The organism is uncultured Granulicatella sp. (genome assembly GCF_963521425.1).
In the GTDB taxonomy this organism is placed as follows: domain Bacteria; phylum Bacillota; class Bacilli; order Lactobacillales; family Aerococcaceae; genus Granulicatella.
The window spans coordinates 1-44,103 of record NZ_CAUQUN010000014.1 but is presented as its reverse complement, the minus strand read 5'-3'; the positions used below and the strand labels follow the sequence as shown (position 1 = coordinate 44,103).

The window sequence follows — 44,103 nt, the reverse complement described above, 5'->3', positions numbered from 1 at the left end:
GGTTCTGAATATTAGCTGTATCTACAATTACTGACCCCTTATCATTAGAAATCGTCGTTGTATTATCGCTGTTTTCTGTCATCGCTGCTTCTACAGTACTCGTTACAGAAGTTAACGCTACTGTCGCACCTAATAATAATGCAACTGTACCAATTTTTACTGAATCTGTACCGTTTTTCAGTTTTCTAATTGAAAATTTATCTTTTTTATTAATAAACATGTTTTTCCCCTTTTCTTAAAATTTTATATTTTATCAGAAATTTACATGATAATAATGTACAAGAAATATTATATACTTCTCGTACATATGTTTTCAAACAATAACTATAAAAATTCGGATGTTATTTCATAATTTTGAATATTTACCTATAATTTCTGTTTTAAATATAACTTTTTAGGAATATTTATCAAAACTTTGATGTACCAGTTACCAACCGATAGTTACTGTCTCGAAATCACAACCTAACCTTCTCAATTCATTTTGCCTTTTCTCATAATAAGGGATAGAAATACCTATCACTTTTATATTTTCTACATGCTTTAGATGTAAACTCACCGAAGAAGTAAAATGATAAATTTCGATAAATTCATATTCTTTCCATAACTCCACCAATACATCTTCTACGATATAAGGTGAATTTAGATATTGAACTCCTTCAATATGAAAAGTTTCTTTTGGATGAGGAATATAATAGTCAATATTCAGAGCATTCGCGTATGTTGTAATAAATCTTACTGAAATAGCATCATCCGTTTCTGAAAATTTCTGCCCTAATAATACTCTGACTGTTTTCCCATTTGAAACAGGCTGAATATCTGTATTAAAGAAGTTATCTAAATACACTAGCTTCTCTTTATCCACTACATGATAATCCGTTCGATACAATGTATAATGTTTTTCTGTTTTTTGAATTAAATCATCTCTCGTCACGCCTAACTTGCCAATTTGTTGATTCTTTAAAGGTAATGCATACATGCCATAAGGATAAATATCCGCATATCCATCATCAAAACTCATTAAATGTTGATACGAAGAACTTGCTACAATATCTAAAATAACCGGATGATCAAAACTAGCGTAAAAGATTGTTTTGTATTCACCTGAATACTTTTCAATTACTTCCTCATAATCCTCCACAGTTTGAATACAGTAAACTTCTGTAAATCCTTCTGAGTAGTAACGATGTCTATCATTCATGACAGGTGTTAAATACAAACTGACAAATGTGTCATCTGCATATTCTCTTTGGATGTACTTTGCAATTTTTGCTTGTAATGGTGTTGTTGCGATAATTAAGTTATTCACCATAACTCCTCCATTCTTTTAAGCTTCCATTCCTAATAATTCACGATAAATATTTGCTACGTTTTCGATAGAATATTGTTTGGCTAATTCTAGATTTTGTTCATTCGACTGTTGATACTCTTCTTGTTCCATTCGTTCAATCATTTCTAGCAATTCTTTTTTCGTACTAAATAATTGAATACCATCTGTTTGTTTTGCATAATAACGATGCGCAATATCAACATTGGATAATAGTGCTAATAAGCCTTCACTCATTGCTTCTACACAAGCATTGGCAAATAATTCCGAATAACTAGATGATAAATATGCTTGATGAAGATGGTACGGAACTTTTTCTACTATCCCTTTAAAAATAATATTTTCAGGAATTTCATATTTTTGTTTTAACTCTTCAATTCTTTCTTCACTACCACCATAGAAAGTCACTGTAGATTTTAAACCTGCTAAATGTAGTGCAATAAACACTTCAATAATCCATTCCACATTTTTCAATTCACTCATATTCCCTACTACGCAATAATTTGTGACAGGACCAATCACTTTTGGAGATTGTTTGACTTGTGTCACCATTGGAGGAAGAAACTTTGTACTATAACCTTGTTTTGCTAACTCAGTTGTTAATACTTCACTAGCTACTAAGTAATCCGTTTTTCCACGTAGGTTGGCTAAAGTCATATTTCTCAAAACATTTTCATGAATGACTTCATAATAATTTTTCTCAGTATTTTCCATAAAACGGAAGATGCTTGGCGCTGGAACGATATGTTGATCTCGAATGATTAAATCTGTTTGCTTTGCATTTTTTGCCAAATAAGATACTACAAGATCATCTTCCGAGCAAAATTCCCCATCTTTTAGATAAATATATCCCGGATAAAATAAGCTTACTGGAGTTGGTTCTTTAAACGGATCCATAAATCTTGCTCGTAAAACTAATTCTCCATTTCCATGATACCAACGTAATTCTCCCATTTGAAAATCTTCGAATAAATAGGACCCCGAAGTATAAAAGTATCTTCCTGTTCCATCTGCAAGCGTCACAGCACTCACAAATCCTTCTTCTGTCACTTCCACTTGGTCGCCCTCTTGAAGTGTTAAATCTTCTAGTTTAACAGACAGAGCATCATGTCCAATATCTGAAAAACTATTTGGTACATTAACAATTTCTTCTTCTAAGAAACCTAATGCCATTATTTCTTTTTTCCAATCTGGCCTTACTTGAGGACTAGTTGCTAAATGGATATAATCTACTCCTAAATATCTAGCAACTTTAGCACGATATAATTGTGTCGTTTCAAATCCATAACGATGCGTTTCTTTTACAGGATGAATCGTGATAATACGTGACATCATTTTCCCTCACTTTCTTTTTTATTCTTTCTATTCAAAAATCCCCATCTTCCGATAGGGATTTAGGCTTTTTGTTTTAGTTTAATTAAAATCCAAGCGCTACATAGTCCACTAATCAAAGGGACTAGCCCATATATCCACATTTCTATTTGGAAGAAAACTCTTGTAACTCCCAAAGAAATGCACATACATAGTATAACATACAGACTCATCGACTTTCCAAAATTTGAAAAAATTAAGCCAACTAATACTAGACTAGAAATAATCGACAAGAAAATACCAACATAGCCTACAAAAAATTCATATGAGGAAACTCCTCCTAAAGCAACTAGACTAGATGAAATAATGATATTCAACCCGAAAATAACTGGGAGACTATACTTGCCTGCATATTGTTTTTCTAAAATTTCATATCCTGTTGATAACGTCGTTTGAGCGGATAATAGCACTCCAATCATTACCGGAATCGCAATCCATAATCCTTCACTTTTCGCATATTCTAATAAGACATTGCCATTAAATTGATAGCCAGACTGTTTTAGCGAAACTCCAATCACATATAAAAATCCTGTAAATAAAATACCTAAACTAGCATTTAGCAAAATAGATTTCAATAACTTCGCTTTTCCAACTTTTTGAAATCGCTCTTGAATATCTGGACTTACTAAATAAGAAGAAAAAGTTTGAAAAGATGCTCCTAGCAAAATCCAAGTTGAAAATGAATCTCTTTGACTAGGTGCTGCTTGATTTAATAATCCATTTGTCATCATTTTAAAAGCAATCACTATCATTGAAAAAAATAAAATGACTGAATAGAAACTATCATACCTCACTACTGCTAATAGTCCACCTCTAGCAACGCCATACGCCCATAGGGCTAATAGTAAAATCCAAAAATAAGCAGAAACACTTGTCAATTGTTCCAACATCACGGATGGAATATATAAAACAATTCCAATTCTCAAGAGTTGGTACACTGTCCATAAAGCTTTAGACAATAGAAAACTTCCATGTCCAAATCGTTGTCCAATAAAATGAAAGACATCTTCGTACTCCATCATTCGCCTTAGTACCCAATATAAAATTGGCAAAGCTAACAAAATTCCAAATTGAGCTATATAATTACGATATCCAGTATGATAAGCAGTGTCCACAATTCCAATAAAAGAAATCGGTGATAATAATGTTGCAAAAATCGATAAACTATACAAAATCCAGTTATACGGTTTATTTTTCTTCATCTTGTTGCCCCAAAAATTGTGCAAATAATAAATCGTCTTTATGATTAATATCAATATTGCATTTTCCTTTTTGTAATACATACCCTAGGTTTCCACCATAAAAGGATTGTGTCTGACAAAAAGTTCCGACTGTTATTCCAAATAAATTGCCATTTGGATAATAATGTTTTGGTTGTTCTTGACGATTTGTTTGACAAGCTTCTACTTGTTTAGACTCTAATCCCGTATCACTGATAGGTGTTACAAATAAGGCTGGATTATATTCTAGTTCTTTTACAGTAATGACACTGTCATAGACTTCCATTAATCCCAACACTTCTACTAAATCCTTAAGCTCTCGAAATGGACTAGTTGGTTGAAGTAAGATAATCTTATCTTCAGCATCTAATCCAAAAGTTTCGATGACATCTTCTAACACTTCCACCATTGTTGTTGTTGAAGTTGCCAAATTTTCCGATCTATTACGAACTTCTATCCCTTCTCGATAAAATAAATGCTCACAATAATCGGTTGTTACGATAATTTTATCAAACATTTCTGCTTCTACAGCAAAATCAATTGCTCGATTTAATAAACTTTTTCCACCAACCACACTTAAATTTTTATGGGCTAATTCCACCGAACCACTACGTGCCGGAATTACGGCTACTTTCATAACATCCCCCTTTTCTTATCCTCTAATTCAGACCACCAAGCTGTATTTTCTTGATACCAGTCAATCACTAGCTTCAACTCTTCCTCAAAATGAGTATGAATCGGCTGATATCCTAACTCTTCATACAACTTATGAGCATTAATTCCATATCTACGATCATGCCCTGGTCTGTCTTCAATAAATTCAAAATCCGTTTTTTCTTTCCCTAGAAGTATAAGAATCATTTGTAATACTTCTAAATTATTTCTTTCATTATCAATTCCCACTAGATAAGTTTCCCCAATTTTCCCCTTATCTATTATCACATCAATTGCTCGACAATGATCCTCTACATGAATCCAATCCCTTACATTCAAGCCATTCCCATATAATACCGGCTTTTCCTGTTTCAAAATATTAATAATTTGTCTTGGAATAAATTTTTCTGGATTTTGGTAAGGTCCATAATTATTTGAACAATTAGAAATCGTTGCTTGAACTCCAAACGAACGAACCCAAGCTTTCACTAATAAATCTGCAGATGCCTTTGTTGCAGAATAGGGAGAGCTAGGTTGATACTGAGTTTCCTCTGTAAACTTCTCCATACTTTCTATTGGAAAATCCCCATACACTTCATCTGTTGAAATTTGATGAAAACGCAATTGATATTTTCTTGCTAACTCTAATAAATGATGAGTACCTAATACATTCGTTTGAACAAAAGATGCTGTATCTATTAAAGAACGATCATTAAAAGATTCTGCTGCAAAATGAACAATTAAATCATGCTCCTTTGTAATAACCTTTTCTAACTTATGATTATCCGCAATGTCTACTTGATAAAATTGTACTCTCTCATCTAATAGATCAGAAATCGTTGAAAAAGATGAAGCATACGTCAATTTATCTAAAATTGTAATTTTGACATTTGGATACTGACGTTTGATATAGCGTACAAAATTTGAACCAATAAATCCAGCCCCACCTGTTACGATAATATTTTGATACTCCACTCTAATTCCTTCTTTCTCTAGAATTCCCCATTATTCTAACGATTCACATCAATTAACAACCAATTTCGAGCATCTGCAATTTGACGTCCTTCTTCAATGAGCATCGTATTAAAATTCGGTGCAAAAACTTGCACTTCAGGCTTTGCCATTCGTAAAACATAAGCGACCCAATAACAATACGTTGAGTTGGCACTAATAAAATATTTCTTACAATTAAATAATTGAACAAAATTATCTCGAATATCTTGTTCCTCTACTACAATCGGAAAAATGAATGAATATTTTTCTTCTAAGGTCGGAACTAATTTTTCCCTACACCATTCAACATCATCTGATGTGATACGAAGCGTCATTGTTTGAAAATCATCCGTTTCTAATGCAGCAATTCGATCTAAACAATCCTGTACATATTGCATCATGTCATAGCCATAATGTTTATAGCGATCCTGATGGAGAAAGTCTGTTCTTCTAATCGCGATCGTAATATCTTTTTCTTCAAATTCTCTTGAAAGTTCTTGAATCGGCTCTTGTAAATATCTTGCCACAAAAGAATCTACGTGAACTGGTAAATAATCTTCTCCTGATATTTGAAAATAGCCGAAATCTTCTATTTCTATCCCATTTGCTTTACTAAATAATTCAACCGTTTTAGGAAAAAAAGTTTGAGCAAAAGCATAATAACCTGTTCGTAATACATAACTATCTGCAATCCCATCTAAGCGATCTTTATGAGCTTGTAATAATAAATATAATAGATTCCCTAATTGAAACCCTCTGTCATTATAATAAACTTTCACCGCTTTTCTCCTTATTCTTTCTAAAATATTGTCCTAATTTTGAGCAGTCAGGCTTTTGAGATAATTCTTTTATTTGTTGTCCAGTATAAAAAACCGTATCTTTTAGCTGAAAGACCATCCCTTTACTGTCAAATAATTCTTGAAGTAAAGTTTGAACTAAGTCTTTAATCGCTGTCACTTGATAAATATGATGATCCTCATATAGTGAAGAAACTGGAGGTAGTTGTTCTAATAACTCTATAGGAACTTCTTGAACTCTTTCTGCCACCTGTTCTGTCACTAGTCGATAATACTCTTGTAATGCTGGATTTTTTTCTAGCTCTTCTTTTGATACAAAACTCCATTGTCGATGGATTAAGTCGTGAACAAATCCTTTTTTCAGATTTTCTCCATATAATGTATCCATAAAATAAATCGAATGATTTGGATGGTGTTGAAGAATAGCATGACATAATTCATTTTGCACTTGCCCATATCGATTTTCAGCATGTAGTGCACTTTGAGAAGATACTAGGACAAATTGCTTTGTCTTTACTTTTACAATAGTGTCTACTAATGTTTCAATCTCTTCTGCCGGATTAGCAAGCCCAATATTAGTTTTGAATTTTTCAGAAGAAGGTGCTGTACAAATGACGCAGTCATATTCTTGCTGAAGTAGTTCGGATACATTATCACGATTGAACCCTATTACTTCATATTGTTTAAAAGACTTCAATTGTTCATAAACTTTTGATCCAATGCTCCCTGTATAACCAATAACTGCAATTTTTTTACGAGAAGATTCAATTTTTTGAATGATAGACAAGTACGAATCACTTTGCTGATCTTTTGGTGAAATAATCACTTCTCCTGTTAAATCCCAAGGTAAATTCAATGTCTTATCAAGTGGCATAATTCCAGAATGTTTCACACTTGGATCATAATAACCTGTGACTAAATAATTCAAAATCCCTTTATCCGTTAAAGCTTGAGCTCCGTTAGAAACTCCAGCTGGAACAAAGATTGCCATTCCTGGAACGACATCAATCACATCTACAGCTTTATACGTTGGAGAACTCAATCGTAAATCTACAAAGCACATTCGAAACGTACCTGACGCAACCGTCATTAACTTCGACCAACCTTGACAATGCATTCCTCGAATCGTTCCTTTTTTAGAAACGGAAACATTATTTTGCAACTTTCCTTGGAAAAAGGATTCCGGAACGCCATATTTTATCAAGTCAATCTTCCGCCAATTTTCAACAAAATAGCCACGTTCATCATGATGAAGAGGACTTGATAAGATTAATAGGCCTTCAATATTAGGTTTTACCTGTTCTTCTACTTTCAAACTCAGTCCTCCTCTCTTTTCGGAAGCATCTCATTATAGTTCTAAAACTTGACAATACATCTCTGCTACTACTTCTTTTGTATAATGTTTAGCAAAAACGGAAGAAGAATACTCTCCTTTTTGTTGAAAAGCTCTAAGTGTTTCTACTAATTCACTCAATGAACGGAATGTTTTTGTATTGGAACAAATTTTTCCATAATAGGCATGCGCTAAATCTGTATGAGATAATAAGCAAACTAATCCTTTAGAAGAAGCTTCTACTGCTGAATTTGCAAAGCACTCGCTATAAGAACAAGAAAGATATCCTTGATACTTCTCATAAGGAACAGGTGTTACAAATCCTGCATAGGTTATATTTTCCGGAAGTTGCTCTTTTGTCATCCCTGCCGGTAACGTTCCATAAATCGTTAATCGACTATCTGGAACTTGTTTAAAAGCTTCAATTGCTAATTCACATTTTTTTATAACAGTCATATTTCCGACAATACACCAATCAGTTACTGTTTCATAGGTTTCTTCTTGAACTTCATCCATATAAACGGGTGGTAAGAACTTCACAACGTCACTTCCTAAACGTTCTTCTAGTACTGGACTAGCCACAATATTGGTACACCAATTTTGCAATACAAACTTCATAAAAGGAGCTAATATATTGTAATGAGTAAAGGCAAATAGTTCTCTTTTCGTATTTTGGAAAAATTTTCTAAGTTGCAATGGATATTCATTGACCATATCAATGATAAATTTATCTTGAGGAGTTGAGTTCTCTGCTAAATAATAACTCACTAACTGCCACTGAGAATAAGTTTCTCCTGTTTCAACAAAACGATAAGCATGATAATTCTCACTAATATCACCTTCTAAAACAATACCTTTTGAACCATACAAAGTGAAAGTATTCTGTTTATCATCTAATCGATACAATAGCTGGGAAGTATAACACTCAACTACACCATCCTCATAATGAACTAATCCTACATAACCTTCTTTTGTATATTTAACTTTTTTTACACCTTCTAATGTCGAAAGAAAGTCATCTGAAATACATGGTTGAACTCTAGCTAAATCAGATAAATCAAAAATAACATGATAAAAATTTTTGAATCCGAGTTGTTCTAGTTGCTCTACAAAGTTAGGAACAATATTACTTAAATTTGTGAGAACTAATTGGTGCTCCACACCAAGAGATTGCATCAAGTTTTGACGAGCTAACTGACTACTCTCAAAACCATAAATACTAATTGGAACTCCTTCTTTTATTGTGAACACTTTCATGATTATTCTCCTTCTAAAACTTCTTCGAGAGTTAACCCTCGTGTTTTAGCTAAACGAGTACGAAAAGCCATCCATTTATCATGCCTATCAGAAAGTCGATAATACGCCGTCAAATTATTTAGTACAAAAGCATTTTCCTTTGTCACCATTCTTGCCCATAAATGCCAATCTTCAAACCCATCATATCCTTCATGATAACCACCAGCTTCCTCGTAAGCTGACTTTCTAAAGATAACTGTTGAGTGATTAAATACATTTTGATACGCTAATTGGAACCATAACTTTTCTCCAAATAAATGATTTTGTTTATTTCTTTTCAACTTCCTATTTTTTTCATCTTCCTCTGCAGTTACTCTTGAGCCTACAATATCTAATAAAGGATTTGATTCTAATTGATGTAATACCATTTCCAAATGCCACGGCATCCATACATCATCAGCATCTTGTCTTGCTATATACTCTCCTTGAGTCATAGTTACTCCAGAAATTAGCGTACTAGAAATTCCTTGATGTATTAATTTTTCATAATGAATACGATTATCAATTAAATACTTCTGACAAACTTCTTGAGTTTGATCTGTTGAACCATCATCAACAATCCACAATCGAAACTCTTGATGTGTTTGGTTTAAAATCGACTGAATCGATTCATCAATGGTCTTCTCTCCATTATAAACAGGCATGACAATATCCACACAAGTATCCGATAGAGAAAGATTACGATACTCGATTCCATATTCCAATAAAATATCTGACTCATAACTACTCAAAAATGTACGATAAGCCTGAACCTTAACTCCTTCAATCGCTTTAACGAATAAAAAGGCTGTTGAATAGAAGCCATATACTTCTACAAATTCATAATCTGCTAATAAGGAATAGATTTCCTCTTCAAAACAACTTGTAGGAGTAGCTATTTTTATCCCTTCTACTTCCACTACCGCACGTGGGTGAGGATAATAGATATCTGCCTTACAATCTAGTATCGCTTTTTGTGTTAATTGTTTTGTCAATAAAATATCTTCTTCATCATAAACTGATCCTAACGCTTGACCTAAAAACACTCGAATCACTTTCCCATTCTTTGCCCGTTTAAAGCCTTCAGGCTTTGTATTTAGAAATAAACGCACTTGTCTTTCTTCTTCAAATAACTTTGTTTGATTAAACACGGTAAAATGTTTTTGCGAAAGTAACATCATTTGCCCTAACGTTAACCCTAATGGAGAAACTACCCTATTAAGATTTTGTGTATACATATTTGGAACAATAATGGATGTACTACCATCATCAAAAGTAAATAATTGCATCTGATTAGGATTAAAGAAACTATACGCTATTGGATTATCTAAACTAGCCAGATACAAAGAAGTAATCACTTTATCTGAAAGAAATTGTTGTAAAGATTCTTTCAATGTTTCTTCTTTTAAAATACAAACTTCTTTACAGAACTCCATCATCTTTTCTGCATAAATCTGTTGTCTTGAATCTTTCGACATCATTAAATACATGCCATAAAATTCTAAATTTGTATGACGTGCTACTTCTCTAGCAACTAGCACTTGAAAAGGTGATGTACAAAAAATTAAATTCATTTTATTTCCTACTTTCTTCTTTATAGCGATTCCAAATCCTTATTATCTTCCATTAATCAATATCCCTATTATACCATAAGGACTTTTTGAATGCTTTTATTTACTTAATGTTTAGAATAAAAGCCAAAAGGTTCGGCCTTTAAACCGTTCCTTTTGGCTTTTAGTAGTTGATAAAAAATCTTTTTTAAAGAATTATTTCAATCTACTCATTTTCTTTTTTCTTTGGGATTACTAATCCTAAACCTGCAAGAATTGAACTTGCTGCAGCTCCGAAGATTGCGAATTCATTACCGGTACCTGTTTGAGGTAATTCTTCTACTTTATTTTTAGGAACTGAAGTTTGTTGTTCATTTCCTCCATTTGAAGGAGTTGTATCATTTTGTTTTGGTTCTTCAGGAATCTTTAATTCTGGTTTATCCACAACTGGAGGATCTAACGGAACTACTCCACCATCAAATTCTGGCACTTCAACTTTTGGAGCATCCATTTGCATTACATATTGATAAACAATAGTTGTTATCCCTTCTTTAACTAGTCCTTTTTCTTCCACAGTATTTTTGAACTTATCACCAGCTGGAAGAACACGTTTTAATCGATATGTTACTCCATCCACTTCAATCGTTTCTGGTGGTGTCACTGCATATTCTTCACCAGTCTCTTTGTAAGTCGTTTCTTCTTTATCACCAGAAACTGTAGTTGTCGCTTCAGCTACAATAACGTTGTTCTTAGCGACTACATTATCCGCAAGGAAGTTTTCATTAATATCGACGAATTTAACGATAACTGTTCCTTTTTTGTCTTTTGCGTAATCACGTTTTGTTGATGAGGCTACAGAATACTTAACAACAACCGTTGAATCTTTTGATTCATGTGTTACTGCTAACTCCTCTACCTTAGCTTTGTCTACAGTGTAGTCTTTGATTTCTGGTGACACAACTTCGGCAAGTTTTTGTTCTTTAGTCCACTCACTTGTGTATACCACTTCACCAGTTCTGCTGTTAATTTCTGCAGTTCTTGTAAAGCGTGCTTTTTGTTCAACTGGTGCACTTGCTTCCTGTCCCGCTTTTGGTCCATTTTCATAAACATAAGTGATATTACGTTTCACTTCTTTTAATACACCTAAATCTTTGTACGAACGATTTTGTGGGTCGTTAGGGATTTTATCTTCTGGTTTCGGAGGAGTAGGAGTATTATTATTTGGTTTATTTGGATCATTCGGTGTTCCATCTTCTGGTTTTGGATTATTCGGAGTATTATCATTCGGTTTAGTCGGATCTACTGGAATAACGTAATCGTATTGGTATACAACTGTTGTAGTTCCTTCTTTTACCTTACCTGTTTCTTCTAGTACGTTGTTGAATTTATCAGAAACTTCATACACTCCACGGAAGACATATTTCTTGCCATCTTTAGTAATTGTATCAACTTTCTTCTCAGCAACATTATAGTTTACATCATTTTCTGTTACTTCATCACGATTCGACAGAACAACATCACCTGATTTAGTAGCATATGTTTTCGTTGTTTTCACAACTGCATCTGTTACTACAATTTCTGCATCTTTGATTTCATTACCATCAGCGTCAACATACTTAACAACTACAGAACCTTTAGTCTCAACTGTTTTAGATGGTGTTTTTTCTTCTTGTTTATCTAAAGTATAACTATAAATAACGTGTTTTTCACCTTCAGTTACATTCCCTGATGCTGGAGCTGAATCAGATGTTGGTGCTACATATTTATAAACTAATCCTGTAGTTTCATCTTTTAGCGTTGGGTATTGTTTATCAGTAGTATCGTATTTTTCAGTAACTGTGCGTTTCTCTTTACGTTCAGATACTTTTACACCTTTTGAGTAAGTTACATAAGTATCTTCATACTCAACTGGTACTTTATCTTTCACTACTTCTGTTTCTTTTAAGGTTTTTAACGTTCCATCTTCGTTGATCACAACGTGTTTCACATCAACAGAACCTGTCTTAGTCGCAACTGATTTAGACGGAGTTTTCTCTTCTTCACTTACTAGACGGTATTCGTAGACAACTTCTGTTGTTCCCTCTACTACTTTACCACTTGCAGCTGGCGAACCTTGTTTTAGACCTACATACTCGTATGTAAATCCAGTATCGGCATCTACTAATGTTGGGTATTGTTTTGGAGTTGTATCGTAGTTTTGTTCTACCGTTTTAACATCAGTACGTTCATTAACTTTTGTTTCACCTGAATATAAACTTACGATAGTTTTAGTTTCAAGCGTTACATTATCTTTATCAGTTTCTGATTTTAATTGTTTTCCATCAGTTGTGACGTACTTGATAACGACGCTACCTTGTTTAGTAGCTGTTACTTCTCCCGCTTCTTCTTTTGTGATTTTTAAGTTGTAGTAATGAGTTACAACTGGTTTTTCTTCACCCATTACTTTGTAAGCACGGATTGGTGTGATGATTTCTTTTTTAGCAACTGTAACAGTATCCGTTGTTGTTTCATCCGAAGGTTCCCATTCTTTTACTTCACGTCCAGATTTAGTCAACGTAGCTTGTGATTTATCATCTGATACTGTAACACCCCATGTTCCATTAGTTGTCACATTCGAAATATTAATTTTTTCTTCTGTATTTACCGGGTATTTATTCCAAATTATATCAGATCCATTATCTCTATCATACTTAGTATTTGTTGTTACTACTAAACCACCTACGGTTGTAAATTCATAAGTTTCAATAACATCTTTAGAAACAGGAAACAGATCAGCATCAACTGCTCCGTATTTTCGACCTTCTTCTTTTGAAGCAACACCAGAAGTTTTTACCTTTTCAATGATAGGTAAAGCATCTAAAACCGTACTTACATCTCTAACTTTGTTTTCAAATTGATCTAATTTAGATGAATCATTATCAGCAGAAGTATCATTTACATAAAAACCAACTTTACCATTAGATAGTCCAACTCGAATATTATTCTCTTTCATATAATTAACGAGTTCATCTACTTTGTTATCTAAATTGGTTTTAACTGTATTAATCGCTTCGATATCCGTAGGTTTTTCCGCATTACTAGTAAAGAAATCAACAACTCTATATCCAGTTGCAAAAACGTCCTTCAATATATCTTTCACTGAAGCATTTGACGTGTTTAAATCTGGTGTTTTTTGAAGATATTTAGAATATTTATCCTCTCTTCCTGACACATCGAAAACATCCATTGATTTTCTTGTTTGCGTACCATTCGAAGTTGCATTTCTTTCATTATCATCAGCAGTACCAAAGACGTTATCATCCCCTATATCTTTAATAGCTGTATAATTCTCTCTAAGAATTGCATAGGTCAAACCATAAAAATCAGTAGAAGTTCCGTCATAAATATTTTCTTTTACGGCAACATAAGTGACATTCGTACCTGTTTTTTTACTTTTTCTTTCTACAGTATTTGTAACTGCATACGTATCTTTATCAAGAACAAGTACTGTGTCCCCTTCTTGTAGAGTCACATTTTCTTTAGTAAATTCTTTAGCAGTAGCTTCTCCAGCTTTCCATTTTGTTACTGCATCTTCATCACTAGTTACTCCATTAGCCTCTACGAATTTACCGTATTGACCATCAGCCGTTTCTTCAACTAGATAGACTTTACCTGTAGTTTTTGTATAGTCGATTTCCCCTAATTTATTATGCATTCCTTCTGGAGATACTGCTGCTTCTATATTATTGAAACTTGTTTTACTATAAGTTGGTTTATCAGTACCTTCAACTTCAGAACGTACGTATTTATAGACTTTATTATTCGCTTCTACAGTATCTTTTTTACCAGTAGTTTCAGTAACAGAATCTCCAGTTTTAGCAACTGTTGATTCACGGTAGTCTTTCCCATCTGTATCAGCTGCAAGACCTTTTTTATCGTAAGGTGTTGTTACTGTACCTGTTCCCGCTTCTACTGTTTCTGTTTTTAGTAATGATTTGTCAGAATCCAATTTATAATTAACCGTTGCTCCTGATTTGAAGTTTACTGTATCATTACCATCAGCATCACCAGTATTAATGTTAGCTTTTGTTGGCTCAGTTACTCCTCCATCTAAAACTGCATCAACTTTGAAAGTTTTAGATGCATCTTTATCATCTGTAAAAGTCGTAGCCTTTGCAGATTCAACTTTAGATGTATCACTTACTACTGTGGGTTCATTCGTACCATTAGACGTTACTGCAGCTTCAACAGCCCCATTCGCAAAGAATAGTCCAATCACTGCACTTGCTAATCCAACTCCCTTGAATTTTCTCAAGGAATATTTTCTTTGTATATCTCTATTGCCCATTGTTTTTCCCTCTTTATTCAACCAATTTTAAAAAACTATAGTTATAGTATTTCCATGATAATTATATCACTAACAACTCTAAGAAAATATTAAATTAATGTTACAAAATTTATATATTATAATCTGTTTTTTATACAAAAATAGGAGTAAATCCCAAAGGTTTACTCCTATTTATTTTATTTTTTTCTTTGCTTACCTGGTATCGCTAATCCCAGTCCAGCAAGAATTGAACTTGCAGCAGCTCCGAAAATTGCGAATTCATTACCTGTACCTGTTTGAGGTAATTTTTCTACTTTATTTTCAGGAATTGAAGTTTGATTGTCCCTTTCTTCATTTGAAGGAGTTGTATCATTCGGTTTCGTTTCTTCAGGCTTATATGTTTGTTTTTTCCTAAACATATGAGTAACTATACCATCAGCATTTAGTGGAACTGTTCTAACAAATTCATACCCTTCAATGGTACCTGGTTCAAACGCATCATTTGCTTTACCTTCTACAGAAGGATTTTTGGCATCTGCTGGTTTCAAGTTATTTCCATCTTCATCTACCCATTTAGTGATAATTAATTGCGGTAAATTTAACGGTTCATCTACCTCGCCATTTACTCCACTTTTAAACTCAGGGACTTCCAATACTGGAGGATTTTCTGAAGCTACTCCCCCTTTGAATTCTGGCACTTCTAATATTGGAGCATCTTTTGGAATTTCAAATATTTTAGTCACTTCTTTATAATAATGGTTAACAACAACATTACCTTCTGACATCACTTTGTAAGCACGAATAGGCGTCATTATTTCTTTAACTACATAATCCGTTTCTTCTTTTGTACTTACCTCTTGTCTTGTTAACTCTGTTTCTGTTGTATTTGAATCTGTATGAACAACTTTAATCTTACTTAAATCATCAGAAATAGTTACACTTCCTTTATTGGCATATACAGAATCCTCTCTTGTTTCAACTTCAGGATTCACTTTCTTCCAATCCGAGTAATGTTCTGCTTCTTTATCTTTATGATAAGATTTAATCACACCTGATTCAAAGCCGTATATTCTAGAGTATTTTAGAACTCCTTTTGTCGTTAACTCTACATCTTTTAATTGCTTATACTCTTTTAAAGTTTCTTTTGATGTTCCTAATGAGATGTTTAAATCACTTAACACACTTTGTGCTTCTTCAATTTGAGTTCGTAATTGTTTCAAAATTTCTTGATTTGCTTGATAGAACATTAACCCTCTTTCAGATTCAACTACAACTTTAATTTGATTTTGCTTAATCATTTCAATAGTCTTAGCAATATTTTGTTTCAACTCTTCTCTTCTCGATAGAACCTCTTTTTTATCCGCTTCATTGTGCACATTACGCTCAAAGTAATCTAATATTCCAGTTACTTGAGCATGCATCTCTTCTAGAATTTCTTGTAAAGATTCATTTTTAAAATTATATTTATTTGAGCCTGTTATTCCAGGAGGAAAATTTTTAGTAATATTATTATAGTATAAGACAGTTTCATTATTGAAATTTACTTTTTCATCATCCGGTGTCCCAAATCTATAATCATCACCAATTGTTGGAAATTCTCCTGTAATTTCCTGATTCCAAAAGGCATACGTTGGTGATCCAGGAATTCCTTCTGTTTTTGCATAGCCTTCAGTAAAATTATATTCAGGTTTTGCAGGGATTTTTTCTCGTCTATACTCTACTGTATTAACAGTTCTTGTCCCACTTCCATGAGCATATGTATCTCGATCCATTACAAGAACTGTATCGCCTTCTTTAAGAGTTACATTTTCTTTCGTGAAATCTTTAGCTGTTGCTTGCCCATTTTTCCAAGCATTTACGGCATCTTCATCACTCTTAATATTTGTTGCTTCTACAAATTTTCCATAATGTCCCTCTGAAGTTTCTTCTACTAAATAAACTTTCCCAGTCATTTTTCCATAATTAATTTCCCCTAGATTGTTATGCATTCCTTCTGGAGAAACTGGAGCTTCAATATCGTTAAATTTCGTTTTTTCAGAAGTTGCTTTATCTTTACCAACAACTTCTGAACGAACTAATGTATATTCTTTATCATTAGCTTTAATATTCTCAACTTTACCAGTATCTTCTGTAACAGCTTTTCCTGTTTTTTCTACAGTTGATTGACGGTAGTCTTTTCCGTCTGTATCATAAGCAATTCCTTTTTTATCATATGGAGTTTTGACTGTAGTTTTCTCCCCTTCTACAGTTTTTGAATCTTGTAGTTTCGAGTTGTCTGATTCTAATAAATAATTAACAGTTGCTTCTGAATGATATTTTAAAGAATCTGTTCCATCTAAATCACCTGTATTATAATTTGCTTTTGTCGGTTGTTTATATCTAATATCCGCAACTGCATCTACCGTTACTTTTTTAGTAGAATCCTTATCATCCGTAAAGGTTGTTTTAGCACTAGAGGATACTTTAGCAAATTCTTTTACAATTGTTGTTTCATCTTTTCCATCAGAAGTGACTTCAGCATATACCGCAGTATTCGCAAAAAATAAACCAATCACTGCACTTGCCAAACCAATTCCTTTAAATTTTCGTAATGAATATTTTTTCTGAACGCCTTTATTTCCCATATTTTTCTCCATTATTATCTTTATTCTGAATTTTATGTTATACGATATAATTATACTCTACTTTTTTAGCATAATTAAGTTTATTTATATTACATGTATATTACAATTTTCACTATTAAAAAATCCTGCTAGCATCATATCTGCTAACAGGATTTCTCTCTTCATTTTATTTTAATTTTTAATATCCTTGAGGATTATTTTTTTGCCAATTCCAAGAATCACGAACCATGTCGTTTAAGTCTTTTTCAGCAACCCAACCTAGAACTTCTTTTGCTCGACTTGCATCTGCATAACAAGTTGCAATATCTCCAGGACGACGTGGACAAATTTTATATGGAATATCCACATTATTTTCCTTAATAAATGTATGAACTAAGTCTAATACACTGTAGCCAATTCCAGTTCCTAAGTTATAAACTTTTGCACCTGGATTTCCAATATTATCTTTCACTGCAAGAACATGTCCTCTTGCTAAATCCACTACGTGAATATAGTCTCGAACCCCTGTTCCATCATGTGTATCATAGTCATCCCCAAACACACTTAACTGTGGTAATTTACCAACTGCTACTTGTGTAATATATGGCATTAAGTTATTTGGAACTCCATTTGGATTTTCTCCAATCAAGCCACTTTCATGAGCCCCAATTGGATTGAAATAACGTAAGTTTGTTACAGACCATTCTTTGTCAGCAAAAGCAACATCATTTAAAATTTGTTCTAACATTACTTTTGTATACCCATAAGGATTTGTCGCACTTGTTGGCATTCCTTCTTTAAATGGTACTGTATTATTCATTCCATAAACCGTTGCGCTTGAACTGAAAACAATATTTTTCACTCCGAAGTTTCTCATGACATCTAATAACACTAATGTACCAGTAATATTATTATGATAATATTCTAATGGTTTTACTACAGATTCACCCACTGCTTTGAACCCTGCAAACTGAATGACACAATCAATTTTTTCTTTTGAGAACACTTCTGTTAAAAAGTCGTGATCTAAAATAGATCCTTCATAAAATGGAAATTCTTTTCCAGTAATCGTTGTTAATCGTCTTAATACTTCAGGTGAACTATTAGAAAAATCATCTAAAATAACAACTTCATACCCCGCTTTATCTAATTCTACTACTGTATGAGAACCGATATAACCTGCTCCCCCTGCAACTAAAATAGCCATTGCTATTCCTCCTTATACTTTTATAATACGTCTTCTGTATGATCTGGTTGTAATGTTAAAATACGTGGACCATCTTTTGTAATCGCTAATGTATGTTCAAATTGGCAACTTAACCCACCATCTAATGTGTGTGCTGTCCAACCATTGCTTTCCATCTCTGATTTCCAAGTTCCAGTATTGACCATTGGTTCGATTGTAATGACCATTCCTTCTTTTAAGCGAAGACCTTTTCCTGGCTCACCATAGTGAGGAACGGATGGACTTTCATGAATCGTTGGTCCAATTCCATGTCCTATAAATTCACGAACAACTGAGAATCCTTCATTTTCTACATAAGTTTGAATCGCATGACCAATATCTCCAATACGATTACCCACTTGTGCTTGTTGGATCCCTAAATACAATGCTTTTTTCGTCACTTCGTATAAACGATCTAATTCTGGAGTACTTTCTCCAACAATATAACTCCAACAAGAATCGGATAAAGCTCCTTTTAAGTCTACACAGAAATCAACTTTTACTAAATCTCCTGATTTCAATGGTTTACGACGAGGAAATCCATGACAGATTTCGTCATTAATACTTGTACAAGTAGCATATTTATATCCCTCATATCCAATTTGAGGAGCTGATCCACCTGCTTCTTCAATTTTCTTTTGAACAAATTGATCAATTTCCCAAGTTGTAACTCCCGGTTTAATAAAGTCTCGTAATGCAACGTGAATAGAGGCTAATAAAGCACCTGATTCATTCATCGCTTCAATTTCACGATTTGATTTTAATGTAATCATACTCTAACTCCTTTCTTAAGAATAGTATATCATAGCTTTTCAGAAAATGATTGTAATTAAATAAATTCGAACCATTTCTTTTTATTTCCTTAATAATTCCTTTTAAAAAGCAAAACGAAGTTACTAAAATTGTAACTTCGTTTTACCTCTTGGGAGAAAAGATATAAGGGAAAAGCTATAGAATGGCTAAAATAATGAAGTTCAAAATAAACAATCCTGTCGCTACCCATAAAATTGGGTGAACTTCTTTAGATTTGCCGGTTAATGTTTTAATGAAGCAGTAGAAGATGAACCCTGCTGCAATTCCGTATGAAATGCTGTAGCAAAGTGCCATAAATATTCCCGCAAAGAATGCTGGGACTGCTTCTTCTAAACGATCCCATTGAACATCTGCAAAAGATGATAACATCATAACCCCTACAACAATTAAAGCAGGTGCTGTTGCTGCTGCAGGAACGATTCCTACAAATGGAGCTAATAATGCAGAAGCTGCTAATAATACTGCTGTTGTTACAGCTGTTAATCCAGTACGACCACCTGCTCCGATACCCGCTGCACTTTCTACATAAGTTGTTGTATTACTTGTACCGAAAATTGCCCCAATTGAAGTTCCAATCGCATCAGCAAATAAAGCTTTATCCATTTTAGAAGAGAAGCCTGAACCTTCTTCTAACATTCTTTCATCTTCTTCAGAGAAGATTCCTGTCTTACGACCTGTTCCAATAAATGTTCCTAATGTATCAAATGTATCCGATAAACTAAATGCGAAAATTGTCATTAATACTAGCGGTAATTTCGCAGGGTTGGAGAATAATTTACCCATTCCTTCTGGACCAAATGCTGCAAAAATTGTCACTTGTAAATCTGAGAAGGCAGAACCTAATGAATTTTGAGACCAATTCACAGCTGATAAATCAACGACACCCATTGGAATAGCAAGTAAAGTTGTAACGACAATCCCAATTAAGATGGCTCCACGAACATTTCTAATGACTAAAATAACTGTAATTAATAAACCAATTAACGCTAATAATGCATCACTTTGAGTAAAATTCACTAATGAAGGAACGAGTCCACCATTAGAAGTAACAGAGAATACTCCACCTTTAAAGGATTCTATAGTTGCTTGATACGGTTGGTTATTAATAGTAGTAATTGTTTTCGCATCTGATAAGAAACTTAATAAGTTTGCATTTTTCAAACCGATATAAGCAACGAACACTCCAATCCCTCCACCGATAGCATGTTGCATACTAACTGGAATTGCTTGAATAATCATTTTACGAATTTTTGTTACTGTAATAAATACATTTAATAATCCACAAATAAATACCATTGCTAATGCTTCTTGCCAAGTAAAGCCTAATCCAAATACGACAGTAAATGTAAAGAAGGCATTCAATCCCATCCCTGGCGCTAATGCATAAGGTACATTGGCGAATAACCCCATTACTAATGTACTAACTACTGCTGCAACAATTGTGGATAAGAAGACTGCTTGGAATGGCATTCCTGTTTGACTAAGAATACTAGGGTTTACGAAGATAATATAAGACATTGCAAAAAATGTCGTAAGCCCTGCTAAAAGTTCCGTCCCAAAAGTTGTGTTATTTTCTTTTAATTTAAAGAAATTCTCCATGAAGTTTCTAGCTCCTTTTTATTTTTTATTAAGAACGAGGTAAGTATACTTCATTATTGATAGAAAATCAATAAAAAATACGTATGTTTTTATTCAAACTTTAAATAAATGTACGGATTTTTAAATTATATTTTATTTTTTACAGCAACATAACCTTTTAAATGTAAAATAAAACGAACAACTAACACCTTTAAAGGTGAAAGTTGTTCGTTTGGAGAGAGATGACTATTTTTCTGCGTTCCACACTGGGAAGTATTGTCCTGGTCCAATTTCATTCATTTTCTTTGCTACATCATCTGCTTGGAATAATTCAACAATTTTTTTGTATGTTGGATTATCAGCATCTTTAGCATTTGCAGCAATGATATTGAAACGATCTTTTGGAATTGTATCTAAGTGATCAGCATCTGTGAAGATATAATCTTCAACTTTTAATCCTGCATCTTGAGCCATTGAGCCATTGATTGAAGCTGCATCTACATCTTGTAACATACGAGGTGCTTGTGCTGATTCTGCTTCAATAATTTCTAAGTTACGTGGATTGCTTGTAATATCAGCTAGAGAGGCTTTTGTTCCTACTCCATCTTTTAATGTAATTAATCCTTCTGTTTCTAATGCTACTAAAGCACGACCTTGAATCGCTACTTCTTTTGGTACTAATACTTTTGCATTTTCAGGTAAATCTTTTAATGATTTATATTTTGTTGAGAAGTAATATAATGGCACGATAAATGTTGTTCCGATTTCTTTAATATCTGAACCTTTATCTTTGTTCCATTGTGCTAAATAAGCACGATGTTGGAAGGCATTTAATTGAACAGATCCTTCTTCTAAGGCTGTATTTGGTAATACATAATCGTTCATTTCTACAACTTCTAAGTCAATATTTTCTTTTTTAGCTTTTTCAGCAACAAAATCCCAAATTTCATGAGCTGCACTACCTACAACGGCAACTTTTACATGTTCAGCTGTTTTTGTTTCTTTTGTTGTTTCTTGTTTACTTGTTTGATTTCCGCAAGCTGCTAATGTCACTGCAGCAACTGCTGTTAAAAATAAATTTCTTAATTTCATTTAATTTCCCCACTTTTGTTTTTCTAAATGTCACGTGATACAAATGGTACTATACCGAATTATCACAGTCGGGTCAACGAAATCCGTCCAATTTCAGCATTGTTTATTTTTACCATTTGTTAAAGCTAAAAACTATATTTCTATCGCATCAACATTTACAGCCTATAAAAGTGAGAGATTTTACAAAAAAATAGACTTTCCATAGTTACTTCTGGCGTCCTAAGCAACTATAGATAAGTCTATTGTCAAAAAACATCTTAAACGCAAACCACTCTTATGTCCCCATAAAAAATAGACTTTCCATAGTTCTTGAAGTGATAGAAACGGCAAAGGCCGATTCTATCACAGGAAATTTTGAGACCTTAGGCTCAAAATTTAGCAATGAGACTCGCTCTCGCGAGGCTGCTTGCGTCCTAAGAACTATAGATAAGTCTAATTATAAATTTGTTTCTTTAGTCTTGGTCCAAGCCCATTCCTCTCATAATTGCTTTTGCAATTTCAACGAATGGAACAATTGAAAATGCCGCTGCTAACACAATTAACCATTGTTCTAAAGTCAACACTGTTACACTAAACACAGTCGTTAAACCAGGAACAACTAAAACAGATAATAACATTAAAGCAGATACAACAATCGCAATATTGAACATTTTATTTTTAAATGCCCCAACCGTTGCTAATGATTTATATACAGATTTCACATTAAATGCATGGAATAACTGAATTAAACCAAGAGATGCAAATGCCATTGTTTCACCAGTTGGAACTCCCCAACCAGCTACATGAGTTGCATACCAATAGACGAATAAAGTAACTCCACCTTCAAAGAAACCTTGATAGTAAATACTTGGTAATACACCATTTGATAAGAAGTTAGAACTCTTTCCACGAGGTGGATGTTTCATAATATCTGCTTCTGCATCTTCCATCCCCAAAGTAATCGCTGGGAATACGTCTGTTACTAAGTTAATCCATAAAATATGAATTGGTTCAAGAATCGACCAACCAGCCATTGTGGCAATAAATAAAGTCATTACTTCCCCGAAGTTTGCAGATAATAAATATTGAACTGCTTTTTGAATATTCGAGAATACTTTACGTCCTTCTTCTATTGCAACAACGATTGTTTCAAAGTTATCATCTGCAAGAACCATATCACTAGCACCTTTAGATACTTCAGTACCAGTAATACCCATTCCTACACCGATATCTGCTTGTTTTAGAGATGGAGCATCATTGACACCATCACCTGTCATTGAAACAACTTTTCCATCCGCTTGCCATGCTTTTACAATACGAACTTTATGTTCTGGAGATACACGAGCGTATACTGAGTAATCTTCAATCGTACGAGCTAATTCTTCATCAGAAATTTCATTTAATTCTGCACCAGTTAAGACACCATCTTCTTGGTCAGGACGTAAAATTCCTAAACGTTTTGCAATCGCTTGAGCTGTATCACGGTGATCACCTGTAATCATCACTGTACGAATGCCTGCTTCTTTTGCAACTTGAATCGCTAAAGCTGCTTCTTTTCTCTCAGGGTCAATCATTCCGACTAATCCTGCAAATACAAAGTCGAACTCAACAAATTCTGAATCCATTGTTTCTGGAACCTGGTCAATGTATTTATAAGCAATTGCTAATACACGTAAAGCTTGAGTCGCCATTTCTTTATTCAAGCGAGCTAATGTATCACGGTCTTCTTGAGTAATTGGGCGAACTTGTCCGTGTTCTTCAATATGAGTTACTTTTTCAAGTAACATATCCGGAGCACCTTTTGTCGCTACTAAATAGTTTCCATCTTCTAATTGATGAATCGTTGACATTAATTTACGAGTTGAATCAAATGGAACTTCCGCTACACGTGGATGTTTTTCTAAATCAACACGTACATCATACCCTTTATCTAATCCAAATTGAACCATTGCTGTTTCAGTTGGATCCCCAATTAATTTTTCTTCAGAAAATTTAGTATCATTTGCTAAATTCATCATACGAATTGCAGAAATTGATTCGTTCATTTCTTCGTATGCATCATGAATTTCATTATTAAACACCATTTTTTCAACAGTCATTTGATTTAATGTTAAAGTACCTGTTTTATCTGAACAGATAACTTCTACGCCACCTAATGTTTCAACTGCTGGCAATTTACGAACTAATGCATGACGGCTTGCCATTTTTTGAGTTCCTAATGCTAAAATAATCGTTGAAATAGCTGGTAAACCTTCTGGAATCGCTGCAACTGCAATCGCAATGGCCGTTAATAACATATGAGTCCATTCGTATCCACGAATTAAACCAATTCCGAAAATAATAACGGCAATGACTAAAATCATAATCGTTAACCATTTTCCTAGAGCATCTTGGTTTTCTTGTAATGGAGTTTTACTTTCTTCAGTGTTCGCTAACATATGGGCAATTTTACCAACTTCTGTATCCATACCTGTTGCAGTAACAACACCTAATGCACGTCCGTAAGTTACATTTGTACTCGCAAATGCCATATTTGAACGGTCACCAATACCAACGTCTTCCCCTTCAGGAATGATTAAATCTTTTTCTACTGGAACAGATTCCCCTGTTAAGGCAGCTTCTTCGATTTTAATCGTATTGACTTCTAATAATCGCATATCGGCAGGAACTACATCCCCTGCTTCTAATACAACGATATCTCCAACTACAATTTCTTCTCCTTTTACATGAAGATGTTCACCATCACGTAAAACTGTCGCAACTGGAGAAGCCATTTTTTGTAATGCTTCAATTGCTTCTTCTGCTTTTGATTCTTGGATTACCCCTACAATTGCATTTAAGATAACAACGGCTAAAATTACAATGGCATCCGTTGGATCTGGAGCTCCTTCATGGGCAAAAAATGAAATAACAGCTGCTGCAAGTAAGACAATAATCATGAAGTCTTTAAACTGATTAATGAATTTTTGCAGTAAAGTAGTCTTCTCACCTGCTTGTAAAGCATTCGGACCGTATTTTTCTAAACGTTCTTTTGCTTGAGCAGAAGTTAACCCTTCTTTAGTAGATTGTACACTAGAAAGAACTTGTTCTTCCGTTTGTGTGTATGCGGCTTGTTTTGTCAAAGTCGACACTCCTTTTATATTTTTTATCCCCATAAAAAAAGACTTATACTACTTCAAGGACTTGAAAATAGCATAAGTCTCACTAATTAAGATAATACCAGCGAAACAGGTTCACTTGTTGTTGATATTACCACAACTTTCGTTGCAAGTTACTCCCTTATGGAGATGTTGAATTTATAAGATACTATACCAAAGGTGCTTTAAAATTGCAAATGATTTAAGAAATTTTAGTATATAAAATCTTTATGATTGATACTCTCGAATAACCTTCATAAAGGCTTCTCCATAAGTTTCTAGTTTTTTCTCCCCAACTCCACTAATTTGTAAAAATTCTCTATCCGTTGTTGGTAAATGACGACAAAATTCTTTCAGAGTTTTATCTGAGAAGACTAAGAATGGTGGAATATTTTGAGCAAAGGCTAAATCCATACGAATTGAACGTAATCGGTCATACAAGACTTCATCAAACGGCGCATTATCTTGAACTTTATGTTGCTGAATCGCATCTGGTTTTTGAAGAATTTGAGCAACAATTGGTTTCACTTCAATTTTCTCACGATTTTTCAATGCTTTCTTCCCTAAATCACTCACTTGTAAAATTGGATATTGTAATCCTTCCACTTCGATATAGCGGTCTGCAATTAAGGAAGAGATAAATTCTTTTAAGGCTTTATCCGAATAATCTTTCATAATGCCATAAGTAGATAATTGGTCAAAGTGTAGAGCCTTCATTTCAGCTCGTTTACTTCCTCGTAACACTTCAGACACTTTACTCATTCCATAGCTTTCTTTCATACGAATAATACAAGATAAAATCATTTGTGCTTGTGGTGTTACATCGCTCAACTCTACTTTATTTAAGCAATTTGTACAATGTCCACAATCTTCTGGAATATCTTTTTGCCCAAAATAATCCAACATAAAGCCTCGCAAACATCTCACTGTTCGACAATAATCAATCATCTCATTGAGTTTTGCCATGCCGACTTGATCTTCATTTTGTTTCACTAAAAATTTATTAATAATAATGTCTTTTGCCCCATATAATAAAATACATTCCGCAGGCTCTCCATCTCGACCTGCACGACCTGCTTCTTGATAATAACTTTCGATATCTTTAGGCATATTATAGTGAATCACTTTTCTCACATTCGACTTATCAATCCCCATTCCAAATGCATTTGTTGCTACAATGACATCGATTTTATCGAAAATAAAATCTTCTTGTACTTTACTTCTAGATTCAGGGCTTAATCCTGCATGATACCAACCCGCAGCAATCCCCTTCTTTTGTAATTTCTCACAGACTTTTTCTACTTCTTTCCGAGTGTTACAAAATACAATCGTCGGTTCTTTTTCCTTAATTAACTCTAGTAGACGGCTCATTTTATCCCTTGGTTCTTCCATTCCAAAATATAAGTTCGCTCGGTCAAAACTCGTTACTACTTCAAAAGGATGTTGTAATTTTAATTGTTGCTTAATATCCAAGCGAACTCTTGGAGTAGCAGTTGCGGTAAAGGCTGCCACGATAGGATGAGTAGAAAGTTGTGAAACAAATGTATCGATATTTTGATAACTTGGTCTAAAATCTTGCCCCCACTGAGAAATACAGTGCGCTTCGTCAACTGCAACCATACTAATCTGAATTCCTTGCATCATCTCTAGAAATCCTTCTTGTTCAAAACGCTCCGGAGCAACATATAACAACTTCACTTCACCACGTTGTAATTGCTCAATCGCTTGATAATACTCAATGGAAGTCATCGCACTATTGAGTAGAATTGCTTGGATTCCCATTTCTCTTAAGGAAGTGACTTGATCATACATTAAGGAAATTAATGGAGATACAACAATTGTGATTCCTTCTAACATTAAGGCTGGAACTTGGAAACAAATCGACTTTCCTGCAGAAGTTGGCATAATTGCTAGGACATCTCTTTTGGATAAAATCGTTTCAATAATTTCTGCTTGAGCAGGTCTGAAGCTATCATATCCATAATAATGTTTTAAAATTTCTTCCTTATTCATCTACTCCCCCCCTCTCTCTTCTAGTAAGTGTATTAACTCTTGCATCTCTTCCATCGATAATGCATAAACATCTAATGAAAAATTTTCTGGTATTATTTCTTCAATATAGGCATCTTCTAATGTGTCGATTGTTATTTCTAAGTCTAGCTTTTCTTTTAGAAGTGATAATTGACTTCTTTCTAACAATAATTGTGTTCCGTGTAAAGTTGTTTTTTCTATCGCTGATAATTCTAATAATTGTCTAAATTGTTGGGATTTCTCATGATAGTGTGACACCATTTTTTGTCGATGTTTTTCGAACAAGCCATTTTGGATAAATAGCGCTAATGTTTTTTGCATGAGTAAATTAGAGTCAAAATCCAATAATTGCTTTCTCTTCTCAAATTCCTTTATTAAAGCATTTGGCAACACGACTATTCCCATTTTAAATGCAGAAAATAAAATCGATGAAAAAGATTTTACATAGATGACTCTCTCATTTGTATCAAAATAATGCAAAGGGGTTGCCGTTCCTCGTTCGTAATCCGCCATATAATCGTCTTCAATGATATAGACTTGGTATTTTTCTGCTAATTCCACCATTTTCTTTTTAACGCTATCCGGATAACTCATTCCCAGTGGATTATGAAATCTAGAAATCGTATAAAAATAACGAATTGTACCACTTTGAAAAATTTGTTCTAACTTTTCTAACGAAATCGTATCTTCTGTTTGTTCCCGTTCAATGATTTGATAAGGAATTCCTAATTCCTTTACTAATTGATTCATGCGACTATACGTCGGCTGTTCTAACAAAAGTCCACCTGTACCAATCAGTTGGAGTAAAATATATAAAGCTTGTTGTGTACCCGTTGTAATGGATAATTGACCTTCTTTTGCATATACACCGTAACTTTCTAATAAAGGTACCATTGCCTCAATTAATTCACGGTCTCCTCGGATGGATTCTTTCTGACTACTAGTTCCTTCATAACTTGCCATAACTGACTCATTCAAACATTTTCTAAAATCTTCAATCGGAAATTGCAACGGATTTGGCAAACCAATTTTTGTCGTGTTTCGAACGGGTACTCGATTTTTTAAAACATAATACCCACTCTTTTCAACTGGATAAATTAAACTTTCTTCCTTTAAGAGATGTAACGCTTTTAAAATCGTATCTTTATTACAATGATACTGTTGAATCATTTCACGAATCGAAGGAAGTCGATCTCCCTTTTTATAAATGCCTTCTTCGATTTGTTGACGAATTTGAAGACTCACTTCTTGATATTTAAACATGACACACCTCTTTATCTGTACCGGTACAATTCTTCTCGGAAAATATTGTACCTTATCCTATCCTGAATTACAATGAGTTCAACTTCTAAAAATAGGAGGTACTTTTGTGGTACAAAAAAGGATCATATTGGCCAATGATTTATCCGGCATCGGAAAAGTAGCGCTGACTCCTGCCATTCCAATTATGGCTTGTTGTCAGATTGAGACGATACTTTTACCAACCATTTTACTTTCTTCTCATACAGGAGGATTTGCGCAAATTGCTATCCAAGAACTACTAGACTTTACAAACCAAAGTTTAGAACAATGGAAAGCATTAAACTTAAAAACAGATGCTCTGTTTATTGGATATTGTAGGCAAATGGAACAATTGAAAGTTTTATTAGATTATCATACAACTCAAAGTCCAAATTCTCTACTGATCGTCGACCCAATTATGGGCGACCATGGAAAGTTATACAGTGGCTTTACAGAAGAATATGTCCAACAAATGAGAAGTGTTTGTTCAAAGGCGGATGTTATTCTTCCGAATCTGACTGAAGCTGCGTTATTGACTCAAACAGAGTGTTTAGAGGGAGTTCAACCAGTAGCAGCTTATCAAGCTCTTGCTAGGAAGTTAGCAGATTTAGGGGCTAAAAAAATCATCTTAACGGGTATTCAAAGCGAAGTTGGTTCTATCGGATTATTGAGCTATGATGCTGCAACAGAACAATTTGCGACAGCTTTTACTCCCCATTATCCGCATCATTTTTTTGGAACCGGAGATATTGTTTCAGCTATTCTAAGTGCTTGTATGTTACAAGGATATACTTTAGAAAAAGCTTTAATACTTGCCACAACCTTTCTTGAGGCTACTCTTCAAGAAACCATTACTCAAGAAATAGATTTACAATATGGAGTTGCTTTTGAACCACATTTGCATCTTCTCACACAATTATTTCATTCATAGAAAGTAGGAATTATAGTATGAAAAATTATTCATTACGTGAACTAACACAAATCTCATTATTTGCCGCTTTAATTTTCTTAGGAGTTCAGTTATTTAGAATTCAATTGGGACACCAATTTGTTCACTTTGGAAATGCCTTAGTCGTTGTTGGGTGCTTAGTGTTCGGTAGTAAAAAAGGAGCTATTGCTGCTACTTTAGGATTAGGGATTTTCGATATTTTAAACGGATATGCAGCAGAAGTTTGGATTACGATTTTAGAATCTCTTATTGTTTGCTGGGGAATTCATCTTGTTTATGAAAAAACACTTCATCGAAACGACAAAGCTGCTAATATTATTGGAATTGGTATTTTAGCTGCTATTATCAAAATTATTTTAAACCTAGTAAAATACACTTTTCTTCGTGGAATGATTCTTAGCGGACTAGCGTTTACTCCTGCATTCGTTGCAGCCTTTACTAAAATTTTAGGAACATTTGGTTCAGCTGCTTTCACAGTCATTACTGTTCCAATTTTATATCCAATTTTCAAAAAAATTCATCAACAATTTAAAGCATAATCACTACTAGCAAGAGACATCCATCTCTCTTGCTAGTTTTTTATTTTCTTCCACTTCCCGTCTGGTAATAGAGCCAGACAATTTGTTTCCAACATTATTTTTTTCAAAAATTGTTCGATTTCACATTTACAAACTTTCTCTTGCTTATAACACGAGGAAAAACGAATTTTCTTTTTGGTGGCTAATTTTTTCAAATACATATAACACTGATGAATCGAGAAATCTTGGTTTATTTTCAATCGTTCAATTCCCATCCATAAATATCCTTGCCAGATAAGATTATAAGTTTTTATACTCCATGAATATTTAGGGTAACTACGGCATACCTCTAATTGATCAAACATCCAAGATTGATGATAAAGTGCTTCTAAAAATTGCCTATTTTCTTTTTTAGGATTTAACATAAACGAGTGCCATTCTTCTTTGGTCCAAAATTGCTCCTTACTTTCCAATTGGAAAATTTGTATACACTGTGACTCTTCCAAAATCTTAAAGACTTTTTTCCAATCGAGCTTATCTAAGTTACATCGACTCTCCTGAAAAAGATACTTTCTTTTTTGAAGTTGCAATACTAGATGATGATGGATGATCCATTGCTTATCCGTATAAAAGCATAAATAATTTCCTAATTGTGGATGATATCGAATACAATATAAACTCATCTCACATAAGTTTTTTAGTAAAAATTTCTTTCCCAGTATCCACGAAACACTTCTCTCCAAACTTTCTAAAGCTTTAGTGCGAGTAGTCATTTCCTTTATTGGAATGACACTACATTGATATTCCAATACCCATTCCTTTTCACCTACTTCAATCGTAAGGTCTGGAATTTGTCCAATCATCGCTTCATACCGTTCTAATTCTGTCCTATATCCTTGTTGAACGAGACTCTCTTGTAATTCTTTCTTCCCTTTTTGATGTGCCTCGGTTTCTCCATCATGCCTTGCTTGAGTTACATGTCTGAAAAAATACTCACCATTTTTCTTTTGGCAAATTTGAACAGGTTCTCCACACATCGGACAAGCATAATATTCTGACTTATCTATTTCAATTCCTTTATACGCATATACTAATTCTCCATTTGAATCTCGAGCAATCTTCATTCAAACCACCTCAACTATATATACGAAAAAAATCTCAAAAATTATTTTTTATTTCGAATTTTTTAATGGATACTATTGCAAACAAAAAAGATGAAAATAGAATTTACCATTCCATTTCCATCTTTCAAAGTATTTAAATCATTTCTAAATTTTTCTCTAAAACAATATCCCATGAACATCCTAGAGCGCCTTGCCCTAAATGTGTTCCAATAACTGGACCAAAATAGGCTAGAGAAGTTCTTAATTTTGGATATTTTTCTTGAATTTGAGCACGCCAAGCTTCTCCTGCTTCTGGAGCATTGGCATGAATAATGACTAATTCATATCCATCTCCATCTGTCGTTTGAGTATTTTCTTCAAATAATTGCTCAATTCGTTTCATCGCTTTTTGTTGCGTACGAATTTTTTCCAACGCCACAATTTTCTTATCTTCAAATGTTAAAATCGGTTTAATTTTCAACATAGAACCGACTAAAGCAGCCCCAGCTGATAAACGTCCACCTCTTTGAAGATTATTCAAATCATCTACGATGAAGTAAGCTGTTGTACGATCTACTAATTGTTGAACACAAGCTACAATCTCTTTAGCAGTATATTTTTCATCTTTTGCCATCATTGCAGCAAGACGAACCGCACGAGCTTGAGGTGCACAGCTAATTCCTGAATCGATTGGGTAAATCAACACTTCATCTTGTAATTCTTCAGCAACTGTTACAACTGTTTGATAAGTTCCGCTAATCCCACTGGATAAAAGAATTGGAATAATAGCATCATAATGATGGGATAATTCACGGAATAATTCAATCGTTTCACCAACCGCTGGTTGAGAACTAGTTGGAAATACCTCAGAGTTTTTTACTTTTTCATAGAAATCGGCAGTTGTCAAATCTTGTTCTTCACGATAACTTTCTTGTCCAAAAATTACTGATAGTGGCAATACATGAATATTCCACTCACGGCGTTCTTCTGGTGTCAAATACGCAGTACTATCCGTTACGATCGCAATTTTCATTTACTCGACTCCTTTTCTTAAAATTAGCAACAGTGTTACTTTCTGTAGTATACCAAAAATACAATTTTGGGGCAAACGAAGGAAATTGAAAGCGGAAAACAAAAAGACCCCGAAGGGTCTTTTCATTGATTTTAAGAATTGAATAGTTGTCCTAAGAAACCGTCTGTATTCTTAAGAAGTGCTTTAAAGACTTTTGATTTAAGCTCTACAGTTTTAGCTGTTCCTCCACCTGCTAAGTCAGCCTCAACCGCCTTATCAAATAATGTTTTTAGTTCAGCATAATTGGTAATTTGTTTACCATCAATCTCAATTGAAGTAAATCCTTTTTCACCTTTTGCTTTCACTTCTTTGTAGTACTCTTTCTTCCAATCTTCAAGGTTAGTGAATCTTCCATTAGAAACTTTCTTAATAATGAAGTCATCACCTAACATCTTATTATTTTCTTTATCAGCTGCACCTTGATATTTGCTAGAAGCATATCCAACAAATCCATTCTCGTATCCGAAGTAACCCCACATACGGAATGTATTATGTTTGAAGGATGCTGCACCAGGTGCACCTGTACTTGTATTTCCACCATAAATACCTGTCATCATATTCATATTGACATAAGCAGTTCTGAAGTCCGTTGGGTTATAAGTATCATCACCAGGAGCGCCATGTTTCGTCATTAGGTTATTAGTAATTAAATCATCAATTGTATGGATTGCTACTTTTTTCTCATCATCTGTCAACTCACGAATTTTATCGAACTGATGACCTGAATTTCCACTACGGTATTGTCGATCCATTTTCTTGAACCAGCGACTCGTATTTCCTTTTAATTGTGGTAATACAGCATCTGCTTCAAGATGATCTAACATCATAAGAGCATCATTATAGTTCTTCATATAGTGATCGATTTGTTCACGAGTTTGTAATTTTTCAGGATCAGGATTATACCATTGATCTCCATCATTTTGACGATGATAAGCCATGTTAATTCCTAATGCTCCATATTCACCATTATATGTTGATTTATCAGGTGTTTGTAACATACCTTGCGCATATGCTTCAAGATCTGTACCTTGACGATGTCCATGACCACCTAGATATGCCATACGGTCATTAATGTGAGTTGTTTCATGGGTAAAGGCTGAAATACCAAAATCTTCTAACATATTTGTTACCATGAAGAAAACTTGTTCATCTTCATATGGATTTGCATAAACTTTAGCCATAGCTCCCATATTCCAATTAATTTGATGCCATCTGTCTGTTGGACCAAATAACTCACGAATTGGTGTCGCTACCTTACCATCTGTACCATATCCACGACGATTAGCATCTTTTATACCCGCATAAGCTTGATTATCCCATACAGGTGTAGGAACCATATTTTGACTCTTAAGCAGTCTATCACGAACATTTGGAAGTGCAAGACGTGACCAGAAGTCTAAGTATGTTTGTTGAGCTTTAGCTACATAATTAATACGTTCTTTAAACGCTTCACGTTCAGCTTCCGTATTTTTACCATATTTTTCAAATGAACTATAAGCCATAGTATTATAGGTTGAAATCATGAAGATATGTGCTTTCTTCAAGTTCAATAATGGTAAAATCATACGTGCATGCATATTATTATTCAGACCATCAAAGACACGATGACGTTTATTTTTGAAGTCTGGATTTGTTGTTTCAGGTTCTACAACATAAACATTTTTCGCTGAGTGGATAAACCAGTCATTAAGATCAGTGTCATTCGTGAAGAGACGCATATTATAGTCTAAGAAACTACGTAAATCACCTTTACCAGTATCTCCTGCAATAATTTCACGATAGGCATCTTGGGTTCTATCACCCTTCAAGTTCTTTTCTTGCGAACCAATTCGAATTAATCTATCAATAACACTTGGTGTCTTGCCATAGAAATCTGGTTTAAACATCATTATATTCTTAATGTTTAAGTCACCATATTCAATACCATAATAACGATTGAGGTAAGTAAGTGCCATCATGATTTTAGCTTTATTATCTTCTACTTTCTTAAGAAGTGCTTTGATGGCTGCCTCATCACCATTTAACTGATGATCTTCATTTTCAACAAGAGCTTTTACTAATTTATCAAGATTTTGTTTGACTTCTGCAAAACTTTCTTCTAAGTACAACGCTCCAACATTACCTGTTATCGCACGAACTTCAGGAGATTCAAGAGTAATTGTATCTAATTTTGCTTTAACCTCACTTAGTAATTGAGTACGATCTTTAACTACCATATTTGGTGTATAAACGACTTCTCCTAAATCTGTAATACCATATTCTTTTACTTGTTCCACGTTAGATGTAGCTTTAGGTGATACAGATTTTTCTTCTTTCGTACCATCAGCATAATGAATCATAATATGATCAACATCTGACAAGTCTGTTACAAATTGTCCATCTTTCATACCTGTAACAGATAATACTTCAGTCGTTAACAATTTAGAACCAGCAGGAATTTTATTCCCTTGATTGATAATCCACTCTTTATTGTAGAACGGTTGAAGTTTTTCAACATTACGGTATGCAAGTTCACGTTCTGCATTATAATCTTGAATATCTTTGTACGTATCAGATTTTGGTTTAGTATTGTTCAGTGTATCTTCAACAAGAGGTTTAATTTCGAATTTATCAGCTGTAATTCCGAATGATTCTATTTTTTTATTGGCTTCTTCTAAACTGATTTCTCGGATTCGATTACTACGCGAACCGTTAAATGAGTGAGAACCTTCACTCACACCTGAAACAACGTAGTTTCTTTCAATCCAGTCTCTTGTATAATATCCACCTTCTACCTCTAAGTCTCTAGATCCATAGAATTCTTCACCGTTTTTAACTTTCATCATTGAGACTGTGTCTGCAACGCGTCCCCATGTCCAGTTTTTACTAATGAATCCACCAACATCAACAGGATTTTTCACATTAATAGTTCCTTTAGTAACAGCGTTACGAACAGATGCATACTTATCAATTCCATTAGGATCAGATCCGTTATCTGTTCTTGCAACTAGTCCACCTACACGTGCTTTATCTGCGGTAATATCAGCATCTACATATGCATGTTTAATATTTCCTCTCCAAAGTTCTCCGGCAATACCACCGATATCCCAAGGTCTATTACCAACTCCTGTTAGTTTACCAATAAAGGCAACATTTTTAAGAAGACCACCAACATCTCCCTTATTAACAATACCAGCAATGGCATCTTTACCTAGAATACTACCTGTTACTTTAACATTTTCTACAGTACCATTTTTAAGAGTTCTTGATAATGCTGAAATATTATCGATCCAAGGCATATTAATATTAACATTTCCTAAATTAATGTTTTTAACTGTTCCACCTTCAACATTATCAAACAACTGTCGAGCCATATTATGAATAGTATAATGTTTACCATCAACACTTGTTAAAGTTCCGCTGAATTTACCAGGTACATATTGTTTACTTGGAGTTGGTACGTTAGCTGCATTAAGGTCTGCACCAAGTTTAAAAGTACCACTTGGGTTAGCTTTCATAGCTGTAACCAAGTCATTAAAACTATAATATACATCACCTTCATGTAGTTTTTGTTTTTCAAAATAATGAACATATTCTTCACTTAGAGTATCATCTTCCCTACGTTGAACTAAGTCAGGAGCTTTTGCTACCACTTTATACAATGTTTTTCCATCAACAACTACTTCTTCAATAGAACTTACTGCAAGTCTTGTCACTTTGTTATCGTGAGTTGTTACTCGTAAATATAACGGAGAAACATCTGTCGGTTTTTCAGACAATAAGCTCTTATCTGTTTCATTACCGGCATCATCCACACTCATTAAGCTTGTTTCTTTAATGTTTTTGATTTCAACTTTTTTAAGATCTAATTGAATTTGTTTATCTTCTAACGTTTCAGTTTCTTCGCCTTCTCCACGATTATAAACCATTGTTGTGGATAGAGTGTAGCCTTGATAATATTTCAATTTATCTAAAGTAGCATTTAAATTATTTTCAGCTACCGTTACTTCTTTAACAAGTTGTCCATCTTTATCTTTTAACGCTAATTTGATTGATTTAATTTCTACTCCAGCTGGTTTAGTCAATGTATAACTAGCTGTAACGCTCTTCTTCAAGACATCTTTATCTGTTTTAGCCCATTGTAAAGTTGGTTTTTCTAAACCTTTTGTACCTTGCTTAATAATTTTTTCTTGAGGTTGTAAGACAATTTTTTCTTCTACTTTTGGAGCATCCTTTGTTTTTTCTCCACGAATCGTTTTATAGGTTTCAGTAATTTGTTTCTTACCTTCTACACCTTCTTGAGCAACTTTTGTTGTGCCACGTTTTAAGGTATCATCCTCTTCTGTCTTTGTTTCAAAAGGAATAACTTCTTCTCGTGTTTCAACTTTTGTTCCTTCAATTGGTTTCGTACCTTTTTTAATGATTTTAGAAACAGCAGGAGTTTTCACTTCTGTAGTTGTAGAAACAACTTTATTTGTTTCCACACCTTCTACTGTTTCATAAGTTGTTTTAGTAACTTGAACACCTTTAGAACCTTCGCGTTCAACGACTTCTTCATCTACATATTTTGAGTCATCTGGAACTACTTCTGTTGTGAAATCTAACTCACTTTCAGTAGATTTTTCAACTCTACTAGTTGTCACTTTATATTCTGGATTGACTGGTTGTTCTAGAGCTTTCCCCTCTTGTCCTTGTTCTTGTGTTCCTTTTGTCGAAACAGGTGCAATATATTCAGGTTTTTCCGGTTGCGTTAGTGCTTCTCCTTTTTTCCCTGTTTCCTGTGTACCTTTTACTTCTACTTTTTCAGTATGTTCTGGTAAAGACGGTTGAGTTAACGCTTGCCCTTTTTTTCCTGTTTCTTGTGTTCCTTTTGCCACTTCTACTTTTGGTGTCTCAGGTTTCACTTCTGGAGTCTTTGGTACTTTTTTTTCAACTACTGGAGCTGGTTTTGGTGTTTCCTTCTCAACTACTGGAGTTGTCGGTACAGGAGTTTCTTCTTTTGCTCCAATTCCAATAATTTGAGAAATTGGTTGTTTTGTTACCTCAGCACTTAAAACTTTTCTTGTTTCTACTCCATTCACTACTGTTACTTGAGTTTGGATTGTACGAACTCCTGCTTGCCCAGCATAAAGAACTCGACTCTTACCTTTTTCTAAGGTTGTATCAGCCTGCGTCATTGTCTCAAACGGAATTTCCTCAGTTGATGTTTCAATTCTTGTCACTTCATTTTTCTCTACTGTAGTTGTAGGAACTTCTGGGGTACCTTCTTCAATAGGTGCTTGTGGTGCTTCTACTGCTGTTTTCGCTTGTTCTGGATGAGAAATTCCTTTCAATTCTCTTTCACTTAAATATCCAACATAACGATAGCCATCAATTTGTACTACACCTTCATTAGAAGACGCACGAATCACTTGGCTTAATTCCACCGCCACGGCTTGAGATGGAATAAATGTTGCTGCTCCTGAAGCAGTAATTAATAATGCCCCTAAAATTTTATGGCGTTTTTTCTTAGAAACAACTAAAACAATACTACTAGCTGCTAATAATCCAGCAGCAGTAAATGCCATATTTTCTCTTACTCCCGTCTGTGGAAGTACTTGTTCGATTTTACGGTAAATTAAATAATATACTTCTTCATCCTGAGGCGGAACTTCCGTATGAAGAAGTGCTTTTTCTTGTTCTGTTAAATTTGCTTCGTCAACATAATGATAAGTTGATGGACTTGCTGCACTTACTAGATTACCCATACCAAATAATGCAGATCCAATAACAACTGACCCAGCAATTTTTTTGATTTTTCTAATCGAAAAAATTTCTTTTCTCATATCGTTTCCTTTCAATTTCTAAATAATGTGCACTGTAGTATACCATAAATACATACTGTTTCCTATCTTTAAAAATACTTTTTAATCATCGATTTTTACAATTTGTTTTGAAGTAGCATCTATCGTTACTTCCTTTGATTTTCCATTATGATAAACTTCTACATCCCAATATAATTGACCATTATCACGTTCTAATGTCCAATCTTTTAATTGTCCTCCTGAAAATTGATCTAACGCCAATGAAATCATCTCATCAATATCAGATAAAGTAGCTGTCTCAATCTTTTTATAGTCACGTTTATAAGAAATATCTCCTTTTTTACGATCCAGTTCTGTTTGAACTAAATTTTGACTGTCTACTTGATAAATAAATTCATATTCTGTTGTATCATCCAATGCAGAAATTTCATAGACAATTGGCTGTAAAGTCTTTAGTTGAACTTTAGTGATATCCAAACTACTATACTGACTTGAAAATACTTCTACCATTTTTTGTACACTATCTTTATAAGAAGCTGAACTTTGAGAAGAAGACTGATTTGCGTTTGCTGTTGCTTGTTGAGTTGTTGCCTTTGTAGTTGTTTGATTACTCTGAGTTGTTTGTGCGACTGAAGTTGTCGTTGTAGGCTGAGGTGCTGTATTAATTTGAACACAGGCACTTAATAAACTTGCTGAAACAATTGAAATAACTAATTTACTTTTTTTCATATTTTCCTCTTTCGAATTATTATTTTTAAAGCATATTAAATATATAAGAAACCTTGTCATGTTGCAAATAAAATAGTCGAATTTTATATTATTTTTATCGTGCACGTTTTATGGTACAATATGAATAAATCATCATTGAAAGGAGAGTCTATGTTAGAGCAATATAAAACCATTCATCAAGATGGGCAAAATGAAATTGAAATTAAAGGTTCACGTTTTATAGCTCATTTTAAACGTACAGAAACAGAAGAAGAAGCTCTAGAATTCATTCAAGCTATCAAGAAAGAACATTGGAAAGCTACTCATAATTGTTCAGCTTATTTAATTGGTGAAAGAGATGAATTCCAACGCGCAATGGACGATGGGGAACCAAGTGGAACAGCTGGAGTTCCAATGTTAGAAGTATTGAAGAAACAGGAACTAAAAAATACTACGGTTGTTGTAACACGTTACTTTGGTGGTACAAAACTAGGTGCTGGTGGACTTGTTCGCGCTTATACCGGAGCGGTTGCAGAAGGACTTAAAGCTATTGGAGTTGTTCAAGCTAGCTTAGAAACGATTTTAAAAGTGACGATTGATTATTCTACCGTTGGAAAACTAGAATACTATCTGGAAACAAACAATATTTCCGTAGTCGATAAAGAATTTACAGATGTAGTAGCAATCCATTGTAGTTTACCCGTTGAAGAAGTAGAATCTTTCCAAGAATCTATTATTGAATTATTACAAAACAAAGTCCAATTCGAAGAATTAGGGCAACAATATATCGAAAGACTTATTTCATCAGATGAGCAATAAAAAAATGTGGAGCAAAAACTCCACATTTTTTATTGTTTTTACAGCAACTACTGCCGTCTCTTGCTACTACAGGAAAATCAATTTTTACTCAAACTGAGCGCGGTATAAACCAGCATAAAATCCTTGTTTTGCAAGTAATTCTTCATGAGTACCCTGCTCAATCACATTCCCCTTCTGCATCACTAAAATCTTATCAGCATTACGAATCGTAGATAAACGATGCGCAATAACAAACGAAGTCTTATGTTCCATAATATGATCCATCGCTTTTTGAATTTGCATTTCCGTTCTTGTATCTACATTCGATGTTGCTTCATCTAAAATGAAAACAGAAGGTGAAGCTAAAATCGCACGAGCAATCGTTAATAATTGTTTTTGCCCTCCAGAAATATTATCCGTTTCTTCCGTAATATACGTATCATATCCATCTGGTAATTTACGAATAAAATCATCCGCAAATGCTTGTTTCGCCGCCTGAACAACTTCTTCATCCGTTGCATCTGGGCGACTATAACGAATATTTTCTCGAATCGTTCCTTTAAATAACCAAGTATCTTGCAATACCATTCCAACTTTTGAACGGAGAGAATCCACTTTATAATCTTGAATATTATGTCCATCAATCTCAATTGCTCCACTTGTAATATCATAGAAGCGCATCAACAGATTAATCACAGTTGTTTTACCTGCACCTGTAGGTCCTACAATCGCTACTGTTTCTCCTGCTTTAACATCAATATTCAAATCTTCCATCAATGTTACTTCTGGAGTATAACCAAATGAAACATGCTTAAATTGAACATCTCCAACGATAGCTGGAAGTTCTTCTTTATCGCCTTCTTCTTCCATTTCTTCTGCATCTAATAATTCAAAAATTCGCTCTGCTGCTGCTAACATAGATTGAGTTAAGCCAATCATATTCGCTGCATCTCCCATTGGTTGACTAATATTTCTCATATATTGCAAAATTGCTTGAATACCACCGATGGTAATCATCCCTCCAGAGGCAAATAATCCACCGACAATCGCTACAAATACATAAATAATATTATTAATTAAACGAGAAATTGGGAACATCAATCCTGCATAAAATTGCGCTTTCCAAGCATGTTCATATAATTCATCATTTAACGCTTGAAATTCTACTTTTGAACGTTCTTCATAATTGAAAGCTTTTACAATCTCATGTCCGCCATAATATTCTTCAATATAACCATTTAAACGTCCTGTAGTTTCTTGACGATTGGCAAATGATGTCGAAGATTTCTTACCAATCATTCCAATAATAAAGAATGAAAGTGGAATCCCTAATACGCCAATAATTGCTAATGGAATATTTACCGTAAACATCATAATAATAATCCCAAAGAACGTCAAAACGGTTGTAAAAATTTGATTCGACACTTGTGAGAAAGAATCATCAATTGTTTGAATATCGTTTGTTGCACGACTTAATAAGTCCCCTCTTGATTGCTCATCAAAATATCGAACGGGTAAACGTGTGAATTTTTCATCGATTTCTTTTTGTAATCGATAAATAATATCACTGGCAACACGAGACATAAAATATTTCCCTAAAAAGTTTAATCCTGCTGCTAAAATATATAAAACCGCTAAAGTTTTCGCAATCGCAAAAACTCCTTCTAAGTCAACAGAAGTATAATTAGAAGCAATATAACTTTCACTAATTAACGTCGTTGCATCCCCTAAAATTTTAGGTAATTGTACATCTAAAATAACTGAAATAAGGGATACTACTAGTACAATCGTCACAATCACACGATCAGGCTTTAAATAACTTAATAATCGTTTTAAGACAGTTTTATTCATGAGTATCCTCCATTTCTTCTAAACTTGATTGAGAGTTCATAATTTCTTGATAGATTTGGTTACTTTCTTTCAATTCATCATGAGTTCCAATTCCAACAACATTTCCTTCATGTAATACAATAATTTTGGTTGCATCAGTTACCGATGAAATTCTTTGTGCAACAACAAAAATAATTGATTGTTGATTAATTTCTGATAAATTCGCACGAAGTTTTGCTTCTGTTTTCGCATCTAATGCAGAGAAGCTATCATCATAAACATAAATCGAAGCCTGTTTTACTAGCGCACGAGCAATCGATAATCTTTGTTTTTGTCCTCCAGAGAAATTATCACCTTTTTGCTCTACGTGAGCATCTAATCCCTCTTCTAAACTAGAAACAAACTCCCAAGCTTCTGCTTGTTTTAATGCTTGAATCATTTCTTCATCTGTTGCATGTTCATTTCCGAATCTTAAATTATCTCGAATACTTCCTTCAAATAACATACGATTTTGAGGTACGAATGCGATTTGCTCGCGTAGTTCTTTTTCGGTAAATTCTCGAATGTTTACACCATTCATTAACAACTCTCCAGAAGTTGTATCTAAGAATCGCATTAATAAATTTACTAGTGTAGATTTTCCCGCTCCAGTTGAACCGATAATTGCAATTTTCTCTCCAACTTTTGCCGTGAAATCCACATTGTTTAGCATCGCTTTTTCTGCTCCTTCATATTTGAAAGAAACATCTTTAAATTCTACGGTATCAATTTTTTCTAAACCATAATCTTCGCTCACAAATGTTTGAATATTTTCTTGTTCTAATACTTCATTGATCCTTTTTGCAGCTACAATACCTTGAGGAATCATAATGAAGATAAAAGATAGCAATAATAACGCTACTAATACAAGAACAGAATATTGAATAACTGCCATTAAAGCTCCCACTTCTAATTGAGATGCTTGAATTAAATGAGCTCCTACAAGAACAACCGCTAAATTCGCAAAATTAATCGTAATCATCATTAATGGCATAATTAAACTAAATTTAATATACATACCGAAGATTAATTTACGATACTTTTCATTCACTTGATCAAAACGTTCTACTTCATACTCGCTCTTATTAAAGGCACGAATCACACGGATACCCGTTAATGAATCACGAATAATTTGTGTTAATGTATCCGTCATTTGACGCATAATGGTAAAGTCTTTTGAGACTTTTTTGACTAATAGTGCGCCTACAATTCCTAAAAATGGAATGGATCCTAATAATACTAATGACAATGTAAAATTCATACGAACAGCAAGAATAATAGACCCAATCAACATTAATGGAGCCATTAATACCATACTCATTGAGAACCCTAATGTTTGAGCTAAACTTTGAATATCTCTTGTTGTACGATTAATATAAGAAGATGTTCCAAACTTTTGGAAATCTTGCGTTGAGAAATGTTGAATTTTTGTAAACATACTCAAACGTAAATCTTTTGATAATCCCGCAGAGAACTTTCCGATAAATCGAACGACTAAAATTGATAACACTAAATCTAAAGTCGAAGTCAGTAACATGAACCCCCCCTGTTGTAAAATCACCGCTTGATTTTGTTTTAAAATCCCATTGCTGACTAAAGAAGCTAAAATCGTTGGAGATAATAAACTCGAACCCACTTGTAAAATCGTTAAAACCACAATTCCTGCTAATAATGCTCGATATTTACGAACATGATTCATGATTTGTTTCATTCATTTTCTTCCTTTCTATATGAGAGTGTTTCGATTGGAATGCTTTCAATTGAATTGATCATTTTATGTATCACTTGAAATGCTTGTTCCAATTCTTCTTTTTCTTGAGTTACTAATATTTTTTGAACCATTTCGTGATTTCTTTTTGAAATAATTTCTCCAACTTCTTTTCCATAATCTGTCAAAGTTACTAGTGTTACTCGTTTATCTTTTGGATCATTCATACGAACGATATATCCATGTTTTTCTAATGAATTGACGAACTGGATGGCTGTTGAAGATTTAATTTCATAGAAGCAACTAATATCTTTGATGGTTAGAGTTTTATCAAATTCTGATTCGTAATAATATAAGAGAACTAAGACATTGTTTTCCCGTATTGTGAGGTTAGGGGCAATACTTCTGAAAACATTTAGATGTTCAATTCTTAAAAATAATTTGATAATATCATCAAAAATTTGTTTGGTTGTCATGTAGTCTCTCCCTTCTATTTTACTTTATTAAAGTGTAACAAAGAAAAGATAGGTAGTCAACCTACTTATATCGTTCAGGAAATACTTTTTGAAGTTGCAAGGTCGGCAGCAGACCTTGCGGTCTCATGCCTAAAATTCGAGCCTAGGTCTCGAATTTTCCCTATAAAATCAGCCATCGAAGTATGGCTAATTTTATTTTTGCTACTTCAAAAAGTATTTCCCTCACTGTTTCGTAATGTTTAACGTGTCACTGTAGAATTTGGACGCCACGATCTTTGGTCTTTTACCGTTGCTACAGTGAAAATTTTCTTTCCTCATTGATATACAATTTTTACGTGTATTTAAGATAACAACGAATTAGCAAGGTCGGCAGCAGCCCTGCGGTCTCATGCCTAAAATTCGAGCCTTGGTCTCGAATTTTCCTTAAGTATTTCCCTCTCTTTTTTCATGCAAAAAAGGACAAGAACTGTTGTCCTTGTCCTTTTCTTCTTTATTTATTTTCTACGAGTTGCTATATGGACGGTTATAATCCCATAATATAGCTAACAAGCCTACTA

At 33.9% G+C, this 44,103-nt stretch carries 29 protein-coding genes; 3 read left to right on the top strand and 26 right to left on the bottom strand.

The annotated features are described in order from the left end of the window. From RWO76_RS05065 to RWO76_RS04975, 19 genes are all read right to left on the bottom strand, one after another. On the bottom strand, nt 1-220 hold a 220-nt coding region (locus tag RWO76_RS05065; protein WP_314354589.1), incomplete at its 3' end, for a YSIRK-type signal peptide-containing protein. A gap of 207 nt (nt 221-427) precedes the next feature. Next, nucleotides 428-1,309: a glycosyltransferase family 52 gene (locus tag RWO76_RS05060; RefSeq protein ID WP_314354588.1), complete on the bottom strand. Its 882-nt coding sequence runs from the start codon at nt 1,307-1,309 to the stop codon at nt 428-430. 15 nt (nt 1,310-1,324) lie between these two features. Next, the gene (locus RWO76_RS05055; protein WP_314354587.1) at nt 1,325-2,656 is read right to left on the bottom strand and encodes a glycosyltransferase; all 1,332 of its coding nucleotides are present in this window, start codon (nt 2,654-2,656) and stop codon (nt 1,325-1,327) included. Between the two features lie 62 nt (nt 2,657-2,718). Then, nucleotides 2,719-3,897, bottom strand: a complete 1,179-nt coding sequence (locus RWO76_RS05050; RefSeq protein WP_314354586.1) for a sodium:solute symporter family transporter — start codon at nt 3,895-3,897, stop codon at nt 2,719-2,721. Continuing rightward, on the bottom strand, nt 3,884-4,552 hold the full coding sequence (locus tag RWO76_RS05045; protein ID WP_314354585.1) for an acylneuraminate cytidylyltransferase family protein: 669 nt from the start codon (nt 4,550-4,552) through the stop codon (nt 3,884-3,886). The genes RWO76_RS05050 and RWO76_RS05045 overlap by 14 nt, the downstream gene beginning before the upstream one ends. Next, nucleotides 4,549-5,544 carry a dTDP-glucose 4,6-dehydratase gene (gene rfbB / locus RWO76_RS05040; RefSeq protein WP_314354584.1) on the bottom strand — a complete coding sequence of 332 codons (996 nt, stop codon included), beginning with the start codon at nt 5,542-5,544 and terminating at the stop codon, nt 4,549-4,551. Before rfbB ends, RWO76_RS05045 begins: the two co-directional genes overlap by 4 nt. 35 nt (nt 5,545-5,579) lie before the next feature. After that, entirely contained in the window at nt 5,580-6,341 is a 762-nt protein-coding gene (locus tag RWO76_RS05035) for an alpha-1,2-fucosyltransferase (protein WP_314354583.1), read from the bottom strand. Continuing rightward, nucleotides 6,325-7,674 (bottom strand): dTDP-4-dehydrorhamnose 3,5-epimerase family protein, encoded by a 1,350-nt coding sequence (locus RWO76_RS05030; RefSeq protein ID WP_314354582.1) that lies wholly within the window; start codon nt 7,672-7,674, stop codon nt 6,325-6,327. Before RWO76_RS05030 ends, RWO76_RS05035 begins: the two co-directional genes overlap by 17 nt. Before the next feature lie 33 nt (nt 7,675-7,707). Continuing rightward, nucleotides 7,708-8,949, bottom strand: a complete 1,242-nt coding sequence (locus RWO76_RS05025) for a glycosyltransferase (RefSeq protein ID WP_314354581.1) — start codon at nt 8,947-8,949, stop codon at nt 7,708-7,710. Between the two features lie 2 nt (nt 8,950-8,951). Beyond that, nucleotides 8,952-10,541, bottom strand: coding sequence for a glycosyltransferase family 52 (locus RWO76_RS05020; RefSeq protein WP_314354580.1), 1,590 nt, complete (start codon nt 10,539-10,541; stop codon nt 8,952-8,954). A 202-nt stretch (nt 10,542-10,743) separates the two neighbouring features. Further along, nucleotides 10,744-14,844, bottom strand: a complete 4,101-nt coding sequence (locus tag RWO76_RS05015) for an SIALI-17 repeat-containing surface protein (RefSeq protein ID WP_314354579.1) — start codon at nt 14,842-14,844, stop codon at nt 10,744-10,746. Between the two features lie 176 nt (nt 14,845-15,020). Continuing rightward, nucleotides 15,021-17,447 carry an SIALI-17 repeat-containing surface protein gene (locus tag RWO76_RS05010; RefSeq protein WP_314354578.1) on the bottom strand — a complete coding sequence of 809 codons (2,427 nt, stop codon included), beginning with the start codon at nt 17,445-17,447 and terminating at the stop codon, nt 15,021-15,023. A gap of 178 nt (nt 17,448-17,625) precedes the next feature. Beyond that, nucleotides 17,626-18,633, bottom strand: coding sequence for a UDP-glucose 4-epimerase GalE (gene galE / locus RWO76_RS05005; protein ID WP_314354577.1), 1,008 nt, complete (start codon nt 18,631-18,633; stop codon nt 17,626-17,628). Between the two features lie 20 nt (nt 18,634-18,653). Beyond that, nucleotides 18,654-19,424 carry a type I methionyl aminopeptidase gene (gene map / locus RWO76_RS05000; protein WP_314354576.1) on the bottom strand — a complete coding sequence of 257 codons (771 nt, stop codon included), beginning with the start codon at nt 19,422-19,424 and terminating at the stop codon, nt 18,654-18,656. 175 nt (nt 19,425-19,599) lie between these two features. Further along, nucleotides 19,600-21,063 carry an NCS2 family permease gene (locus RWO76_RS04995; RefSeq protein ID WP_314354575.1) on the bottom strand — a complete coding sequence of 488 codons (1,464 nt, stop codon included), beginning with the start codon at nt 21,061-21,063 and terminating at the stop codon, nt 19,600-19,602. 225 nt (nt 21,064-21,288) lie between these two features. Next, a complete protein-coding gene (locus tag RWO76_RS04990) occupies nt 21,289-22,134 on the bottom strand; it encodes a MetQ/NlpA family ABC transporter substrate-binding protein (protein ID WP_314354574.1) in 846 nt (281 codons plus the stop codon). Between the two features lie 452 nt (nt 22,135-22,586). Beyond that, the gene (locus tag RWO76_RS04985; RefSeq protein ID WP_314354573.1) at nt 22,587-25,268 is read right to left on the bottom strand and encodes a cation-translocating P-type ATPase; all 2,682 of its coding nucleotides are present in this window, start codon (nt 25,266-25,268) and stop codon (nt 22,587-22,589) included. Nucleotides 25,269-25,478: 210 nt separating this feature from the next. Further along, nucleotides 25,479-27,263 (bottom strand): DNA helicase RecQ, encoded by a 1,785-nt coding sequence (gene recQ / locus RWO76_RS04980; RefSeq protein WP_314354572.1) that lies wholly within the window; start codon nt 27,261-27,263, stop codon nt 25,479-25,481. Next, nucleotides 27,264-28,544 (bottom strand): PLP-dependent aminotransferase family protein, encoded by a 1,281-nt coding sequence (locus RWO76_RS04975; RefSeq protein ID WP_314354571.1) that lies wholly within the window; start codon nt 28,542-28,544, stop codon nt 27,264-27,266. Between the two features lie 106 nt (nt 28,545-28,650). Here RWO76_RS04975 and RWO76_RS04970 point away from each other — a divergent pair, with 106 nt between their 5' ends. Continuing rightward, complete coding sequence (locus RWO76_RS04970; RefSeq protein ID WP_314354570.1) at nt 28,651-29,493, top strand: pyridoxamine kinase; 843 nt, start codon at nt 28,651-28,653, stop codon at nt 29,491-29,493. Between the two features lie 17 nt (nt 29,494-29,510). Continuing rightward, nucleotides 29,511-30,050 (top strand): ECF transporter S component, encoded by a 540-nt coding sequence (locus tag RWO76_RS04965; protein WP_314354569.1) that lies wholly within the window; start codon nt 29,511-29,513, stop codon nt 30,048-30,050. Between the two features lie 32 nt (nt 30,051-30,082). On the opposite strand, the gene RWO76_RS04960 is transcribed toward RWO76_RS04965, so the two are convergent. The 4 genes from RWO76_RS04960 to RWO76_RS04945 form a co-directional block, all read right to left on the bottom strand. Beyond that, complete coding sequence (locus tag RWO76_RS04960; protein WP_314354568.1) at nt 30,083-31,153, bottom strand: competence protein CoiA family protein; 1,071 nt, start codon at nt 31,151-31,153, stop codon at nt 30,083-30,085. 133 nt (nt 31,154-31,286) lie between these two features. Further along, nucleotides 31,287-32,165, bottom strand: coding sequence for a DegV family protein (locus tag RWO76_RS04955; protein WP_314354567.1), 879 nt, complete (start codon nt 32,163-32,165; stop codon nt 31,287-31,289). Between the two features lie 131 nt (nt 32,166-32,296). Further along, complete coding sequence (locus RWO76_RS04950) at nt 32,297-38,008, bottom strand: ZmpA/ZmpB/ZmpC family metallo-endopeptidase (RefSeq protein WP_314354566.1); 5,712 nt, start codon at nt 38,006-38,008, stop codon at nt 32,297-32,299. An 81-nt stretch (nt 38,009-38,089) separates the two neighbouring features. Further along, nucleotides 38,090-38,716 (bottom strand): PepSY domain-containing protein, encoded by a 627-nt coding sequence (locus tag RWO76_RS04945; protein WP_314354565.1) that lies wholly within the window; start codon nt 38,714-38,716, stop codon nt 38,090-38,092. Nucleotides 38,717-38,866: 150 nt separating this feature from the next. On the opposite strand from RWO76_RS04945, the gene RWO76_RS04940 reads away from it, so the two are divergent. Continuing rightward, the gene (locus RWO76_RS04940) at nt 38,867-39,514 is read left to right on the top strand and encodes a YigZ family protein (protein WP_314354564.1); all 648 of its coding nucleotides are present in this window, start codon (nt 38,867-38,869) and stop codon (nt 39,512-39,514) included. 84 nt (nt 39,515-39,598) lie between these two features. Here the strand turns inward: RWO76_RS04940 and RWO76_RS04935 are convergent, their stop codons facing one another. The 3 genes from RWO76_RS04935 to RWO76_RS04925 are packed head-to-tail and all read right to left on the bottom strand — an operon-like array spanning nt 39,599 to nt 43,546. Continuing rightward, the gene (locus tag RWO76_RS04935) at nt 39,599-41,344 is read right to left on the bottom strand and encodes an ABC transporter ATP-binding protein (protein ID WP_314354563.1); all 1,746 of its coding nucleotides are present in this window, start codon (nt 41,342-41,344) and stop codon (nt 39,599-39,601) included. Continuing rightward, nucleotides 41,337-43,073, bottom strand: coding sequence for an ABC transporter ATP-binding protein (locus RWO76_RS04930; protein WP_314354562.1), 1,737 nt, complete (start codon nt 43,071-43,073; stop codon nt 41,337-41,339). The genes RWO76_RS04935 and RWO76_RS04930 overlap by 8 nt, the downstream gene beginning before the upstream one ends. Further along, nucleotides 43,070-43,546: a MarR family winged helix-turn-helix transcriptional regulator gene (locus RWO76_RS04925; protein ID WP_314354561.1), complete on the bottom strand. Its 477-nt coding sequence runs from the start codon at nt 43,544-43,546 to the stop codon at nt 43,070-43,072. Before RWO76_RS04925 ends, RWO76_RS04930 begins: the two co-directional genes overlap by 4 nt. Nucleotides 43,547-44,103: the final 557 nt, after the last annotated feature.

Excerpts from the sequence above, each read along its gene's own strand:
- RWO76_RS05010 (WP_314354578.1), bottom strand. The coding sequence starts at position 17,447 with ATGGGAAATAAAGGCGTTCAGAAAAAATATTCATTACGAAAATTTAAA.
- RWO76_RS05025 (WP_314354581.1), bottom strand. The coding sequence starts at position 8,949 with ATGAAAGTGTTCACAATAAAAGAAGGAGTTCCAATTAGTATTTATGGT.
- RWO76_RS04985 (WP_314354573.1), bottom strand. The coding sequence starts at position 25,268 with ATGGGGATAAAAAATATAAAAGGAGTGTCGACTTTGACAAAACAAGCC.
- galE (WP_314354577.1), bottom strand. The coding sequence starts at position 18,633 with ATGGCTATTTTAGTTGCAGGGGGAGCAGGTTATATCGGTTCTCATACA.
- RWO76_RS05015 (WP_314354579.1), bottom strand. The coding sequence starts at position 14,844 with ATGGGCAATAGAGATATACAAAGAAAATATTCCTTGAGAAAATTCAAG.
- RWO76_RS04955 (WP_314354567.1), bottom strand. The coding sequence starts at position 32,165 with ATGAAAATTGCGATCGTAACGGATAGTACTGCGTATTTGACACCAGAA.
- RWO76_RS04960 (WP_314354568.1), bottom strand. The coding sequence starts at position 31,153 with ATGAAGATTGCTCGAGATTCAAATGGAGAATTAGTATATGCGTATAAA.
- recQ (WP_314354572.1), bottom strand. The coding sequence starts at position 27,263 with ATGAATAAGGAAGAAATTTTAAAACATTATTATGGATATGATAGCTTC.
- RWO76_RS04925 (WP_314354561.1), bottom strand. The coding sequence starts at position 43,546 with ATGACAACCAAACAAATTTTTGATGATATTATCAAATTATTTTTAAGA.
- RWO76_RS05050 (WP_314354586.1), bottom strand. The coding sequence starts at position 3,897 with ATGAAGAAAAATAAACCGTATAACTGGATTTTGTATAGTTTATCGATT.
- RWO76_RS05020 (WP_314354580.1), bottom strand. The coding sequence starts at position 10,541 with ATGAATTTAATTTTTTGTACATCACCTTTTCAAGTGCTAGTTGCTAGA.
- RWO76_RS04935 (WP_314354563.1), bottom strand. The coding sequence starts at position 41,344 with ATGAATAAAACTGTCTTAAAACGATTATTAAGTTATTTAAAGCCTGAT.
- RWO76_RS05055 (WP_314354587.1), bottom strand. The coding sequence starts at position 2,656 with ATGTCACGTATTATCACGATTCATCCTGTAAAAGAAACGCATCGTTAT.
- RWO76_RS05045 (WP_314354585.1), bottom strand. The coding sequence starts at position 4,552 with ATGAAAGTAGCCGTAATTCCGGCACGTAGTGGTTCGGTGGAATTAGCC.
- RWO76_RS04950 (WP_314354566.1), bottom strand. The coding sequence starts at position 38,008 with ATGAGAAAAGAAATTTTTTCGATTAGAAAAATCAAAAAAATTGCTGGG.
- RWO76_RS04965 (WP_314354569.1), top strand. The coding sequence starts at position 29,511 with ATGAAAAATTATTCATTACGTGAACTAACACAAATCTCATTATTTGCC.
- RWO76_RS04940 (WP_314354564.1), top strand. The coding sequence starts at position 38,867 with ATGTTAGAGCAATATAAAACCATTCATCAAGATGGGCAAAATGAAATT.
- RWO76_RS04945 (WP_314354565.1), bottom strand. The coding sequence starts at position 38,716 with ATGAAAAAAAGTAAATTAGTTATTTCAATTGTTTCAGCAAGTTTATTA.
- map (WP_314354576.1), bottom strand. The coding sequence starts at position 19,424 with ATGATTACATTAAAATCAAATCGTGAAATTGAAGCGATGAATGAATCA.
- RWO76_RS04975 (WP_314354571.1), bottom strand. The coding sequence starts at position 28,544 with ATGTTTAAATATCAAGAAGTGAGTCTTCAAATTCGTCAACAAATCGAA.
- RWO76_RS04930 (WP_314354562.1), bottom strand. The coding sequence starts at position 43,073 with ATGAAACAAATCATGAATCATGTTCGTAAATATCGAGCATTATTAGCA.
- RWO76_RS04990 (WP_314354574.1), bottom strand. The coding sequence starts at position 22,134 with ATGAAATTAAGAAATTTATTTTTAACAGCAGTTGCTGCAGTGACATTA.
- RWO76_RS04995 (WP_314354575.1), bottom strand. The coding sequence starts at position 21,063 with ATGGAGAATTTCTTTAAATTAAAAGAAAATAACACAACTTTTGGGACG.
- RWO76_RS05060 (WP_314354588.1), bottom strand. The coding sequence starts at position 1,309 with ATGGTGAATAACTTAATTATCGCAACAACACCATTACAAGCAAAAATT.